The sequence below is a fragment of the Aliidiomarina quisquiliarum genome (genome assembly GCF_023922585.1).
In the GTDB taxonomy this organism is placed as follows: Bacteria; Pseudomonadota; Gammaproteobacteria; order Enterobacterales; family Alteromonadaceae; genus Aliidiomarina; species Aliidiomarina quisquiliarum.
Map to the genome: position 1 here is coordinate 56,348 of NZ_JAMFTN010000021.1, position 57,671 is coordinate 114,018.

The 57,671-nt window shown below is 48.0% G+C and carries 46 protein-coding genes (2 of these 46 running past the window's edge); 29 read left to right on the forward strand and 17 right to left on the reverse strand.

Annotated features, from left to right (window positions below; translation table 11 throughout):
• Window positions 1–584, forward strand: the 3' portion of a protein-coding gene (gene lpxC, locus M1L23_RS08290) for a UDP-3-O-acyl-N-acetylglucosamine deacetylase (RefSeq protein ID WP_252626858.1). It extends 331 nt beyond the left edge of the window; 584 of the gene's 915 nt are visible here — the last part of the coding sequence; its start codon lies off the left edge, out of view; it ends in the stop codon at window positions 582–584.
• Between the two features lie 11 nt (window positions 585–595).
• Here the strand turns inward: lpxC and M1L23_RS08295 are convergent, their stop codons facing one another.
• Window positions 596–907, reverse strand: coding sequence for a DciA family protein (locus M1L23_RS08295; RefSeq protein ID WP_252626859.1), 312 nt, complete (start codon window positions 905–907; stop codon window positions 596–598).
• A 35-nt stretch (window positions 908–942) separates the two neighbouring features.
• On the opposite strand from M1L23_RS08295, the gene M1L23_RS08300 reads away from it, so the two are divergent.
• The 3 genes from M1L23_RS08300 to mutT all read left to right on the forward strand — a co-directional run bounded on the left by M1L23_RS08300 (window position 943) and on the right by mutT (window position 5,134).
• Window positions 943–1,872: a M23 family metallopeptidase gene (locus tag M1L23_RS08300; protein WP_252626860.1), complete on the forward strand. Its 930-nt coding sequence runs from the start codon at window positions 943–945 to the stop codon at window positions 1,870–1,872.
• 119 nt (window positions 1,873–1,991) lie between these two features.
• Complete coding sequence (gene secA / locus M1L23_RS08305) at window positions 1,992–4,715, forward strand: preprotein translocase subunit SecA (RefSeq protein WP_252626861.1); 2,724 nt, start codon at window positions 1,992–1,994, stop codon at window positions 4,713–4,715.
• Window positions 4,716–4,726: 11 nt separating this feature from the next.
• Complete coding sequence (gene mutT / locus M1L23_RS08310) at window positions 4,727–5,134, forward strand: 8-oxo-dGTP diphosphatase MutT (RefSeq protein ID WP_252626862.1); 408 nt, start codon at window positions 4,727–4,729, stop codon at window positions 5,132–5,134.
• Here the strand turns inward: mutT and yacG are convergent.
• The 8 genes from yacG to M1L23_RS08350 all read right to left on the reverse strand — a co-directional run bounded on the left by yacG (window position 5,131) and on the right by M1L23_RS08350 (window position 11,162).
• Complete coding sequence (yacG, locus tag M1L23_RS08315) at window positions 5,131–5,331, reverse strand: DNA gyrase inhibitor YacG (protein WP_252626863.1); 201 nt, start codon at window positions 5,329–5,331, stop codon at window positions 5,131–5,133. The two genes, mutT and yacG, sit on opposite strands and share 4 nt — an antisense overlap.
• A 67-nt stretch (window positions 5,332–5,398) precedes the next feature.
• Entirely contained in the window at window positions 5,399–6,034 is a 636-nt protein-coding gene (gene coaE / locus M1L23_RS08320; protein WP_252626864.1) for a dephospho-CoA kinase, read from the reverse strand.
• A gap of 2 nt (window positions 6,035–6,036) precedes the next feature.
• Window positions 6,037–6,897: a prepilin peptidase gene (locus tag M1L23_RS08325; protein ID WP_252626865.1), complete on the reverse strand. Its 861-nt coding sequence runs from the start codon at window positions 6,895–6,897 to the stop codon at window positions 6,037–6,039.
• 24 nt (window positions 6,898–6,921) lie between these two features.
• Entirely contained in the window at window positions 6,922–8,124 is a 1,203-nt protein-coding gene (locus M1L23_RS08330) for a type II secretion system F family protein (protein WP_252626866.1), read from the reverse strand.
• Window positions 8,121–9,101: a GspE/PulE family protein gene (locus M1L23_RS08335; RefSeq protein ID WP_252626867.1), complete on the reverse strand. Its 981-nt coding sequence runs from the start codon at window positions 9,099–9,101 to the stop codon at window positions 8,121–8,123. The genes M1L23_RS08330 and M1L23_RS08335 overlap by 4 nt, the downstream gene beginning before the upstream one ends.
• 15 nt (window positions 9,102–9,116) lie before the next feature.
• Window positions 9,117–9,584: a pilin gene (locus tag M1L23_RS08340; RefSeq protein WP_252626868.1), complete on the reverse strand. Its 468-nt coding sequence runs from the start codon at window positions 9,582–9,584 to the stop codon at window positions 9,117–9,119.
• Window positions 9,585–9,722: 138 nt separating this feature from the next.
• Window positions 9,723–10,601: a carboxylating nicotinate-nucleotide diphosphorylase gene (gene nadC, locus M1L23_RS08345; RefSeq protein WP_420840634.1), complete on the reverse strand. Its 879-nt coding sequence runs from the start codon at window positions 10,599–10,601 to the stop codon at window positions 9,723–9,725.
• A 45-nt stretch (window positions 10,602–10,646) separates the two neighbouring features.
• Window positions 10,647–11,162 carry a retropepsin-like aspartic protease family protein gene (locus M1L23_RS08350; RefSeq protein ID WP_252626869.1) on the reverse strand — a complete coding sequence of 172 codons (516 nt, stop codon included), beginning with the start codon at window positions 11,160–11,162 and terminating at the stop codon, window positions 10,647–10,649.
• 130 nt (window positions 11,163–11,292) lie between these two features.
• Between M1L23_RS08350 and ampD the strand changes: the two genes are divergently transcribed.
• From ampD to M1L23_RS08400, 10 genes are all read left to right on the forward strand, one after another.
• The gene (gene ampD, locus M1L23_RS08355; protein ID WP_252626870.1) at window positions 11,293–11,874 is read left to right on the forward strand and encodes a 1,6-anhydro-N-acetylmuramyl-L-alanine amidase AmpD; all 582 of its coding nucleotides are present in this window, start codon (window positions 11,293–11,295) and stop codon (window positions 11,872–11,874) included.
• A 12-nt stretch (window positions 11,875–11,886) separates the two neighbouring features.
• Window positions 11,887–12,675 (forward strand): regulatory signaling modulator protein AmpE, encoded by a 789-nt coding sequence (gene ampE / locus M1L23_RS08360; RefSeq protein ID WP_252626871.1) that lies wholly within the window; start codon window positions 11,887–11,889, stop codon window positions 12,673–12,675.
• A 116-nt stretch (window positions 12,676–12,791) separates the two neighbouring features.
• The gene (gene pdhR, locus M1L23_RS08365; protein ID WP_252626872.1) at window positions 12,792–13,553 is read left to right on the forward strand and encodes a pyruvate dehydrogenase complex transcriptional repressor PdhR; all 762 of its coding nucleotides are present in this window, start codon (window positions 12,792–12,794) and stop codon (window positions 13,551–13,553) included.
• A 34-nt stretch (window positions 13,554–13,587) separates the two neighbouring features.
• Window positions 13,588–16,254, forward strand: coding sequence for a pyruvate dehydrogenase (acetyl-transferring), homodimeric type (gene aceE, locus M1L23_RS08370; RefSeq protein WP_252626873.1), 2,667 nt, complete (start codon window positions 13,588–13,590; stop codon window positions 16,252–16,254).
• Window positions 16,255–16,264: 10 nt separating this feature from the next.
• Window positions 16,265–17,935, forward strand: coding sequence for a dihydrolipoyllysine-residue acetyltransferase (gene aceF, locus M1L23_RS08375; RefSeq protein ID WP_252626874.1), 1,671 nt, complete (start codon window positions 16,265–16,267; stop codon window positions 17,933–17,935).
• 124 nt (window positions 17,936–18,059) lie between these two features.
• Window positions 18,060–19,487, forward strand: a complete 1,428-nt coding sequence (lpdA, locus tag M1L23_RS08380; RefSeq protein WP_252626875.1) for a dihydrolipoyl dehydrogenase — start codon at window positions 18,060–18,062, stop codon at window positions 19,485–19,487.
• Between the two features lie 147 nt (window positions 19,488–19,634).
• Entirely contained in the window at window positions 19,635–19,838 is a 204-nt protein-coding gene (locus tag M1L23_RS08385; protein WP_252626876.1) for a hypothetical protein, read from the forward strand.
• Between the two features lie 217 nt (window positions 19,839–20,055).
• The gene (ribA, locus tag M1L23_RS08390) at window positions 20,056–20,646 is read left to right on the forward strand and encodes a GTP cyclohydrolase II (RefSeq protein WP_252626877.1); all 591 of its coding nucleotides are present in this window, start codon (window positions 20,056–20,058) and stop codon (window positions 20,644–20,646) included.
• Window positions 20,647–20,799: 153 nt separating this feature from the next.
• The gene (locus tag M1L23_RS08395; protein ID WP_252626878.1) at window positions 20,800–22,860 is read left to right on the forward strand and encodes a M13 family metallopeptidase; all 2,061 of its coding nucleotides are present in this window, start codon (window positions 20,800–20,802) and stop codon (window positions 22,858–22,860) included.
• A gap of 163 nt (window positions 22,861–23,023) precedes the next feature.
• Complete coding sequence (locus tag M1L23_RS08400) at window positions 23,024–23,569, forward strand: DUF2058 domain-containing protein (protein WP_252626879.1); 546 nt, start codon at window positions 23,024–23,026, stop codon at window positions 23,567–23,569.
• Between the two features lie 78 nt (window positions 23,570–23,647).
• On the opposite strand, the gene M1L23_RS08405 is transcribed toward M1L23_RS08400, so the two are convergent.
• The gene (locus M1L23_RS08405; RefSeq protein WP_252626880.1) at window positions 23,648–26,185 is read right to left on the reverse strand and encodes a zinc-dependent metalloprotease; all 2,538 of its coding nucleotides are present in this window, start codon (window positions 26,183–26,185) and stop codon (window positions 23,648–23,650) included.
• Between the two features lie 206 nt (window positions 26,186–26,391).
• Here M1L23_RS08405 and M1L23_RS08410 point away from each other — a divergent pair, with 206 nt between their 5' ends.
• From M1L23_RS08410 to M1L23_RS08430, 5 genes are all read left to right on the forward strand, one after another.
• Complete coding sequence (locus M1L23_RS08410) at window positions 26,392–26,793, forward strand: hypothetical protein (RefSeq protein ID WP_252626881.1); 402 nt, start codon at window positions 26,392–26,394, stop codon at window positions 26,791–26,793.
• 150 nt (window positions 26,794–26,943) lie between these two features.
• The gene (locus M1L23_RS08415; RefSeq protein ID WP_252626882.1) at window positions 26,944–28,707 is read left to right on the forward strand and encodes an efflux RND transporter periplasmic adaptor subunit; all 1,764 of its coding nucleotides are present in this window, start codon (window positions 26,944–26,946) and stop codon (window positions 28,705–28,707) included.
• Entirely contained in the window at window positions 28,704–32,330 is a 3,627-nt protein-coding gene (locus tag M1L23_RS08420; RefSeq protein WP_252626883.1) for an efflux RND transporter permease subunit, read from the forward strand. Before M1L23_RS08415 ends, M1L23_RS08420 begins: the two co-directional genes overlap by 4 nt.
• Window positions 32,320–32,844 (forward strand): methylated-DNA--[protein]-cysteine S-methyltransferase, encoded by a 525-nt coding sequence (locus M1L23_RS08425; RefSeq protein WP_252626884.1) that lies wholly within the window; start codon window positions 32,320–32,322, stop codon window positions 32,842–32,844. The genes M1L23_RS08420 and M1L23_RS08425 overlap by 11 nt, the downstream gene beginning before the upstream one ends.
• Window positions 32,835–33,401: a hypothetical protein gene (locus M1L23_RS08430; protein WP_252626885.1), complete on the forward strand. Its 567-nt coding sequence runs from the start codon at window positions 32,835–32,837 to the stop codon at window positions 33,399–33,401. The genes M1L23_RS08425 and M1L23_RS08430 overlap by 10 nt, the downstream gene beginning before the upstream one ends.
• Here the strand turns inward: M1L23_RS08430 and M1L23_RS08435 are convergent.
• Together M1L23_RS08435 and M1L23_RS08440 are read right to left on the reverse strand one after the other, a co-directional pair.
• Window positions 33,361–36,453: an efflux RND transporter permease subunit gene (locus M1L23_RS08435; RefSeq protein WP_252626886.1), complete on the reverse strand. Its 3,093-nt coding sequence runs from the start codon at window positions 36,451–36,453 to the stop codon at window positions 33,361–33,363. The two genes, M1L23_RS08430 and M1L23_RS08435, sit on opposite strands and share 41 nt — an antisense overlap.
• Window positions 36,454–36,455: 2 nt before the next feature.
• Window positions 36,456–37,562, reverse strand: a complete 1,107-nt coding sequence (locus tag M1L23_RS08440) for an efflux RND transporter periplasmic adaptor subunit (RefSeq protein WP_252626887.1) — start codon at window positions 37,560–37,562, stop codon at window positions 36,456–36,458.
• 124 nt (window positions 37,563–37,686) lie between these two features.
• Here M1L23_RS08440 and M1L23_RS08445 point away from each other — a divergent pair, with 124 nt between their 5' ends.
• The 4 genes from M1L23_RS08445 (at window position 37,687) to M1L23_RS08460 (ending at window position 41,163) form a co-directional block, all read left to right on the forward strand.
• Entirely contained in the window at window positions 37,687–38,580 is an 894-nt protein-coding gene (locus M1L23_RS08445; RefSeq protein ID WP_252626888.1) for a LysR family transcriptional regulator, read from the forward strand.
• Between the two features lie 100 nt (window positions 38,581–38,680).
• The gene (locus M1L23_RS08450) at window positions 38,681–39,031 is read left to right on the forward strand and encodes a hypothetical protein (RefSeq protein ID WP_252626889.1); all 351 of its coding nucleotides are present in this window, start codon (window positions 38,681–38,683) and stop codon (window positions 39,029–39,031) included.
• 78 nt (window positions 39,032–39,109) lie between these two features.
• The gene (locus M1L23_RS08455) at window positions 39,110–40,654 is read left to right on the forward strand and encodes a cation:proton antiporter family protein (protein ID WP_252626890.1); all 1,545 of its coding nucleotides are present in this window, start codon (window positions 39,110–39,112) and stop codon (window positions 40,652–40,654) included.
• A gap of 29 nt (window positions 40,655–40,683) precedes the next feature.
• Complete coding sequence (locus M1L23_RS08460) at window positions 40,684–41,163, forward strand: alpha/beta fold hydrolase (RefSeq protein ID WP_252626891.1); 480 nt, start codon at window positions 40,684–40,686, stop codon at window positions 41,161–41,163.
• A gap of 8 nt (window positions 41,164–41,171) precedes the next feature.
• Here M1L23_RS08460 and M1L23_RS08465 read toward each other — a convergent pair whose 3' ends face one another.
• Complete coding sequence (locus tag M1L23_RS08465) at window positions 41,172–42,242, reverse strand: substrate-binding domain-containing protein (protein ID WP_252626892.1); 1,071 nt, start codon at window positions 42,240–42,242, stop codon at window positions 41,172–41,174.
• Between the two features lie 79 nt (window positions 42,243–42,321).
• On the opposite strand from M1L23_RS08465, the gene M1L23_RS08470 reads away from it, so the two are divergent.
• The 5 genes from M1L23_RS08470 to M1L23_RS08490 are packed head-to-tail and all read left to right on the forward strand — an operon-like array spanning window position 42,322 to window position 48,469.
• Complete coding sequence (locus tag M1L23_RS08470; protein WP_252626893.1) at window positions 42,322–42,852, forward strand: formate dehydrogenase subunit gamma; 531 nt, start codon at window positions 42,322–42,324, stop codon at window positions 42,850–42,852.
• Window positions 42,853–42,867: 15 nt separating this feature from the next.
• Window positions 42,868–44,439, forward strand: a complete 1,572-nt coding sequence (locus tag M1L23_RS08475; RefSeq protein ID WP_252626894.1) for a formate dehydrogenase beta subunit — start codon at window positions 42,868–42,870, stop codon at window positions 44,437–44,439.
• Between the two features lies 1 nt (window position 44,440).
• Window positions 44,441–47,359 (forward strand): formate dehydrogenase subunit alpha, encoded by a 2,919-nt coding sequence (fdhF, locus tag M1L23_RS08480; protein WP_252626895.1) that lies wholly within the window; start codon window positions 44,441–44,443, stop codon window positions 47,357–47,359.
• Entirely contained in the window at window positions 47,340–48,218 is an 879-nt protein-coding gene (fdhD, locus tag M1L23_RS08485) for a formate dehydrogenase accessory sulfurtransferase FdhD (RefSeq protein WP_252626896.1), read from the forward strand. Before fdhF ends, fdhD begins: the two co-directional genes overlap by 20 nt.
• Complete coding sequence (locus M1L23_RS08490) at window positions 48,215–48,469, forward strand: formate dehydrogenase subunit delta (protein WP_252626897.1); 255 nt, start codon at window positions 48,215–48,217, stop codon at window positions 48,467–48,469. Before fdhD ends, M1L23_RS08490 begins: the two co-directional genes overlap by 4 nt.
• Here the strand turns inward: M1L23_RS08490 and M1L23_RS08495 are convergent.
• A complete protein-coding gene (locus M1L23_RS08495; RefSeq protein ID WP_256473702.1) occupies window positions 48,466–48,819 on the reverse strand; it encodes an RtcB family protein in 354 nt (117 codons plus the stop codon). The genes M1L23_RS08490 and M1L23_RS08495 overlap by 4 nt on opposite strands.
• A 261-nt stretch (window positions 48,820–49,080) precedes the next feature.
• On the opposite strand from M1L23_RS08495, the gene acnB reads away from it, so the two are divergent.
• Window positions 49,081–51,669, forward strand: a complete 2,589-nt coding sequence (acnB, locus tag M1L23_RS08500; protein ID WP_252626899.1) for a bifunctional aconitate hydratase 2/2-methylisocitrate dehydratase — start codon at window positions 49,081–49,083, stop codon at window positions 51,667–51,669.
• A gap of 136 nt (window positions 51,670–51,805) precedes the next feature.
• Here the strand turns inward: acnB and M1L23_RS08505 are convergent, their stop codons facing one another.
• The 3 genes from M1L23_RS08505 to M1L23_RS08515 form a co-directional block, all read right to left on the reverse strand.
• Window positions 51,806–53,341, reverse strand: a complete 1,536-nt coding sequence (locus M1L23_RS08505) for a Fic family protein (RefSeq protein WP_252626900.1) — start codon at window positions 53,339–53,341, stop codon at window positions 51,806–51,808.
• Window positions 53,342–53,640: 299 nt separating this feature from the next.
• Window positions 53,641–56,769: an efflux RND transporter permease subunit gene (locus M1L23_RS08510; RefSeq protein WP_252626901.1), complete on the reverse strand. Its 3,129-nt coding sequence runs from the start codon at window positions 56,767–56,769 to the stop codon at window positions 53,641–53,643.
• A gap of 10 nt (window positions 56,770–56,779) precedes the next feature.
• On the reverse strand, window positions 56,780–57,671 hold the 3' portion of the coding sequence (locus M1L23_RS08515; protein WP_252626902.1) for an efflux RND transporter periplasmic adaptor subunit. The gene runs 239 nt beyond the window's last position; only the last 892 of its 1,131 coding nucleotides appear in the window; its start codon lies beyond the right edge, outside the window; the stop codon is at window positions 56,780–56,782.

Here is a 57,671-nt window from a genome sequence, read left to right on the forward strand (position 1 = left end):
TTATTTATTTGCTGCAGTCGGCAGGTATTCAAGAACAATCGAAAGCGAAGCGGTTTATTCGAGTGAAAAAACCAATTCGTGTAGAAGAAGGAGATAAGTGGGCCGAATTGTTACCCCATAATGGCTTCCGTATCGACTTCGCGATTGAATTTGATCACCCTGCTATTGCGGGCTCTAACCAAATGGTGTCGATGGACTTTAGCAGCCAAAACTTTATTCGCGACATTAGCCGTGCCAGAACTTTTGGCTTTATGAAAGACATTGAATTGCTGCGGGCCAATAATTTAGCCTTAGGCGGCAGCATGGACAATGCCGTGGTTCTAGACGAATACCGTGTGTTAAATAACGACGGTTTGCGTTATGACGACGAATTTGTAAAACATAAAGTGCTAGACGCAGTAGGCGACTTATATATGAGTGGCCACAGTATTCTTGGCCATTTACGTGCTTATAAGTCGGGCCATGCGTTGAACAATCAGTTGTTAGTTGCCCTGATGGAGCAGCAGGAAGCTTGGGAGTTTGTAACTTTTGAAGAGCCTGCATCAGTGGCACCGATTAGCTATTTAAATCCTGTTTTAGCTTAATAACGATTAAGCTAGCGCTGAAAAAGTGACGGGTCCATACGAATTTCGAGTTGCTTTACCTTAACTTCTGGAATTTGTAAGAAAAACTTAATAATATGCTGTTCGGTTAGTCGCAGCCTAGTTGCCCAGGCAGCTGTTGCGACGGCCACCGATAATGTACCATCACGTAGTCCTATACATCGTGAGGCCGCAGCCAGCTCTTTTGAAACAGCTTGCTGCCAGAGTGCGCCAAGATGCTCGGCCTTGTTAGAACGCTGACTTAGTTCAGCAAGCGTTCCTTGCGCCAGTAAATGCTGCACTGTTTTAGGTGGTTTATTTAGCATTATCGTTACCAACTGAGAGAGTGAGTGAATATTGCATGAGTTTAGCAATCCTATACAAGGGGCGGAAGGTAAGGTTTGAAATTAACCTGTCACAGCGTCGTCTTCTCACAATTTTAGGCATTACCTTATTTCTTCTTCTTAGTTATTACCAACCATGGCAAGGCCGCACTATTAACCCCGAAGTAGCACAGCAGCGCATTCATGAAGAGCAGCTGCGTTTAGCTATGGAGTCGGAAGCAATAAAAGAAGTACGTAGCCAAGTGCAACGTGAATTGTCTGCCATGACAATGAAAATGGGTGAGCTACAAGGCCAGCTTATGCGTCTTGAAGCCTTTGGGCAACGTTTATCGGCTGCTGCAGATATAGACGAAGGGGAATTCTTCTTTTCCGATCCATTGCCTTTAGGTGGGCCCGAGTCAAACCTTAGCCAATGGCCGGTTGTTACCGAGCATAGTCTGCTTAGTGGCCTCGACCAAATGCTTGAGCAGTTAGAAGATCGACAAAAACAGCTTCACCTACTTGAGTCTGTGATGGTTAATCACCATATAGAAGAGGCACGCTTCATTGCAGGGCGACCAATTTCAACTGGTTGGCTGGCTTCGCAGTATGGTATTCGCCGCGATCCTTTTACTGGTAACCCTACCATGCACCGTGGTATAGACTATGCTGCAGCAATAGGTACAGTAGTTGCAGTAACTGGGGCAGGTATTGTAACTTATGCAGGTCGCCGCTCTGCCTATGGTAATATGGTAGAGGTTGACCATGGGGCAGGGTTACGCACCCGCTATGCGCACTTGGATAGTTATACTGTAGAGGTGGGTGAGGTGGTTACCCGGGGCCAAGAAATTGGCCAAGTAGGGCAAACAGGCCGTGCCACAGGGCCACATGTTCATTATGAAGTATTACAGAATGGCCGGCATTTAAACCCGGCGGAATACGTAACACGCCGTGCGCCAAAGGAATAGGCGCAATAAAGTTGATAACGGCACCTGCTATGGTGCCGTTTTGTTTTTAATTCACTCACTTTTGTCCGGGCACATACATACTAGCGTTCACCGGAATAAAACTCAGGACTTCAAAGCAGATGATAGGTAGTTTAGTAAAACGCATTTTTGGCAGCCGGAACGACCGTATTATTCGTAAACTAACAAAAGAGACAGAGCATATAAATGCTCTTGAAGCTGAATATGAAGCGTTAACCGATGAACAGCTACAAGCCAAAACAGCTGAGTTTAAACAGCGTTTAGAAGACGGCGCCGAGCTAAACAGTTTAGTGGTTGAAGCTTTTGCGGTGGTGCGTGAAGCAAGTAAACGTGTTTTTGGTATGCGCCATTTCGACGTGCAGTTTATTGGCGGCATGATTTTAAACGACAACCGTATTGCCGAAATGCGCACCGGTGAAGGGAAAACCTTAACGGCAACTTTACCCGCCTACCTAAATGCGCTTACAGGCAAGAGTGTGCATATTATTACCGTGAACGACTACCTGGCTAGCCGTGACGCGGAGTGGAGCCGACCCTTATTTGAATATTTAGGCATGACCGTAGCCTGTAACGTTGCTGGTATGCACCCGCAGGCGAAGAAAGCAGCCTACCAAGCCGATATTCTTTATGGTACCAACAACGAATTTGGCTTCGACTATTTGCGCGACAATATGGCGTTTTCTCCTGCTGAGCGTGTTCAACGCGGGCTTTACTACGCCATTATTGACGAAGTTGACTCTATTTTAATTGACGAAGCCCGTACCCCGCTAATTATATCGGGCCCAGCGGAAGATTCGTCAGAACTATACAAGCAAATAAATAAGTTGGTACCGAGCTTAACTCGCCAAAGCCATGAAGACGGCCAAGAAGAAGACGGCGACGAAAGTGGTGACTTCACTATTGATGAAAAAGCGCGGCAGTTACATTTAACCGAAGCGGGCCAAGAAAATATTGAAGACATGCTACGGGGTGCTGGCTTATTAGAAGAGGGTGAGTCGCTCTACTCGGCTGCGAATATATCGTTACTGCACCATGTAAATGCAGCATTGCGTGCACACCACTTATTTCAGCGCGACGTAGACTACATAGTTAAAGACGACCAAATTGTTATTGTTGACGAGCATACGGGCCGTACTATGGAAGGGCGTCGTTGGTCTGAAGGCTTGCACCAAGCAATGGAAGCGAAAGAAGGTGTGCCGATTCAAAATGAAAACCAAACCTTAGCTTCTATTACCTTTCAGAATTACTTCCGCTTATATGAAAAACTGTCGGGCATGACAGGTACTGCAGATACGGAAGCCTTTGAGTTTCAGCAAATATATGGTTTAGAAACTATTGTTGTGCCAACCAATATGCCAATGGTGCGCGACGACCGGCCAGACCTTATTTACTTAACTCAAGAAGAAAAGTACCAGGCCATTGTGGCCGACGTGCGCGCGCAGCGTAAAGCTGGCCGGCCGGTGTTAGTGGGAACCAGCTCGATTGAAAGTTCTGAGTTGCTGTCGAAATTGCTGAAAAAAGAAAAAATAAAACACAAAGTATTAAACGCTAAATTTCACGAGCAAGAAGCTGAAATTATTGCCCAAGCTGGTCAGGCAGGTGCCGTTACTATTGCTACCAACATGGCTGGACGTGGTACCGACATTGTGTTGGGTGGTAATTGGCAGGCCGAGCTAGAAGCGTTAGACAACCCAGATGAAAAACAAATAGCGAAGTTGAAAGCAGCTTGGCAAGAGCGCCACGACGCAGTTATTGCCGCTGGTGGTTTGCATATTATTGCTACCGAGCGTCATGAGTCACGCCGTATTGATAACCAGTTACGTGGTCGTGCTGGGCGTCAGGGTGACCCTGGCTCGTCCCGTTTTTACTTGTCGTTAGAAGACAGTTTAATGCGCATTTTCGCTTCAGAGCGCATGGCCAGTATGATGAAGCGCCTAGGTATGAAGCCTGGCGAAGCCATTGAGCACCCATGGGTAACAAAAGCCATTGAAAATGCTCAGCGTAAAGTAGAAGCCCGTAACTTCGATATTCGTAAGCAATTGCTTGAATATGACGACGTGGCCAACGACCAACGTAAAGTTGTGTATTCGCAGCGCAATGAACTACTCGATGAAGGCGATATTGCGGAAACTATTAAAGTCATTCGCGACGATGTGTTAAACCAAGTTATTTCTGAATACATTGCGCCAGGTTCATTGGCTGAAATGTGGAGTGTGTCGGGTTTAGAAGATCGCCTGCGGGCAGATTTCGACTTGAACCTACCATTGCAAGAATGGCTCGATAATGACGATAGATTATTTGAAGAGTTATTGCGTGAACGCATTATTGAAGCAGCATCCACTGCTTATGCCGAGAAAGAAGCAGTGGTGGGCGAACAGGTGCTGCGCAACTTTGAAAAAGCGGTAATGCTGCAAAGCCTCGACACGCACTGGAAAGAACACCTTGCGGCCATGGACCATTTGCGCCAAGGCATTCATTTACGTGGTTACGCCCAGCGCAACCCGAAACAAGAATATAAGCGTGAAGCCTATGACTTGTTTATGGACATGCTGGAAGAATTAAAAGTAGACGTTATTAGTGTGCTGAGCAAAGTAAAAGTTCGGGCCGAAGAAGACGTGGAAGCAGTTGAAGAGCAGCGCCGTAAAGCCGAAGCTATGCCACGTGAGTATAAACACGAGGCGGCAGACAGCTCACCCAGCGCGGCTAGTTTTGCTGAAGGAGCAGGTCAACCAGTGGTTCGAGACGGGCAAAAAATTGGTCGTAACGACCCTTGCCCATGCGGCTCAGGTAAAAAGTATAAGCATTGTCACGGTAAGCTAACCTAGTAGGTTGTGTTATGAAGCCTATTCACGTTGCGGTTGGCGTGGTAATAAACGCCAACCAGCAAGTACTTATAAGTTTGCGCGCTGCACATCAGCATCAAGGCAACCGCTGGGAATTCCCCGGTGGTAAAGTAGAGGCTGGTGAAGCAGTGTTAGCAAGCTTAAGTCGTGAACTTACAGAAGAGCTCGGCATTGGGGTAGAGCAGGCCGAGCCCCTGTGCGCTATAGAGCATAGCTACAGCGACAAGAAGGTATTGCTTGATGTATGGTGGGTTACTGCCATTTCTGGGCAGGTGCAGGCATTAGAAGGTCAAGAGTGGCGTTGGGTGCCCGCTAGCACACTGGCTGACTATGAATTTCCAGCCGCCAATGTGCCTATTCTGCAGGCTATTGCCGAAAAACTAACGAGTCGAGTTAACTAATAGTCCCATTCACTCGACGACTCATTTGCCGTAGGTGGTAATTCTTCACCTGGAATTCTTTTTTCTTCGTTCGCCCACTCGCCTAAGTCAATCAGCTTGCAGCGTTCACTGCAGAAAGGTCTAAATTCCGCAGTCGGCCCCCATTTTACGGAAGTTTGGCAGGTAGGACATTTAACAGTGGTTACAGCCTTGGTCATAGCAATATAGTTCTCTTTGTTTATATTCAAGAAGAATGACAATGATAGTGTGTTTCGCCCCTGCACTTCAAGGCAAGGGCTGCTGTGAAAGAGCAAGGTAACGGCGATGCAGCTCTGCAACACGGCTTGGTAGTGTGGTTAAGGGCAGGCTATTGTCGATAACGTCGGTGGCCTTTGCTAATCGTTGTTCACGGCTCCATTGTGCTTTTAAAATAGCGTCTACTTGCTCTTTACTTACCCCGTCTCGTTGCTGGGTGCGTGCTATTTGTACGCTTACCGGTACGTCGACCACTAAGGTGCGTTGGCAATACTGGTCGAGCTTGTTTTCAAACAATAGTGGTGCCGACAATATAACGTAAGCAGACTGTGCAGCCTGTAGTTGAGCAAGTAATTGCTGGCGAATGGCGGGGTGCATTAAGCTATTCAGCTGTTGTTTTTTCCGCTCATCAGAAAAAATGATTTGGCGTAAGGCGGCTCGGTCGAGAGTGCCTTTATGGGGCCCTTCGCTTAGCAAAATATGCGCCCCAAAGGCCTGGACTAATTCAGCTAGCAAGGGCTGGCTAGGGGCAACAACTTCACGGGCAATAACGTCGGCGTCGACCACAGTAATGCCTAAGGTGGCAAATTCGTTCGACACGGTTGTTTTACCACTGCCAATACCACCGGTAAGACCAATAACTAAGGGTTTGGTTGGTTCAGACATGGTTATAACCCAAGCCATTGCCAGTAAGTGCTATACAAAACCTCACCAAAAAATAGCGCGGCAATACCGGCTAACGCTAAAAATGGCCCGAAAGGCATTGGGTTACCTTGCTGGTGACGGCGCAATATAATCATTAAAATGCCATATACAGCGCCAATAACCGACGACAATAAAATGATCATCGGTAACATTTGCCAACCAAGCCATGCCCCGAGTGCAGCTAAAAGCTTAAAGTCGCCATAACCCATACCTTCTTTGCCGGTTAGCAACTTAAATAACCAGAACACACTCCATAACGCCAAGTAACCACAGGCGGCACCAATAATTGCGTCGCTAGGGCTTACCGGGGTTAATTGCAAGCTGGCAAGTAAGCCAAGCCATACCAAAGGTAGGGTTATTTGGTCGGGCAGCAGCATGTGGTCTTTGTCGATAAAAGTTAAAATAACTAAGGCATAAATAAAAAGTGCGTAACTCCAACCTAGGGCATTAAAACCAAACGACGCAATGGCACAAGCGGTAAACACAGCGACAAGTAGTTCTACCAGTGGGTAGCGGCTGGAAATGCCTCCCTGGCAATGACGGCATTTGCCTGCTTGTAAGGCGTAGCTTATTACTGGAATATTTTCATACCAACGCAATGAGGTTTTGCAAGCTGGGCATTGGGAGCCTGGTACCGCTAAATTAAAGCGTTCGGCTGGCGCTGCTGGTTGGCCAAGGCTTTCGGCGCAGTCTTGTTGCCATTGGCGTTTGAGCATAACTGGGAAGCGGGCAATAACCACATTGGCAAAGCTGCCAAAAAGTAAACCAATAATGGCAGCAAGTCCTACACTCCAGGCAAAACTTGTTTGAATGAGATCGAGCATTGCTTCTCCTTGGCAATTTTAGTACTAGCCAACGGCTAGCCCTAGCTGAAAAAGTGGTAAGTAGAGAGCAATCATAACAGCACCGGTGATAATGCTCACCACTATAAGAACCAGATTAGGTAACAATTGCAGGCTATTTTGCAGGCGTTGCGCTATGGCTTGCTGCTGGTCTTTGGCTACCTGCATTATTTTGTCTTCTAGGGTACCGGTTTGCTCGCCTAATTCGATTAACGCATATTCAGTGCTCGTTAAGTACTGGTAATTAAAAATAGCCCGACTGTTTTTGCCTGCTTTCAACGTCTGTAAGCTTTGTAACCACAAGCCTTGGTGCCATGTCGACGAATGCGTTAAGGCCACACTTATTATGCTTTGCTGCAAGGTCATGCCATGTTGCAGGCCTAAGGCAAGGGTGTGTAAGTCTTGTTGCACTGCGGTTAACTCAACATACTTGTGCCAGCTTGGGTTACGCATAAGCCAACGCCTTAAGCCTGGTTTAGCTAACCAAAAGGGCAGCCACAACTGCACTAATAACCCCAGCCCGCCGAGCATGAATAGCAGGGCCACAAAGAAAGATAGCTGAAAGTTGCTGGCTGGCTGTAACAGCAACTGGGTTAAAAACGGTAGTTGGGCGTTGGTTTCTGCATATAAAGCGGCAAATTTAGGCAGAATAAATAGCTTCAAACCAACCCCAAGAAGTACCACCATAGCCAACACTGCTGCGGGATAGCGCATGGCCTGGCGTAATTGTAGAGCGCGTTTTTGACGTTCAGCCGAAGCTACACTAAGTTGGGCTAACACGTGTTCAAATTGTCCTGCCTGCTCGGCAAACTCCATCAGTTGCAAATAGCGGTTATTCAAAGGAAGTGGTGAGCGTTTAAACGCATAACTAATAGGTAAACCCTTGTGTAATGCTTGTAACGCCGCTTGGCTCAGTTCAGCTTCTGCTTGGCACATACTTTGATTGTGCAGCTGCTGTAAACTTTGTGCCATGTCGAAGCCACTTTTAATCAGGCTGTGCCAGCGACTAAACCAACTAGCCCAAAAAGCTAATTGAGGCAGGTAGCCTTGACGGGTTGTTGGCAGTGGTATGCGGCGCGTTAAGTGAATTTGTTGTTGCCATAATTGTAAAGCAACGCCAGTGCTATGGTGTGCTTGCAATACACCTTGGCGCAGGTCGTGCGCATCATCTTTGGGGTGGCCGTGCCAACGATACCAAATGGCTTTCATGGTGCAATATAGACAGGTTTTAAAAGCTCTGCAGTGCGTTGCCAATAATCGGGGCTAGTAGGCGAACTCAAGAGCACATGCTGGGCTTGTTCATCGACTAAATTCACATCGAATACCCCAGCCCGTTTTTGCCCAATGGTGACTAAACGTTGGTTAATTAGTAGCGATAAAGCACCAGCCACTTGGGCATGGGTAACCCCTAGCTGTTGTAACCGAATTAAAGCCGCCATGGCATTGCTTGCATGTAAGGTAGCCAGCACTAAGTGGCCTGTTTGCGCCGCTTGCACAGTCATTTGAGCTGTTTCTGCGTCGCGAATTTCACCAACCATAATCACATCAGGATCTTGCCGTAACAAAGCCCGTAAACAATCGGCAAAGCGCATTAAGCCATTGTCGCGAACTGCGGTTTGGTTAATACCTAGTAAAGGGATTTCAATAGGGTCTTCTACGGTGCTGATATTTATACTAGGGTGGTTGATATGTTCAAGCATGGCATACAAAGAGCGGGTTTTGCCGCTACCGGTGGGGCCCGTTACTAACACTAACCCCTGGCTAGCGGCAAGGGCTTGGCTTACTTGTTGATACTGATTTGGTAATAAACCCAGTTGGGATAAGGGCAGTGCTTGGTCCTGTTGGTTGAATAAGCGCAGCACAATTTTTTCGCCCCATAAGGTAGGTAGCACATTGAAACGGCAGTCGAGCACCAGCTGACCATGAAGCAATTTAAACCGACCGTCTTGCGCCACGCGCCGTTGGGTTACATCTGCCCCGGCAGCATTTTTAAGGGCTGCTACCCATTGCTCGCCTACATGTTTAGCAATAACCTCACGCTGCTGCAGCTTGCCTAATAATCGTTCCCGCACTAAATAGTGTTGATCTTGCGCTTCTAAATGCATATCAGACACCCCTGTATTGGCCATTTCAAACAGTAATTGAGCTAAATGTATGGGCAGTTGCGCACTGGCGTTGTGTAACACGGCCTTGCTCCACAGTTACTCAGTGCTATTCGGCAATGCCCCAGCGCAGCGTTGAATACGCGCACCTAAAGCAAAGTCGGAACAGTACAGTTGCCAACTCAGTTGAGTAGATTGAGCAATAGGCAGCGCTTCGATAACTACAGCGTCACCATTACTGTCGCGGGCGTTTATGCTGGCGCGTAACGAGCCCGGTTGGCTACCTACCCGTAAGCTAGTCAAACCTTCGGGTAAAGGTGCCGTAGCAGGGGGAATACCAGCTATGCCAAGTTCGCTACAGTCGGCTAAGCTACCATTTTCTTGCCAACATAAGGCAATGGCAGTTTGCCACGGTTGCAAGGCTAGGTAGGCAGTAGTGGCTTTGGTGCGCTGGGTATAATCGGTAAATGCAGGCACTGCGAGTGAACTTAGAATGCCCAGTATGGCAACAACAATCATTAGTTCGATGAGGCTAAAGCCTTTGGGTACTAAATTAGTAAGCGGCACAAGAACTCCTTATCTTTTTATGTCATGGGTACGGCACAAAGTGATAAGGAAGGTATAGGGCAGGTTAGGCAGTTGGGCGAGATAAGTAGGGGCAATTAAGCTATTACCCCTAGTTTTAAAACATTCGTAATATAGCTGTTATAGGGTGGTCATACGCATAGACAAGTCCATAGCGTGTACATGCTTAGTGAGTGCGCCCGAACTTATGTAGTCTACATTCATGCTGGCGTAATGGGCGAGGCGATCAGCAGTAACATTACCTGACACTTCAAGCTTGGCTTTGCCTTTTGCCAGTTGTACCGCAGTGCGTATATCGTTGTCGCTAAAGTTGTCGAGCATGATAATGTCGCTACCGGCCTGCACGGCTTGCTCTAACTCGGCCAGGTTTTCCACTTCTACTTCTACCCAGCGTGAAGGTTGTAATTTGCGCGCTTGGTTTACGGCAGCAGCAATACCACCACAGGCCATAATATGGTTTTCTTTAATTAAGTAAGCGTCGTATAAACCAATACGGTGATTTTGCCCGCCACCACAACGAACCGCATATTTTTGCCCCAGCCGCATGCCTGGAATGGTTTTGCGGGTATCTAATAGCTTGGTGTCGGTGCCGGCTAAATGAGCCACCGCCGAAGCAGTAGCAGATGCAGTACCACTTAGGCTTTGCACAAAGTTAAGGGCGGTACGCTCACCGGTAAGTAAGGCGCGAGCATTGCCGGTTAGCTCAAACAGTAATTGGTCGGGCGTAACAGTGTCGCCGTCGGCCACATGCCAAGTAACGACGACAGTTGGATCGAGCTGGTGAAACACTTCATTAACCCAGGCTAGGCCGCAGAAAACACCAGCGTCGCGGGTAATTACTCGGGCATGGGCCCTTGTTTCGGCAGCAATAAGCATGGCGGTTACGTCGAGTTCAACACTTACGCTGCCGCCTAAGTCTTCTTCCAAAGCGTTTTTCACTTCAAAAGGAATGCGTTGCTGTAGGGCTGGCTCCATAGCAAGTGCTGTGTCGGTGGTCATAAATTGCTCCATTGGTATAAAAAAACAGGTGATTTAAGTTTTAAATTATTGGCGAATAGTTAGTTGGCGATCACGTTGACTGAATTCTAACGCTCTTAAGGCGCTCATGCCCAACAAAATGTGGTTGCTGTGGTAGTCGGGAACAATAGTAGCGGCCACATTATTTAATAGAATGTCGCCTAATTGAAGTTGTGCGAGCTCGGTTTGATAGGCAATGGCCACACCGTTAGCGGTTCGTACCTGAATTTGTTGGCCCTGGCGAAGCCCAAGGTGGCTTGCCAAACTGCCAGGAATTGCCACTTGGGTGGCGCCAGTGTCGAGTAAAAAGGTAACGGGGCGTTGGTTAATACTACCATTAGCCACATAATGGCCGGCTCGGTTTTGTTGTAGTACCACCACCGCTTGGTTGCCTTGGCGGTAACTTTCCACCTGCTGATTAGGATTTTGCTGCTTCGATAAGGCACCGTCAAAAAAGTAGTAAAGTAAGGCCAGCGCTCCAAGCCAAGCAAACCAAATAAAAAAACGGCCTATGGTTTTGCTACTGTCGTGGCTGTTAGCCATGCACTATTCCCCTGTACAGATTTGTGTGAAACACTTTACCTTCAACGTAATTGTCCTGATACTTAATGATTATGCAAGACGGTAGTTTTACCGGCAGCCATAAAGCAAACTGTAACGAAGGAAACGCTAGGTGTTACGAATAGACGATCATATTGTAAATGGGGTTTCATTTCACCCCTCGCCCCATAAAGATGAGCGGCCAATAGCCCATGATATTAGTTTATTGGTTATTCATGGCATAAGTTTGCCCGCCGGCGAGTTTGGCGGCAAGCATATCGATCAGTTATTTATGGGGTGTTTAGACTGTAGTGCCCATAGTAGCTTTGCCGAGTTAGAGGGGTTGCGGGTTTCTGCCCATTGTTTTATTTGTCGCAACGGCATTTTGCACCAATATGTACCTTTTCATCAGCGTGCTTGGCATGCGGGGGTGTCGAGCTGGGCAGGGCGTGACAACTGTAATGACTTTTCTATAGGTATAGAGCTTGAGGGAACGGACGTAGCACCCTACACTGAACAACAATACGCTACGTTAGTACAATTGAGCGCTGCTTTAATGGCCACTTATCCGGCAATTTCGTTAGACCGAATAGTAGGCCATGAGCACATAGCTCCTGGGCGGAAAAGCGATCCAGGCCCAGCATTTAATTGGGATGACTTTAAACGTCGTTTGGCAGCAGCGCAGGTTTATGCTAACGACAGCAGTTCACTATAATAGGAAGCAAGTATGATTGTTCTTTCCTTGTTCGTTGCCCTTATGTTGGAACGTTTACGCGTTAGCCCAGCAGGTTGGCAACTAGACAGCACAGCACAGCAGTTTAATGATTGGCTGTACCAACACGACACCTTTAGTTCAGGCCGTAAAAATGAGGTGTTTGGGCCTTTAGTTTTGCTTATACCCGCCCTGCTTTTGGCAGTTATTATGTTGTTTGGAGTAGGAGCCTTAGCAACGTTTTTTATTAATGTTGCAATGCTTACTTTAGCTTTTGGCTGCCGGCCTTATCGCGATGCCTTAAAGCGTTGGTATTTAGCCACCGCCAGAGAAGACAAAGAAACTCAGCAAGAAGCCAGTGACTTTATTATGCAAGGCAATGGCAATATTAGCCTTGGCCAACAGTTGGTGTGGCTTAATTTCCGCTACTACTTCTCGGTAGTGTTTTGGTTTGTGTTGTTTGGTGCCCCAGGTGTACTGGGCTATACCATTTTACGCGCGAATGAGCACCAGGTAGGCCAACTTATGGGCTGGGTTGACTGGTTACCGGTGAGAATAGCAGGGCTCGCATTTTTGTTCGTTGGGCACTTTACCCGCGCAATGCATGCCTGGTTAGCCAGCATTGGGCTAGTGCAAAACAGTCAAGAAGTGTTGCTACAATTAGCGGTTGCTGCCGAAGACATAACTGTAGACGAAGAGGAAAAAAGTACCGAGCCGCAAGCCATGCTAGGTTTGGCTCGGCGGGCCACCATTTTTCTTTTGGCCAGTGTTGCCTTGGCTTCACTGTTAGGCTGGATTGTTTAGCACAAGTGGTATTACCAATGAATTGATAACCGCTACTAGGAAGTCTGCCGATGACGCGTTATACTAAGGGGCGAAGGTCAATTGGTCTGACCAACATACCAGCCTAGGGTTGCTACATGAATGAATTAAGTCGAATACAACATACCAAGCTGTCTGACATTATCGTCGGCCAGATCGAGGCGTTGATAATCGATGGTAGCTGGGCTGCAGGTGAACGTATACCTTCGGAGCGCGAACTAGCCAAGCGTTTCGAGGTGTCGCGGCCGTCGTTGCGCGAAGCCATTCAAAAGCTTGAAGCTTTAGGCTTAGTTACCCGGCGTCAAGGTGGCGGTACTTTTGTTGCCAGTGCTTTAGACAAGCAAGTGGTTGACCCTCTTTTTGATTTATTGGCTAGGCATCCAGAATCGCAGTTCGACTTACTTGAATTTCGTCATGCTTTAGAAAGTGTGTCGGCTTACTTCGCTGCTTTACGTGGCACCGACACCGATATGGCGCGTATTGCCGAAAGCTTTGCGGCGGCGTCTAAAAAAGGCTTAACCACAGCCCAACACGCACATGCTTTAGTCGCTTTCTATGTGGCTGTAGCAGAGGCATCACATAACTTAGTGTTGCTACATTTAGTTCGCGGTATGAACGATTTACTCCGCGACAATATCCGTAAAAACCTCGATCAACTCAAGGACCGTAGCGATGTACAGGCACAAATGCAGGTGCATCGAGAAGCTTTGGTGAAAGCCATTATGGAACGGCAGCCTGAACAAGCGCGTGAAGCTTGTCATGATCACTTGGCTTATATAGAAAATGTTTTATTGCAATTAAATCGGGAGCATAGCCGAATTCAGCGGGCGCTACGGCGCACTGATAAGGCCAATGCTTAAGAGATTAAACAGGTAGTAGGTGAAGGGAACCATTATGGCAGATCAAGAACGTAATGATATCGATCCACAAGAAACGCAAGAGTGGCTAGATTCTTTAGAAACCTTATTCGACGCAGGTGGGCCTGAGCGGGCTCACTTTATTTTAGAACATTTAATTGAAAAGGCGCGCCGCAGTGGCGCGTACTTACCATACCAAGCAACCACCGCTTACTTAAACACTATTCCAGTAAGCCAAGAGCCAGTAGTGCCGGGCGACCAAACCTTAGAAGCACGTATTCGTGCAGCTATTCGTTGGAACGCGTTAGCTATGGTTCTGCGTGGTTCGAACAAAGAGCTTGAGCTTGGTGGGCATATTTCCACCTTTGCTTCGTCTGCAATGATTTATGACGTTGGTTTTAACCACTTCTTCCGTGCTCCAGGCGAAGACGGCGGTGACTTCTTATATGTGCAGGGCCATGGTTCACCGGGTATTTATGCTCGTGCCTTCCTAGAAGGCCGCCTTAACGAAGAGCAGCTTGATAACTTCCGTCAAGAAATTGGTGGTAATGGCTTATCAAGCTACCCGCACCCGCACTTAATGCCCGACTTCTGGCAGTTCCCAACCGTGTCGATGGGCCTTGGCCCAATTCAGGCCATTTATACGGCGCGGTTCTTAAAGTACTTAACCGACCGAGGCATTAAAGACTGCTCCAAGCAGCGTGTTTACTGTTTCTTAGGCGACGGTGAAGTAGACGAGCCAGAAAGCTTAGGTGCCATTGGTTTAGCCAGTCGTGAAGGCTTAGACAACCTTACCTTTATTGTGAACTGTAACTTACAGCGTTTAGACGGTCCGGTACGTGGTAACGGCAAAATTATTCAAGAGCTAGAAGGCACATTCCGTGGCGCCGGCTGGGAAGTTATTAAGGTTATTTGGGGCCGCTATTGGGACCCACTACTGTACCGCGACACAGAAGGTAAACTTGCTGAAATTATGCAAACCAGTGTTGACGGAGAGTACCAAAACTATAAAGCGAAAGGTGGTGCCTACACCCGTGAACATTTCTTTGGCAAAACCGAAGAAACCAAAGCCATGGTGGCCAACTTATCAGATCAAGATATTTGGCGTTTGAACCGTGGTGGCCATGACCCAGTAAAAGTGTACGCGGCATATCATAAAGCAGTGAACACCAAAGGTCGGCCACAGGTTATTTTAGCTAAAACCGTAAAAGGTTACGGTATGGGTGCGGCGGGTGAAGGTAAAAACGTTGCCCATGGTGTGAAAAACATGGGTATTGAAGACATTCGCCACTTCCGTGACCGTTTTAATATTCCGATTAAAGACAGCGATTTAGAAAGCATTCCGTATTACCGCTTCCCAGACGACAGTGAAGAAGCCAAATACATGAAGACACGCCGTGAAGCTCTAGGCGGGTTTATGCCGAAGCGTTTAGCGAAGTCGACCAAAGAGCTTGAAATACCTTCGTTGAAAGCCTTCGACGCAGTATTGAAAGGTTCGGGCGACCGCGAAATTTCAACTACTATGGCCTTTGTACGTATTCTTACCGCCATGTTGCGCGACAAGAAAGTAGGCCACCGCGTAGTACCTATTATTCCAGACGAAGCCCGTACTTTTGGTATGGAAGGTTTATTCCGTCAGGTAGGTATTTACTCCAGCCAGGGGCAAAAATATACCCCGCAGGACGCTGACTTGGTTGCTTACTATCGTGAAGACACGAAAGGCCAGGTACTACAGGAAGGTATTAACGAACTAGGCTCAATGGCTTCGTGGGTGGCAGCGGGTACTAGCTATTCCACCAACGACGAACCCATGATTCCGGTTTACATTTACTATTCCATGTTTGGTTTCCAACGTGTGGGCGACCTAGTGTGGGCAGCGGGTGACAGCCATGCACGTGGTTTCCTGATTGGGGGCACAGCTGGGCGTACCACCTTGAACGGTGAAGGCTTACAACACCAAGACGGCCACAGCCACCTACACTTCGGTACGGTGCCTAACTGTATTACCTACGACCCAACCTATGGCTACGAAGTTGCCGTCATTGTACAAGACGGTATGCGCCGCATGTTTGGTGAGCAGGAAAACGTGTTTTATTACATTACTGTAATGAATGAAAACTACCAGCAGCCTGAATTACCGGAAGGCTCTGAAGAAGGCATTCTACGCGGTATTTATAAGCTCGACGAAGTGAAAGTAAGCAAGGCAAAAGGCCATGTGCGCTTAATGGGCTCGGGAACTATTTTGCAGCAAGTACGGAAAGCAGCGGGCATATTAAAAGACCAGTTTGGCATTGCCTCAACGGTGTTTAGCGCAACGTCGTTTAACGAACTTGCCCGCGATGGTATGAATGTTGAGCGTGAAAACATGCTTAACCCAACCAAAACAGAGAAACAAGCATACATTACTGGTGTGCTAGAGCAGGGCAAAGGTCCTGTTATTGCCGCCACTGACTATATGAAACTGTATGCAGATCAGGTACGAGCGTGGGTGCCAGGACCATACCGAGTACTAGGTACCGACGGTTATGGTCGTTCCGACAGCCGTGAAAACTTGCGTCGTCATTTTGAAGTGAATGCAGAATACATTGTTATTGCAGCACTGACAGAATTAGCCAAAGCTGGCGACATCGACAAAAAAGTAGTGGCGCAGGCATTGAAAGACTTCAATATTGAAATCGACAAACTGAACCCACTTTACGCGTAAGGAGCAAGTAATGGCCGATGTAATAGAAGTCAAAGTTCCCGACGTTGGTGGGGACGACGTAGAAGTTATTGAAATCCTCGTTAGCGCGGGCGATACAATTGAAGTTGAAGACTCGTTAATTACTGTAGAAACAGACAAGGCGTCGATGGACATTCCGGCGCCTGTGGCTGGTACAGTGAATGAAATTAAAGTGAAAGTTGGCGACAAACTTAACCAAGGCGACTTGCTTGCGTTGGTTAGTGTTGCCGCGGCGGAAGCTGCACCTGAAGCCCCAGCGGCAGAAGAACAGCCGAAAGAAGAGCCAAAGGCAGCAGCAGCGCCAGAAGCTAAACCAGAACCAGCTGCTCCGGTGGCTGCTAAGGCTGCAAGCGCAACGGAAGTTATTACCATTGCGGTGCCAGACCTTGGTGAAGACGGCGAAGTAGACGTTATTGATGTTTTGGTAAGTGTGGGTGACGAAGTAAATGTGGAAGACGGTTTAATAACTGTTGAAACAGACAAAGCCACCATGGACGTGCCAAGCACCCATGCAGGTACCGTTAAAAGCATGACGGTTAAAATGGGCGACAAGGTAAGTAAAGGTACGGTGTTGCTCGAGCTTGAGGTAGCTGGCGCAGTTGCAGAAGAAGCACCTGCAGAAGAAGCAAAAGCCGAGCCAGCAGCTAAAGTGGAACAGGCTCCAGCGGTGATTGCCAGCGAACACCGTGAGCCACCGGTGCCAGACCACCCACTCGACAAAAAAGAGCCAGGTAAACAAATGGCGCATGCGTCGCCAGCGGTGCGCCGTTTAGCACGCGAATATGGCGTTAATCTCGACTTGGTAAAAGGCACTGGGGCGAAAGAGCGGGTATTGAAAGAAGACGTACAAAGCTACGTGAAGTATGAATTATCACGTCCTAAAGCGTCATCTGCGTCTGTAACGGGTGGTGCTGGCGGCCTGCAAGTGATTGCGCAGCCGAAAGTTGACTTCAGTAAGTTTGGCGAAGTGGAAGAGGTTGAATTAACCCGAATTCAGCGTATCTCTGGGCCGAACTTGCACCGTAACTGGGTAACTATTCCACACGTTACTCAGTTTGATGAAGCTGATATCACTGAAATGGAAGCGTTCCGTAAAGCAGAGAACGACCAGTTAGCTAAGCGTAAGGCCGATGTGAAATTTACCCCGCTGGTATTCATTATGAAAGCCGTGGCTAAAGCACTACAGGAATTCCCAGTATTTAACTCGTCGTTACATGAAGGTGGCGAACACCTGGTAATGAAAAAGTATGTGCATATTGGTATTGCTGTCGACACGCCCAATGGCTTAGTGGTGCCAGTGATCCGTGACGTGGACAAAAAAGGCATTGTGGAGCTTTCTTACGAGCTTACAGAAATGAGTGCTAAAGCCCGCGACGGTAAGCTGAAAGTGACCGACATGCAAGGTGGCTGCTTCTCAATTTCTAGTTTAGGCGGTATTGGTGGTACAGCCTTTACGCCAATAGTAAATGCGCCTGAAGTAGCTATTCTTGGTGTTTCAAGAAGCGAAATGAAGCCCGTGTGGAATGGTAAAGAATTTACGCCACGGCTAATGTTGCCATTAAGCTTGTCGTACGACCATCGGGTTATCGACGGTGCTTTAGCGGCACGCTTCTCGGTGTATCTAACTCAGGTGTTGTCAGATATTCGTAAGCTAATACTTTAAAACAAAAGCCAGCGCGTCTTTTTTACACAAGACGCGCCTTTATTTTCTCGTTACAATAACCGCCTAAATAAGTGAATGCCTTTACGCAGTTATTGAAACAGACAGAACAAAAACAGGGGTCAAAATGAGCAACGAAGTGAAAACACAGGTTGTTGTATTAGGTGGTGGGCCAGGCGGGTATTCAGCTGCATTCCGTGCTGCCGACTTAGGTTTAGATGTAGTTATAGTTGAACGTTATAGCACCTTAGGTGGTGTTTGTTTGAACGTGGGCTGTATTCCTTCTAAAGCATTGTTGCATGTGGCGAAGTCCATCGAAGACGCCAAAACTATGGGCTCGGCAGGGGTTGAATTCGGTACGCCGAAAATCGATCTGGACAAAATTCGCGCCCACAAAGAAAAAGTTATTGGCCAGTTAACCGGTGGTTTAGCGCAAATGTCGAAAATGCGTAAAGTAACCGTGGTAAATGGCTACGGTGAGTTTGTTAGTGCCAATGAATTAAAAGTAACCGGCGACAAGGAAACCACCGTTAAGTTTGAACACGCCATTATTGCTGCAGGTTCAAAACCAGTTGAACTACCATTTATTCCACACGACGACGAGCGCATTTGGGACTCTACTGATGCACTTGAGCTACCGTTCATTCCAAAGAAAATGCTTGTTCTTGGTGGCGGCATTATCGGTTTGGAAATGGGCTGTGTGTACAAAGCACTAGGTTCAAACCTTGACGTGGTTGAGTTTATGGACCAGCTAATTCCAGCGGCCGACAAAGACTTAATTCGCGTGTTTAACAAGTCGATGAAGTCGAAATTCGACAACATTATGCTAGAAACCAAAGTAACCAAGGTTGAAGCCAAAAAAGACGGTATTCACGTTACTTTTGAAGGTAAGAAAGCGCCTGCAGAGCCGGTGGTATACGACGCAGTGCTCGTTGCTGTAGGACGTACACCAAATGGCGACAAAATAGGTGCCGATAAAGCTGGCGTTAAAGTAACAGATCGCGGCTTTATTGAAGTAGACAAGCAAATGCGTACCAGCGTGAAGAATATTTTTGCCATTGGTGACATTGTTGGTCAGCCAATGCTAGCGCACAAAGCTGTACATGAAGGCCACGTGGCTGCAGAAGTAATTTCTGGTAAGAAACACTTCTTCGACCCGAAAGTTATTCCTTCCATTGCTTACACCGATCCAGAAGTTGCATGGACAGGTGTAACAGAGAAAGAAGCCAAAGAACAAGGCTTGAACTTTGAAGCGGTAACCTTCCCATGGGCGGCTTCAGGCCGGGCTATTGCTTCGGGTGCCACCGACGGCTTTACCAAGCTGATTTTCGACAAAGACACGGACCGTATTATTGGTGGTGCTATTGTTGGTGCGCACGCAGGTGAACTTCTAGGTGAAATTTCGCTAGCCATTGAAATGGGCAGCGACGCGGAAGACATCGCCTTAACCGTGCATGCACACCCAACCTTGTATGAAACAATTGGGCAAGCTGCGCAGGTGTATGAAGGGTCGATTACCGACATTCCAAACAAGAAAGCAGCGAAGAAGAAGTAAAGGTTAGCTATACACCTTCGTATAAAGCCCTCAGTGCTGGTTGCAGTATTGAGGGCTTTTTCGTTTTAAACTAGCTAATATGAGTGAGCCAACCTTTATAACAATAATGTATCTACTCACTGATCTTGAGTAACAAGGAGAACTATCATGGATATCAATGCAACTTTATTAGGGCGAGCGGTTATTTTTTTCGTGCTTATTATTGGAGTTATTAGTTATTTACTTGGGCGGACAAAAACGGAAACACCGATACTAACAGGAATTGTTGGTGCTTTATTGGCATTGGTACCGCCTTTAGGTTTGATTTATATTGGCGTCTTAATATTTAAAAAAGACATTATTAAAAACTAGTATTCAGTTGTCTTATACGATTAAAATTAGTTTTTAGCCGCTTACAGCCATAGGATGTGCGATGCTCCTATGGTTTTTTTACAGGCATGTAAAATGCCACCTTGAAAAAGTTAGGTCAAACCCAATATCTAAGAGATACGGCCTTAGTTAATAATCAACTTGCTAGAGAATGAACTCTCTTGCTAAATAACTTTCCTGATAAAAAAGAAGTACTCTGATGCCCAATGCTATTGTAACCCTTGATGCACGTACAAAATTACCTACCCAATTTACTGAGTTCGAGCTGGTTGGCTTCACTGACCAAGCAGGCAAAGAGCACGTGGCTTTGGTGTTAGGCGCAATTGATGACGGTGCACCTGTGCTAGCGCGAGTGCACTCAGAGTGCTTAACCGGCGACGCTCTGTTCAGCCAGCGCTGTGATTGCGGACCACAATTAGAAGCTGCTATGGGTAAAGTAGCCGCCGAAGGGCGCGGTATTATTGTGTACCTACGCCAAGAAGGACGTGGTATTGGGTTAATTAATAAAATTAAAGCCTATGCCGAGCAAGACAAGGGCTTAGACACCGTTGAGGCAAACGAAATATTAGGCTTTGAAGCCGATGCCCGTGAGTATGACATTGCCGCTGCCATGTTAACCGCGCTGGGTGTGGCAGAGGTGCGTTTAATGACCAATAATCCACAGAAATTAGCAGCGTTAGAGCAGCTTGGCGTGAAAATTACCGAACGAGTACCACATATCACAGCCGGCACGCCGCATAATAAAAGCTATTTAGCCACCAAAAGCAAAAAATTTGGCCACCTGTTTTAATGCTGGGGTCAGAAGCAACTTTTCACACTTGGCTGTAATTAGAACAATACCTTAGCTGTTTGGTTCTGACCCCAAAATTTCTTTTCTGTTGTGGGTAAACGATTTACACTGATTCACTTTCTTTTTTCTAATAACAATAACGAGGTAGGCCCCATGTTAAAACTTAAACTTGCCGCGGCAAGTGTTGCTATGGCGTTAAGCCTAGTTGGCTGTAGCCAAGAAGCGAATACCAATACCACCACCGTAGCGCAAGAGCAGCAACAGCTAAGCTCGGGCTTAAACCTACAAGATTACGACCGCTCAGTGCGCCCACAAGACGACCTATTTATGTTCGTAAATGGTAGCTGGTATGAAAGTGTTGAAATACCTTCCGACCGTCCGCGCTTTGGTGCCTTCGACCTATTAGCGCAAGAAAACGAACGTCGGTTACGCACTATTATTGAAACTGCCGCCGCACAAAAGGGCGAATTTGGTTCCAACAATCAAAAAATTGGTGACTACTACTCCAGCTACATGGACGAAGCCCATATTGAAGCACTAGGCATGAAACCGGTGGAAGGCATGCTCGCGCAAATTAAAGCCGTTAAGAACCATGAAGAGCTTACGCTGTTAATGGCTAAATTAAGCCGTAATGGTGTCACCATTCCCTTTGGCTTCTATGCTTACGCCGACGCTAAAAACCCTGAGTTTAATACCTTATACCTTGGCCAGTCGGGCCTAGGCTTACCCGATCGCGACTACTATTTCCGCGACGGCGAAGCCTTTGAAAACAACCGCCAGGCCTATGTGGTTTATATTCAAGACATGCTCGCTGCTGCAGGGCACGCCCAAGCAGAAAACGCTGCCAACCGTATTTATGCATTGGAAAAAGCATTAGCTGAGCACCACTGGACCCGCGCGGAAAGTCGCGATGCCGAAAAAACCTATAACAAAATGACCGCTGCCGAGTTAGACAGTTTGCTAACTGGTTTTAACTATTCTGCCTTTGCCGAGCAAGCGGGTATTACTGCAGCTGAAGAAGTTGTGGTAAGAATGCCGTCTTATTTTGAAGGCTTTGGTGCCTTGTTCGACGAAACTAGCCTAGAAACCTGGAAAGACTACATGCAGCTGCGTTTAATGAGCTCGGCTGCTTCACGGTTGTCGAGCCAGTTTGCAGACATTCAATTTAACTTCTATTCAAAAACCTTGAACGGTATTCCAGAACAGCAAGAGCGTTGGAAACGTGCTGTACAGGCAACCAACGGTGCCTTAGGCGAAGTATTAGGCCAAGAGTATGTGGCGCAGTATTTCCCACCCGAAGCGAAAGCACGTATGGAAGAACTTATCGATAACCTAATTGTGGCCTTTGAAGGTTCAATTAAAGAGCTTGATTGGATGACCCCAGATACGAAAGAAAAAGCTCTTGATAAGCTCAGCAAGTTTACCCCTAAAGTGGGTTATCCGAACGAATGGCGCGACTATTCAAAGCTAGAAATTTTACCTGGCGACTTATTTGGTAATAGCGTGCGGGTGGCTAACTTTGGCTACGACCTAAACATTGCTGATATTGGTCAGCCGGTTGATCGTGAACGCTGGGGCATGACGCCACAAACCGTAAACGCTTACTACAGCCCAGTAAGTAACGAAATTGTATTCCCTGCTGGTATTTTGCAGCCGCCTTTCTTTAATATGGAAGCGGAAGACGCAGTAAACTACGGTGGTATTGGTGCGGTTATTGGCCATGAAATTGGCCATGGTTTTGACGACCAAGGCTCACGTTACGACGGCGACGGCAACCTACGCAATTGGTGGACCGAGCAAGATCGTGAACAATTCGACGCCCGTACCGGTATGCTTGTTGAGCAGTACAATCAATTCGAGCCTTTACCAGGCCTGCACGTAGACGGCCAAGTGTCACTTGGCGAAAACATTGGTGACCACGTGGGCTTAATTAGTGCCTACCGTGCTTACCAACAGTCGTTACATGGTAAGCCTTCGCCAGTAATGGACGGTTTTACCGGTGAACAACGGTTGTTTTTAAGCTGGGCGCAAATTTGGAAAATTAAATTCCGTGACGACGCCATGCGCGAACAACTAGCCCGTGGCCCTCACGCGCCAGGCCAGTACCGCGCATTGGGTGCACCACGCAATATTCCAGGTTTCTACGAAGCCTTCGACGTTAAACCAGGCGACGGCATGTATGTTGCTCCAGGTGAGCGCGTGGTGCTTTGGTAATCTGTAGGTCATGCATTGCATGACATTAGCTTCAATTCAAACCCCCGATTGTGAAAACAACGGGGGTTTCTTATTTCGGTAATATGACCATGGTTACAATAACCACATGATTACCGCATAATATGGGTATATATGAATAAGCCGAGTCGATGAGTGAGTTGTTATGTCTAAATCGTTAGCAGAGCAGTTATTAGGTGCGGGTTTGGTTGATGAGAAAAAAATCAAAAAAGCCCGCCAGGAAAAGCGTCAATATAAGAAAAAAATTAAAAGTGGCCAGGCTGTTGAAGACAATAGCCAAAGGCTTGAGTTAGAGCGCAAGCGTGCAGAGCAACGTGAGCGTGATCGCCAGCTTAACCTTGAACGCCAAGCGCAAGCCGATGAGCGAGCGCGGATGGCACAGGTGTTACAAATGCTGCAGCAAAGCCAACTCCACACCAAGGGCGATATTCGCTTTAATTTTAATGATTCGCGCAGTAATGTAATAAAAAGCTTGTATGTTGACCCAACCATGCAAAAACACTTAGCCAATGGCAAGTTAGCTATTTGTGCTTATGAAGACAGCTATTACGTGGTGCCGGTACATGTGGCTGATAAAGTTGCCGAGCGTTATGCCGCGTCGGTTCTATTTATTGCCGATGCGAGTGAACAAGAGCCAGACGAGGACGATCCGTATAAAGACTATCAAATACCAGACGATTTGATGTGGTAAGTAAGCAAGAAAACAAAAAGGTCAGGCATTTGCCTGACCTTTTTTATATGCGCTTTGAACCCCCAAGCTGTGCCTGAATTACGGGGTTAAGGCGTTGTTAATCATGCGTTTCATGTAGTCGTAATGAGCAACCAGGTCGAACTCAGAACGACGTGGTGCACGCATGGCAGCAATACGCTCAAGTTGAGCAAAGGCTGTGGTGCGGGCAACGTTGTCAAATGCCGACTCTTCCACTAATCCAGTCATACTAATTAAACGCTTCACATACTCAATCTGTAAGTTACGGCTGGTAGTGGAAAGCGATTTCGTTGATGGAAAAATAGCATTGGTTAAGTCGGTCATTACTGCGCTCAACGGATACTCGTTGCCATAACGGGTTGAATCTGTAATACGCTGGGTAGTGGCCGGGTGCATCACTTGGTTCAACACGTTTTGTTGCATGCTAAGTATCATGGCATGGAACTTCGGGTCTTCGTTGTTACCGTAATGGTCGAAACCACGGCGTTGGCGTTGCATATACGCAAGCACTGGCTCGATATCTTCCATTACATTTGGCGCAAACACATACTTAGCTAAGGTGTTCATAGCCTCTTTCTGTGTTGCTTTTGGTACCGGCGTGAACGGAGCCGTGTTTGGCGCTTGGCCTACGTTGGCACGCTCTACATATACGCCGCCAATTTGACGAGAAACAACACCGGCTTGGCCACTATAAATACCGTACAAACGGCGGGCTAAGGTACTTAGCTTCTCGTGTGATTGGCCTTCATTGCGGGCACTATCGAGCAAGTTAGCAAAGGTGTTGTTAACAATGTCAAAACGGCCACGGGCATAAGCCACAGGGTTAGACGACATATCACCAATCATAACTTGTGGGTCAATATGGCGGCCTGGGGCGCGCATATCGTCGGCGTCGTTACCGAAGGCAAGGCCATGCTCATGGGAGCGGCTTAAAATGGCATCTAAGCGGGCTTGCTCTGCTTCTGGGTCTGCAACAGCGGGGCTATAACCGTATTCAATGGCCCATTCGTCGTAAGGACCCACCACCCATTGATAGTAGTCACCTTGGCTAAGGCCTGGCGGGGCAATGTTTACCGGTGCATAGTCCATAACAGAGCCGGTAAGTACACCTTGGGTAAGGGCTTGGTCATGTACTTGTTCATGGTCCCACAAAATAGAGGCTTTCATATTGTGGTTTAAACCGAGAGTGTGGCCCACTTCATGTAAAATAACGTGAATCATGCCTTGGCGTAACAGTTCGTTGTCGTCGATCGACTCTTTACCTAACAAACCAGCCATAGCATTACCCGCCACTAAACCTTCATGCACCAGAAAACCTTGGCTGCAATATAAGGCGTCGCTGGCGCCTGCATCGTGTTTATTGATACCGTTGGCGTCATACAGCTCGCCTTCAATCCAACGGTTCGTCATGTAAACGTATTCCATCATAATATCAGCCGCAATTAGCTGGCCGGTAAGCGGATTAGCTAACGACGGACCATAACCACCAAAAGGCGGATTAGGTGACGAAGTCCAACGAATCACGTTGTAGCGAATATCACCCGCGTCCCAGTCCGCGTCGTCGGGTTGAATACGTACTTCAATGGCATTACTAAACCCGGCGGTTTCAAAGGCTTTATTCCAACCTAAAACACCCTCGGTAATGACGTTGCGCCATTCTTCCGGGGTCGTGTTTTCTAAATAGAATACAATCGGCTCGACAGGATCAGACAAGGCCGCAGCAGGGTCTTTCTTAACTAAGTGCCAGCGGTTAATCACGTCGTTATAAGGCGTCCAGTCGGGCGAGGTCATATCGTCGTATTGGCTGCCAAAATAACCAACGCGAGCGTCGTCGCGGCGTGGCTGAAAGTCATTGTCGGGTAACTGAATGAAAGAATGTTGTAGGGTTACCGAAGTAGAGCGTGCATCAGCAATGGCGTTACTACCACCACTGGTGGGGTTTGGGTTGTTAAATACATAGTTTACCACCACGTCAATATTTTCAGGGTATACGCGGTCATTCACTACGCGAGATTGTGCCGCATTTAAGCTACCCACACTGAAAGATTCAGGACCAGCACCCGGGCGGCTGTACGGCGACACTTTGTGTAATGCTTCGCTGAGGAATAAATCGTCGGCAGCAAAAATAAGGCGGCCGTCTTCTTCATGTTTAATCGGGAAGCTGGCGAGTACGGAGGTACTCATGTTAGCGTCTGCCGCCCGGCTTAAAGCACTACTTTCGTTAAATTGATAGCGCAAAGGCTTTTGAATAATATCGATGCGATCAAAGTAACGACGAAACTCAATCACTTTTTCATCGCGGTAATTTCCACGGAAGTGGCCGGCTTCTAATACACCGTCGGTGGAAAGGGCAAAGTATAAAAATGGCGTGTCGAGCTGAGTGTCTTTAATCGACATCATTAACTTACCGTCTTCTTCATTACGGTACAGGTTAAATAGGCCTTCTTGAATTTGTAGGTCTTTGGTTAAAGACGCATAAGTAACTTCTTCGTCTTCTTTTGCTTTTTTATCGGCATCTTCAGCATAGGTTGGGAAGCTATAACTATTTAACCCAAGCGCTAAAGCAACAGCTGCGCCAACAGCGATTCGTTTAAACATGGTGGTTCCTCTTGGTTTATTAACTTTTTGATTCTATATGGAACACAAACGAAATGACAAAACTAACCCGTAACAAAGTGTGACTAAATTTTGCATTGGTTTAACATTGTCTTTGCAATGGCGGGCTGGAAGTGGTATTTATTGCACTCTCGTTACTTACTAAGTGCACTTAGTAAGTGCAAGGTAAGTACTGAATAAGGGCAGCTGTGAAGGCTATTTGGATTTGTTTTACATTATTAACACTGTTACTGGCGCCGTTTTCAGCGGCCCAGTCGCAGGCGATGAATATTGAAAACAGTAATCTGTCTGGCCATCACGAAACAGCTATATGTGCTATGCATGGCGTGGGGCAACCGGTTAGTAAAGCGGCCAACAGTGGCCATGACTGCTGCCCCGATGTTCTTATCAGCGACATGCTTACCGACAGCTGTGAAACCATCGACTGTGAGCAAGACTGTGGACACTGCCTTGGTTCCGCCTCGAATTTTGCCACTTTACAGGTAGACAACCGCGTGTCGCCTTATGTTCCTGTTAGTAATAACGCCCACTATCACTTCTCGTTGCAAGTGATGGTTGCTTCACCCCAAACTCCACCCCCGAACGCCTAATTCAACTCAAGATATACCTATTTATTGCGCCGTTGGAGAAATTCCACACGGTCGCTACGACTTGGTAGAACGTTTGCACACACGCCTTTATTGGTTTTCATTCGGATCTACCGCCCCCGTTATTACTGAATAAATTCAGGAGCGCCTATCATGGCATCCACTATGCGTTTTATTATCTTAGTTGCACTTTCTCTGCTTGCAGTTACTGCCTGTGGGGGCGACAGCAAAGCTCTCAATTCGTCGCAAACAGTGGCTGAACAAGTCGCTGCGGCGGCAACAGTAAATGAATACACCTGTTCTATGCACCCTTCTATACGGTCGAGCGACCCCAATGGTAAATGCCCGATTTGTGGCATGGACCTCATTCCAGTGCGAAGTAGCCAAAGCAGTGGCGAGCATACGGACCATGGTTTAGTTAGTTTAGACTTGTCTGAACGGAGCAAAGCCTTAGCAAGTATTGAAACAGCGCCGGCTCGCTATCGCCAGCTGGAAAAACACATTGCTGCGGTGGGTGTAGTGGCGTGGAATACTCGCAGTATGCGAACCTTGTCGGCCTGGACTGACGGCCGTATTGATCAGCTATATGTGAATGCGGTAGGCGACAAAGTAGAGCGTGGCCAAGCCGTTGCCCAGTTATACAGCCCAGAACTATTTATTGCCCAACAAGAATATGTAGATGCGGTACAAAGTGTGCAAAAGTTGCAGGGAAATGACAATTTAATGCGTTCGGCCGAGCAAATGCAGGCTGCTGCAGAGCACCGTTTAGCATTGCTTGGCGTGCCTACGGCGCACATGCGAAAACTTGCACGCGAACAAAAAGTGGCGGCGCAAATTGATATTCAAGCACCGGTTACGGGTATTGTTACCGCAACCTTTGTGCGTGAAGGTCAGTACGTTACCACAGGCTCGGCCATTGCCAGTGTGGTTGACCCAAGCACCATGTGGGTGTTGCTAGAAGTGTACCAAGACGACTTGCCATGGCTAAGCACAGGGCTACAGATTGAATTGCAACTGGCAAACCAAGCGAAAACACTTAGCGGTACGGTGGTAGAAATATTGCCGGAATTAAGTGCGCAACAAATTGCTCAGGTTCGAGTTGAAGTAGCCAATGCAGACTTCGCGCTGCGCCCAGGTAGTTTTATTAATGGTGGCTTTACGGTTGCCACCAACCAGGTGTTAACCATTCCCCGTAGTGCAGTATTATTTACTGGTTCACGGTCGTTAGTGTATGTGGCTGACGGGCACCAGGCTGGGGTTTTTCATCAACGTGAAGTGGTGTTAGGCGAGCGCATAAACCAGCACTACATTGTACATTCAGGGCTTGAAGCAGGTGAGCTAGTGGTAAGCAAGGGTAGTTTCCGTATTGACAGTGAACTGCAGTTACAGGGTGAAAACAGCATGATGTCGCACGACGCTACCGCAGTTGAAGTAGAGCATGATATGTCTGCTCATAACCATGCTAATCACAGCCTGCCTGAACAAATTATGCTGGATCACCAAGCGGTTGAAATTTTCCCGGCGTATTTTGCGATGTGGTCAGCGCTGCATAGCGACCAACTCGAGCAATGGCAGCAGGCAGCTGAACAGTATTTTGCGGCTGTAAATAGGGTGCACTGGCCCGACGCTTTAACTGCATTGAAACAAGGGCTGCTAACCAATAGCGAGCACTTACATCATGTAACAAGCATAAGCCAAGCCCGCAGTCAGTTTTTCGACCATTCCAAAGCCATGATCGAGCTGGCGCGTATGGGGGTGCATGAAGGTGAAATATTCCGTGCGCATTGCCCTATGGCCCGCGATAACGCGGGTGCCGACTGGTTGCAACCCAACAACGAACTACTGAACCCCTACTTTGGGGCCAGCATGTTGCGTTGCGGTAGTATTGAAGAAGCCATTGGAGGACATAACCAATGATTAACTGGTTATTACGCCATCCTTTTATAGCTATGGTGTCGATACTATTGGTGGTGGCGGGTGGCTTAGCCACCACTCCCTTTAGCACCCACGAGGCCTTACCAAGTTCGCCCGTGGCCGTCGATGCACTGCCGAACCTAGGTGAAAACCAACAAATTGTGTTTACCCAGTGGGCCGGCCGTTCGCCGCAAGACGTAGATGACCAAGTAAGTTACCCCTTAAGTTTAGCGCTTATGGGCGTACCTGGAGTGCGCGATGTACGCACCTTATCTATGTTTGGCTTTTCCAGTATCGCCGTTATTTTTGACGACAACATAGACTTTTACTGGTCGCGTTCGCGGCTGTTGGAAAAACTAAGCGCCTTACCAGCGGGCACCTTGCCCACCGGCGTACAGCCTACCTTAGGGCCAGACGCCACAGGCCTGGGCCAAGTGTACTGGTACACCCTTGAAGGCCGCGATAGGGCAGGTAGCCCTATTGGAGGCTGGAATTTGGACGAAATAAGAAGTGTACAAGACTGGTTAGTGCGTTACGCCTTACTGGGTGTACAAGGCGTAACTGAAGTGGCTTCCGTTGGTGGCTATGTGCGCGAATACCAAATCGACGTCGACGCCAATGCCCTGCGATTGTACAACCTAACCTTGGCAGAAGTGGTGCAGGCGGTTGCCAACTCAAATTTAGACGTGGGCGCTCGTACTACGGAAATTAATCAAGTGGATTATTTAATTCGTGGCGTTGGTTTTTTACAGTCGTTAACCGACATAGAGCAGGCGGTGGTAGCTTACCGCAATGAACAAACGCCTATTCGTGTAAGTGATGTAGCTACGGTCGGTTTAGGCCCAGCAACGCGAGCTGGCGCCTTAGACGTAGGCGGTGTGGAAGCCGTCGGTGGAGTGGTCACTATACGAGAAGGTGCCAATGCCCTACAAGTAATAGAACGGGTACAGGAAAAAATTACCCAAATGTCAGCTACTTTGCCCCGTAAAGCAGTGATAGATTGGGCGTTGGTTAGCCCTGAGCAGGTCGACGCCTTTGCCGCACTTAATCAGTTACAACCTTGGCAAGTAGGCAGCACCAATAGCATGGCCGTAGCAGCGAATGAAAGCTGGCGCCAGTGGTTGTCGCAACACCCAGTAGAACAATGGCCTACCTGGCTGGCAGAAAGCCAATTAAACATTGTTCCCTTCTATGACCGTTCGATACTTATTGAAGAAACTTTAAGTACTTTAAGCCAAACTTTGTACCAACAAGTGTTGGTAACGGCAATTGTTATTCTGTTGCTGTTAGTGCGTTTTCGAGCCGCTGTGGCTGTGGTTATTATGCTGCCGCTTACCGTTTTAATGACTTTTATAGCTATGCGGTTATTGCATATTGAAGCCAATATAGTGGCTGTGGCGGGTATTGCTATTGCCATAGGTACCATTGTTGATATGGCCATTATTATGACCGATAACGTCATGCGCAAGCGCGAGCAGAACCCTACTTGGTCGGCCTTTGAGCAAGTAAAAGAGGGCTGCGAAGAAGTAGCGCCGGCGGTGGTTACGGCTATTACCACTACTATTATTAGCTTTTTACCGGTGTTTGCTTTAACGGGCGCAGAGGGCAAGTTATTTTCGCCACTAGCCTATACCAAAACCTTAGTTCTTATTTGCTCGGTAATGCTGGCATTGGTGGTGTTGCCGGTGCTATTACAATGGTTGTTTAATAGTAAGTTTGAGCGCTGGTCAGTCGGCTTTGAACGTTATGCGCGCACTCGCCGAGTGGTGTTTTTTAGCCTAATAATATGGCTGGTTTGGGGCTTGAGCACGGTATGGATGCCCCTAGGCGTTGACGCCAGCACAGTAAAAAATACGCTGTTTGTAGCGTTAATATTTTCACTGTTTGGTGGCGGCGTATGGGTATTGTGGCGTTATTATGCGCGCTTACTTGGCTTTTTATTACAGCATAAGGCGTTGTTTATGCTGGTACCTATAAGTTTGGTAATTGTAGCGTTAGTTATTGCGCCGCGGCTTGGGCGTGAATTTATGCCGGCCTTAGATGAAGGCACTTTTTTATATATGCCCACCACCATGCCTCATGCGTCTATTGGTGAAGTGCTTGATGTGCTGAGTGAGCAAGACCGGGCCATTGCCGCTATTCCTGAAGTTGAACGCGTGGTAGGAAAGCTAGGGCGAGCGGAAACCGCACTCGACCCGGCGCCTATTTCAATGATAGAAACCATTATTCAATATAAGCCCGAGTTTGCTTTTAATGAAAGCGGCAAGCGGGTACGCCAATGGCGCGATCATATACGAACTCCCGACGATATTTGGCAAGAAATTGTTGCTGCGGCGCAGGTGCTAGGGGTTACTTCAGCGCCTAAACTACAGCCTATTGAAACCCGCCAAATTATGTTGCAAACGGGCATGCGTGCCAGTATGGGTATTAAGGTGCAGGCCCCCGACTTAGCCCGTTTAGAGCAAAGTGTGATTGATCTCGAAGGGCTGGTACGCGAGTCGCCCATGGTTAGTGTTGGCTCGGTAAATGGTGAACGGGTAGTGGGCCAGCCATATTTAGAAATACATTTAGACCGCACGCAGCTAGCGCGCTATGGGCTAACCGTAGCCGATGTGCAGCACACCATAAGTACGGCCATAGGTGGGGTAGAAGCGACCAAAACAGTAACTGGGCGTGAACGCTATTCGGTGCGAGTACGTTATCAACGAGAGCAGCGCGATAGCATTGAAGCCATGGAAAGTGTGTTGCTGGCAACGCCAGCGGGCACCCATATTCCACTTTCGTACGTGACCACTATTGAATATGTACGTGGTCCGCAAATGATTCGTTCGGAAAATACCTTCTTAACGGCCTATGTTACCTTTGGCGCTCGTTCGGGCTTGGCCGACGTAGACGTGGTGGAGTCGGTGCAAGCATTAGTGGCCGATACTATTGCCAAGGGTGAACTTAACTTAGCTGAAGGTGTGCAATATAGTTTTGCGGGTAGTTATCAACACCAGCAACGGGCTAGTGCAACCTTAAGTTGGGTGCTGCCCATTGCCTTGTTATTAATTTTCACCGTGCTGTATTTACAGTTTAAGCAGCTTGGCACCGCACTTATAGTGTTTAGTGGTATTGCGGTGGCGTGGTCGGGTGGGTTTATTTTACTTTACCTATATGGCCAACCGTGGTTTATGAACTTTACCCTGCCTTGGCTAAGCGACGGGGCTACTTTGCAGGCTATTTTTCAAATTAAAACCGTGCATTTAAGTATTGCTGTTTGGGTGGGCTTTTTAGCCCTGTTTGGTATTGCGGTAGACGACGGTGTAATTATGGCCACCTATTTAAAACAGCGCTTTGACGAAGGCGTTGGTCGCTCGGTGGCAGAAATACGTAGTGCCGTAATAGAAGCGGGTATGAAGCGGGTTAGGCCGTGTTTGGTTACCAGTGCCACCACTATTATTGCTCTGTTGCCAGTGATTACTGCATCGGGTCGGGGGGCCGATATTATGATACCTATGGCAATTCCTACCATTGGTGGGTTATTCTGTGTTGGATTAAGTATGTTTTTAGTGCCGGTGTTTTGGAGCTGGCGCGAAGAGCAGCGTTTACAGCAACAAATGGTTTCAGTAAAACATGAGCAATAACACCAAACATTGCCGGGTTATTCAACACACGCCGGTAGGGCATTTATTGGCCTGTGCGGCAAAAGTGGAAGGTATGGGGGGTATGGAAGGGCTGGTAATTACCCAGCTTGACTTTCTTCCCGCCGAGCAACTAGAACAAGGGCTCGCAGCTGAGTATCAGCCTGCGAGCTTTGTATTAGAGCAGCTAGAAAGCGAGCTAAAGGCTTACTTTGCTGGCCAGTTAAAAGAATTTACCGTGCCGCTGGCACCTAGCGGAACTGAATTTCAACAAGCCGTATGGGCTGCTTTAACCACCATTCCTTATGGTGCCACTTGGTCGTACAAACAACTCGCCGAGGCAGTACATAGACCGAAAGGGTATCAAGCTGTGGGGCAAGCCAACGGCCGTAACCCAATTGCGATAGTTATTCCTTGCCACCGGGTTGTTGCCGCCAATGGTGGTTTAGGTGGTTACACCGGCGGGGTAGGTATAAAACAGCGATTACTCAATTTAGAGGAGGCTTCATGTCGTTGAGGTTGATATGGATATTGGTGTATGCAAGTGTATTTTTAACAGCATGTGGTGAACAGCTAGAGGCTAAAGTTGAACAGCTCGATGCAACTGCCTCGGTAGCGCAGTTGGAAGACTTTAAAGCCAGTGGTTGGCGCGGTTGCGAATTAGGCATAGAAAAAGCCCAGCGAGATGAGGAAATGGTTGACGGCACGGCTAACTTACCATTTTGGAACTGCCGCGGCGTGTTTGAAAACTCGTACCCTTACGAGCTATTACTGGTATTAAGCCCGAATGATGAAAACCAGGTAATATTTAGTCAGCTTGAATATCGGCGCGGCCATCAAGACAGCTTTAATGCGTTGTTACGGTACTTTTTACGCTTGCAGGGCGTTGAAAACGAAGAGCAGCGTTTACATATACGTTCGCAGGTAACCAGTGTAATTTCTTCGAACCCGCGGCGGCGTGAATTTACGCCCATCATGTTTTTACCCGATGGGCGCCAAATTGAACTTGCGCACAATTACCCGAAAATGGCGTTTACAACTTTGCGGGTAAGGAATCTGCTGGCGGATGAGTAGCAGAGCCTTTACCAATAGGCAGTAGTAAGCTGTACATTACCGGTACTACGATAAGTGTAAGCAAAGTAGCAAAGCCTAGGCCGAACATAATGGTCACTGCCATACTGGCAAAAAATTCGTCGAACAACAGCGGGATCATGCCAAGTATGGTAGTTAATGCGGCCATAGCCACTGGCCGTACCCGTTTTACCGAGGCGTCGATTAAGGCGCCGTAGCCTGTTTTGCCGGCCTCTTCTTCACTTTTAATTTGCTCTAGCAACACAATGCCATTTTTAATTAGCATGCCCGACAAACTTAAAATACCGAGCAAGGCCATAAAACTAAAGGCTTGTTGGGTAATAAGTAAGCCAAAGGTAACCCCGATAATCGACAAGGGTACTGTGGTCCATACTACTAACGCTTTTTTAGCCGAACTAAACAACAGCACAGTAATTAAAAACATGACTAAGTAGCCAATGGGTATTGAGCTAAATACCGCCGACTTGGCCTTACTTGAGGCTTCGTATTCACCGCCCCATGAAAGTGAATAACCTGGGGGCAAAGCAATGGCTTCAATGCTGCCACGTACGCGATTAAAAATTTCAGCGGGAGTTTCCTCGTGTAATGGATCAGGGTCGGCCATTACCGTTAAGGTGCGCTTGCGATCACGGCGCTGAATTAATGACTCTTCCCAATCAAGGGGCATACTGTCAATCAATTGCGTTAAAGGTATGTAGCGATTCAGCGTACTGCTATGGGCTAGCATATCTTGCCATTGTTCTAAATAAATACGCTCGTTCTCAGGCGCTCGCACCACAATAGGTAATAACTGGGTGCCGTCACGATACACACCCACTCGGCGGCCATGGAAGTTGGCCAACAGTAAGTCGTCAACGTCTTGTTTAGTAATGCCTACACGGCGTGCATGCTCTTCATTAAACTGTGGGCGTAATACCTTACTGCGCTCACGCCAGTCGCTCCATACATTTGCTAGCCCTGGGTCGGCGGTTAAAATGGCTTGGGCCTGAGCCGACAAGCGTCTTAATTCCGCGGGTTCGGGGCCAATAAAACGAGCTTCAATGGCCGCCTTCACCGGTGGCCCTATTTCCATTTGGCTTAAACGCACGCGTACATTAGGGTGTTCAGCGCTTAAATAATCGCGGGTGCGGGCCATGAGTAAATGCAAATTACCGGGCTCGCTGGTGCGAACAATAATTTGGCCGTAGTTTTCATGCGACTTTTCCACTAAATAAGGCAAGGTAAAGCGCGGTGCGCCTTGACCAATGGTGCTCGACACTTGCAGTATTTCGGGCTGTGTTAGTAAGTAACGTTCGGCACGGGCCATGTCTTCAGCAGTGGCGCGTATATCGGTACCTTGTGGGTACCAAAGGCTAGCAAAGTATACGGGGGTGCTAGAACTTGGGAAGAAGCTTTGCCTTACCATGGTAAAGCCAAGTACAGCACTTACCAGTAATGCTGTCATTAATAACATAGTGGCAAGCCGCCAGCGTAAAGCAAAGCTAAGCAAACGTTTATACGCCAGGTACACGGGCTTACCGTATAGCTCGTCGTCGCTGGCCGACACTTTAACGCCTTTGCGAAACAGCAGGTCGGCTAAAAACGGAATGAGTATTAATGCTGTTACCCAGCTTAAACCAAGCGATATTAACAATACCCAAAATAAGGCGTTGGCAAATTCACCGGTTGAGTCAGACGAAAGGCCAATGGGGGCAAAGGCAATAATGGCAATTAAGGTGGCGCCAAATAGCGGCCACTGATTTTGTTTCAGCACTTCTTGGGCCGACTGCAACCGGCTTTTACCCCGCTGCACGCCAACTAAAATACCTTCGGTAATAACTATGGCGTTGTCCACCAGCATACCCAGGGCAATAATAAGTGCGCCAAGCGACACTCGGTGTAGTTGAATGCCGCTGAATAGCATGAAAATAAAGCTACCCAAAACAGTAATAAGCAACACAAAACCAATTAAAAATCCGCTGCGTAAACCCATGGTAAGTAACAGTGCCACAATCACAATGACCACGGCTTGCACCAAGTTCCACAGGAAACCGGAAACAGAGCGCTGTACTTCGGCGGGTTGATTGTAAATGGTATGTAGCTCCATACCAACGGGGGTCGCATAATTAATTTCAGCTAAGCGTTGTGCTACCGCAGCACCTATTTCCACCACGTTCACATGTGAAGCAAAGGAAATACCCAGCCATAAGGAAGGCTCGGCGTTATAGCGCACTAAGTGTGTAGGTATAGGAGCAATTTGACGTGAAATGTTAGCTACGTCGCCAAGAAACAATTGTTCACGGGCGCCGGGGTTGCTGATAACCAAAGATTCCAACTGCGCCACCGAGGTGAACTCACCACTGGTAGCAAAGCGCACTGCGTCGTCGCCCAAGCGTATTCGGCCAGCATTTGACACGGTATTTTGGGTTGCCAATAACTGATAAATGCGTGAAGGAGGAATACCCAAGTTGGCCAAGCGCGACCGCGACACTTCGATTATCACTTGTTCTTGCTGCTCGCCATTAATAATAACTTTGGCTACGCCGGGTACGAGCGACAGTTCGCGGCGTAAAAATTTTGCATGCTCAAGCATGTCGGGTAGCGAATAGCCTTTACCAGACAAGGCCAATAACACGCCGAACACGTCGGCAAAATCGTCTTTAATAATAACCGGGCCGGCACCTGGAGGAAGTTCGCGGGTTTTGTCGTTTACTTTTCGGCGTAGTTCGTCCCAAATTTGGGGCAGCACATCGGCACGATAAACATCTCTCATTTCAACGGTAATTTGGGCCATGCCAGGCATAGAGGTTGAGGTGATATGACGAATATAGGCCAATTCCTGAATGGCATTTTCCATTGGTACGGTTACTTCTTCTTCCACTTGTTCGGCAGAAGCACCAGCATAAGGAATGACCACCATGGCTTGTTTAATGGTAAATTCAGGGTCTTCTAACCGACCTATCTGCTGCAGCGCAAGGGTGCCGCCAAGTAGCAAAACCAGTAAGAAAATCCAGCTGCTGGTAGGGCGCTGAATACTATAGCGAGCAATATCCATAGTTATAGGCCTCTTTCACGGTGCCAAGGACGCACCAGCATATTGTTTTTTAATTGGTGCACACCAGCACTTACCACCCATTCCCCCGCTTCTAAGCCAGCCAGCACAACTAATTCATCGGTTGTGGCGTCGCCTAAGTGCACTTGGCGTAACTGTACTTGGCCTTGCTCAGGGCTGGTTTCTGTATATACCCACACATAGCGTTCGTTGTTGTTATTGGTTAATTCAGGTGGAGAAAATACCGCACTAACGGGAACTCGAACGGCCGCCAGTGTGCGGGTAAGTAAGTGGCTACTGTCAATGTAAACTTGAGCGGTCATGCCAGGTAAAATATTAACGTGTTCTGGTTTAGTTAAGGAAAACACCACTCGGTAGGTATTAGTAACAGGATCAGCAATGCGGTCCCACTCACGGATACGGCCCAAAAAAAACTGGTCGGGAATGCTGTCAAAGCGAATGTGTGGTTGGTAGCTGTCGTCGCGGTGTACACGGGCAAATAACCGTTCGGGTACTTGAATCACCACGTCGATTAATGAGTCGGTTTGCAGCGTAACTATGGGTTGTTGTGGGGCTATGTTTTCAAAAGGCTCCACATGTAAGGCAGCCACAACGCCAGAAAAAGGCGCGCGTAGCTCGGTGTAACTTAGATTGGCCTTGGCCGTGTTTAAACTGGCAATGGCCATTTGCCGTTCTGCTTGAGCTTGGTCGTAGTCGGCTTGCGACACAATACCGTCGGCTAATAAGCGCGCGGCACGAGAAAATTGTGCCTTAGCAAGTTCTGCGCGTGCCTGGGCTTGGGCCACATTTAAGGCGTAGTCGGTGGGGTCAACTTTAGCGATTACTTCGCCCATATTAATTGACTGGCCAGGACGGGTTGACAGTTCAATAAGTTCGCCGGGCACACGAAAAGTAAGGTTGGCCGATTGGGTAGCTTCAACCGCACCGGGAAAGCGGCGTATTTGCTGCGGTACGCCTGACTGTACTTGGACTAATAACACTGGGCGTATATCTGGCGTGTTGGCGCTAACCGCCTGGGGTTCTGAGCAAGCGGTTAAGGTAAAGGTACTAATAATAGCTAACAAGCCGATATTTAACAGCCAACAACGCATGGTTCAACTCCTCCACTTCCATTTAAGAAGTATAACTATAAAACATTTACAACAACGCCATTGTATGCGGAATAAAAACAAAGGTATATTGAATGTAATTTGTAAAGATATTAAGGAAAGCTTAATGAATTACTGGGCACTTAAAGTTTTGCACACGGTAATAGAAAAAGGTAGCTTGCAAGCAGCTGCGGCAGTGTTGCACCGTACCTCGCCCGCGTTAAGCATGACCTTAACCAAGCTAGAAGAAGAAGTGGGCTTCGCTATTTTAGACCGCTCTGGCTATCGCTTGCAGCTAACTCCTAATGGCGCGCTATTTATGCGCCATGGGCAAGAAATATTACGCCAGCAAGAGCGCCTTAACTCGGTGGTTAAGCAACTTAAAGAAGGGGTTGAACCGCAATTGCGCATTGGTATCGACGCCGGCATAAGCGTAGCAGTGGTGCGTGAGGTGGTGGCAAACATTCAACAACAGTTTCCCGTTACGGAAGTACGCGTTAGTGGCTGTTCGCAGCTTACTTCACTGCAGCGGCTAACGGAAGGCGAAGAGCACCTAGCTATTTCGCCTTGGCTGCCAACTTTTCAGCAAATGGCCGATTTTGAAACCACTCGTATTGGCCAATACGACATTGTGGTGGTTATTGGTAAAGCTTTAGTTGAGCAAGTGGGCTTGCCTAACAGTAGAGAGGCCCTAAGTGAACTGCCTTACGTGTTGCCGCAAGAAATGCAATTTGGGATTAATCCGGAAAAAATATACCGTATGCCCGGGCGTTCACCCGTGCGGGTAAATGATGTGCATACACTGGTAAACTTTATTGAAGCAGGCATGGGTTGGGGGGCCGCTCCACGGCAACTTATTGCAGAGTCGTTAGCTAAGGGCAGCTTGCTGGAAATAAACGTACCGGGCTTTCTTGACCACATGCATGCGGAATACCACTTGGTAAAAATGGCCAGCCTAGAATTAGGGCCAGCAGGCCGGCTGTTTTGGCAGCATTTTGTGGATAAAGAGCAAAAGGATTAAGGCGCCGCTAAGTGTCGCCATGTTTTTGGCGGCTATGCTGGCACATGATTTGCATCATTTATACTCATAGTAGTGATGTTTTGTGGGTAGGAAATGAATTATGGACAGTATTAGCCGTGATGTTGGCGTAGCGCGACCACCTATTTCGACCAGCCATGGTCAGTTGAGCAATAATGAAAAACAGTCAGGTGCTGAAACTGAACAAAATGCAGTGCGCAAAGAACAGCGCATGGTGAACGAACTGGCGCAACAGAAGGTTAGTGCACAAAATACCACCAACACTCCAGCTGAGGTTACCGAGGTTCAGCCCGCTATTGCTAAAAGCACCGCAAGTACCAGCCAACAAAGTAACCGCGCGCCCAACTGGTCACAGCTAAGCGCGCAAGTAAATGGTTACACCCAAATACAGCGTGCCATGAACTTATATCAGCGGATAAATAACCTTGGTTAGCAAATAAACGAAAAAACTTCCCGAATTTGCAAACAGCTGCGGTATTATCTTAATCATTAGCAGCAATGAGAATACCTCATGTTAGAAGCAGTATGGATTGGCTTTGCGTTTATTGTTGGGCTGTTTGCTCGTTCTATTGGTTTACCAACCTTGGTGGGTTACTTAGCTGCAGGCTTTGTAATTGCCGCCGCCACCCCTTATTTGGCCTTACCCGACCACGGCCAAGGTATTATTGAGCATGTGGCGCACCTTGGTGTTTTACTACTGTTATTCAGCGTTGGTTTAAAGCTTAACGCCCGTAGTTTGGCCAAGCCAGAAGTGCTTGGTGTGGGTATTATTCACTTTATTGTAACGGTTATTGTATTGTTCGCGGTTTGTACCTGGGTATTTGAATTTGCCCAGTACGAGGCCTTTATCGTAGCCGTGGCACTGGGTTTTTCTAGTACCGTATTGGCCGCTAAAGTATTGGAAGGTAAGCGCGAACTAGGTGCGTTTCACGGCCGGGTGGCTATTGGTATTCTAATTTTTCAAGACTTAATTGCGCTGCTTGCCATGACTTTAGCGCAAGGTGTTACCCCGTCGCCTTTTGCCCTGCTGGTGTTTTTACTGCCTTTTTTACGGCCATTATTATATAAACTGCTCGACTCGATTGGCCATGACGACTTATTAATTTTATTCGGTTTGCTGCTAGCGTTAGTTATTGGTGGCTATGGTTTTGAACTAGTGGGGCTAAGTTCCGAATTGGGTGCGCTGGCCTTTGGTGCGCTATTGTCGAAACACCCACAAGCTAGTGAGTTGTCGAAGGCTTTATGGGGCATTAAAGAATTCTTTTTGGTGGGGTTCTTTTTAAGTATTGGTATGGGCGGCTTGCCCGAGCTTGCCGACTGGGCCTTTGCAGGGGTAATGCTATTGTTTGTGCCCTTTAAAATAGCCTTGTTTTTCTTCCTTTTAATTGCCTTTAAATTACGTGCTCGCAGTGCGTTTTTATCGGGCTTAAGCTTAGGGAACTTCTCCGAATTTGGCCTTATTGTGGCCAGTGTAGTGGTGCCGGAATACCTTATTCCATTGGCGCTGTTAGTGTCGCTGTCGTTTGTGGTGTCGGCGCCGCTCAATGCCATGGCGCACCCCTTGTACGACCGTTTAAGTGACTTCTTAGTCAAGTTCGAACGCAACACCCACCACCTCGATGAACAGCCGGTGCAGTTAGGCAATGCCGATGTACTTATTATGGGCATGGGCCGTACCGGTAGTTCGGCTTACAGTCATTTAAGCGAAAGCAAAAAAGTAATAGCCATGGACGCTGACCCATTTAAAGTAGAGCAGCACAAAGCCGATGGTTTTAATATATTTTACGCCGACGCCGAAGACAGAGTATTTTGGGAAGGGCTCAACTTTGGCTGTGTGCAAGCGGTTATACTGTGTTTGAATGAATTAGAAGCCAACATGACCGCCTGCCGAAAATTACGCAAGCGGGGCTTTACCGGGGTGGTTATTGCCCATAGTTTGCATGACGACGAAGCCGAGCGAATTATTGCTGCGGGTGCTGATCATGCTTACTTAACCATGGTTGAAGCGGGCGTAGGTTTAGCCGAACATGTAAAACAACGGCTAGAACGGGCTTAATAATATTTAATGAAGAATGGAGTGCCACTATGTTGTATTTTTTTCATGGACTAGAAAGCGGCCCACATGGGGCTAAATACCACTTATTAAAACAGCAGTATGCAGAATTACAGTCACCAGACTTTCAAAACATGAACCTTAACCAGCGTATTGCAGCTGCCAGTAAACTTACCGTAGGGAAAACAAACCTAACCTTAGTGGGCTCGTCGTTTGGGGGCTTGTTGGCCGCGCGGCTATATTCGCTATTTCCTGAACGAATCACGAACTTATTATTGTTAGCCCCTGCCGTGCACACGGAAGAAGGCGACAAAGTAGAGCGCATGCCAAACGGGGCCCAAGTGCGGGTGTTACACGGCTACCAAGACGACGTAGTGCCCTACGACAAAGTAGCCGCTTTTTGCCAACGCTTTGACTTGCCGCTCACGAGTGTAAATGACGGCCACCGCCTGAATAGCAAAACCTCGCAACAAACAATTTTAAAATTACTAGCCGAACTTTATTCCTTGTAGCTAAACCTTCAATTGCCAATTAACTGCTTTAACGTTGTTATGGTGCCTGGGCGATCTGGTGCATAGCCAGGCACTTCGCTAATACGATCAGTGAAATATTGTGAACGAACCACATCGAGTAAAGGAGCGAGTAGCTCGGGCGCTAACTGATCTTGGCGGAACAGCAGTAAGTAATATTCATTGGCCAACTCGATAAACCGTAGGTTGAATTGCTCGGCTGCGGCTTTAAGACCAAAACCGGCGTCGGCCATACCCGAGGCGACATAAGCAGCAATGGCCGTATGGGTGTATTCTTTTTGTGAGCTGCGGTTAATACTTTCTTCTGCTAACCCTTGTTGCTCCAGCAATATCTTAAACAGTAAACGGGTGCCTGAACGGCTATCGCGGCCAATAAAACTAAGTTGCGAGGCGCTTAAGTCGGGCAAGCTGTGAATATGATCATGGCAGCCTTGGCGAAGCATTAAGCCTTCGCTGCGGGTAACTAAGCGGATAGCTTGTAACTGATTACTGGCCAGCAGCTGTTGGTAGTGACTAAACACCTGCTTTGCCAATGCTCGGTCGGTGGGAATATGCAAACTGGCGAGATCACATTCCCCCCGGTTTAATGCCGTGAGTGCTTCTTCGGGGTTGCGATACTGCAGGTTTATTTTTACCTGTTCAAAAAGCTCCGGCAGCAGGGCAATGGCAAAACCATGGCTGGCGTGAATACGCAGTACTGGCTGAGTGCCTGTAATAAGCTGGCTAATTTGTTCGTTTAGTTCTGAAGCCATACTTTCCAGTTGTGGTCCTAAGCGTGCCTTAACCCGCTGATCTGCCCAAAGTAACTTTTCGCCCAACAAAGAAAGCTTAGAACCATGGCCTTTACGCATTTCAACTAAGGGCAAGCCAAAAATGTCGGCACCCCGATTCAGCAAATTCCAGGCATGGCGGTAAGATATTCCCACCGCTGCTGCCGCATGGGTAAGTTTGCCGCTGGCTCGAATATTTTCCAGCAACAACAATAGTGCGGGCTCAAAAAGTTCGTCGGTATCGGTTCGAAAAATCCACGCTGGGCTTATTGTTAGCTGCTTGTTATGCATAGGTGTTCATATTCCGTTGCTGTGTGCTAGGTGCTAAGTTGATAGAAATGCTGTATTCGCCAAACAGGTAGGAACTATTATGCATATATCAGAGAGCGTTGACCAACCAGCGGCCACTTTATCCGCAACGACGAGCTGGACCCCTGACCTGATTAAGCAGGAAGTGAGCGTGCTTAAGCATAAGCCCGGTGCACTGTTACCCATTTTGCACGCTATCCAAGACAAAGTTGGTTATATACCTAAAGACGCCGTAGCCATTATTGCTGAAGAATTACAGCAAACCCGTGCCGATGTGCACGGGGTTATCAGTTTTTATCATCATTTTCGAACCGAGCCCGCAGGTAGCCATATTGTTGAAGTGTGCCGTGCCGAGGCCTGCCAAGCGCAAGGAGGGCGAGAGTTTGAGCGCCATGTGAAACAAAAGCTGGGGGTAGACTATACACAAACTAGCGCCGACCGAGAATTTACCTTGGCGGCGGTATATTGTTTAGGTAACTGCGCTTGCGGGCCCTCCATTCGAGTGAACAACGCCGTTTATGGCCGCATGAACGCCCAGAAGTTCGATCAGCTCGCAGATCAACTCACCACCACCATTCTCGAACTTAAATAAGCGCAGGAGTTACTCATGTTTACCGCCATGCCTATAACCATTTATGTGCCCTGCGACACTACCGCACTTTCTTTAGGTGCCGACGAGGTAGTAAAACACCTGCTTTATCATGCCCAACAGCAACAGCTAAACATTCGTATTGTGCGTAATGGCTCGCGAGGGTTATTTTGGCTAGAGCCGCTTATAGAAGTGGTTACCGACCATGGCCGCGTAGCCTACGGGCCGGTTGAGCCAACACAAGTGGGCGAGTTAGTGGCGGCGGGTTTGTTTGCCGGCAAGCCTGGGCATGCGCTTTATTTAGGCAATATTGAACAGCACCCGTATTTAAAGCGGCAGCAGCGGCTAACCTTTGCTCGTATTGGTATTACCGACCCTTTGAGCTTAGACGAATATAAGGCCCTCGATGGTTTTATTGGCCTAACAAAAGCCGCCAGCTTAAGCTCGCAACAGATTGTCGATGAAGTGAAAACCTCTGGCTTGCGGGGCCGCGGTGGGGCCGCTTTCCCAGCAGGCATTAAGTGGCAAACCGTATTAGACGAACCCAGCAATCAGCAGAAATACATTGTGTGTAATGCCGACGAAGGTGACTCGGGTACTTTTGCCGACCGCCTAGTAATGGAATGTGACCCTTATATGTTAATTGAAGGAATGGCCATTGCTGGGTTAGCGGTAGGTGCCACGCAGGGCTATATATATTTACGTTCGGAATACTTGCTGTCGCAGCAAATGCTGAACACCGCCATTGCCCGCGCTGAAGCAGCAGGTTATTTAGGTAACAATGTAGCCGGTAGCGGTCGTGCCTTTCATTTAGAAGTGCGCCTTGGTGCTGGTGCTTATATTTGTGGTGAAGAAACCTCGTTATTAGAAAGCCTTGAAGGAAAACGCGGCTTGGTGCGCTCAAAGCCACCTTTGCCGGCCATTGAAGGTTTATTTGGCCAACCCACGGTGGTAAATAACGTGCTGTCGCTGGCGGCGGTACCTTATATTATGGCCAAGGGCGGGCAAAGTTATGCCAATTACGGTATGGGCCGTTCTTTGGGTACCTTAGCTGTGCAACTGGCCGGTAACATTAAGCAAGGCGGACTAATTGAACTGGCGTTTGGTGTTAGCTTGCGTGAAATTCTTGAAGACTTTGGTGCCGGTACCATTACTGGCCGCCCAATTAAAGCGGTGCAGGTTGGCGGGCCATTAATGGCCTACCTGCCAGAGCAACAATGGGACACCCCCATGAACTATGAAGCCTTTGCTGAACTAGGCGCGGGTATTGGTCATGGGGGCGTGGTGGTGTTCGACGACAGGGTAGATATGGGCGAGCAAGCCCGTTATGCCATGGAGTTTTGTGCTATTGAATCTTGCGGTAAATGCACTCCTTGTCGCATTGGCTCGGTGCGTGGCGTGGAAGTGATTGATCGTATTCGAGCCGGTGATAATTCCGCTGCCAATTTAACATTGCTAGCTGACTTGTGCGAAACCATGGTCGACGGTTCATTGTGCGCCATGGGCGGCATGACCCCGTTTCCGGTCCAAAGCGTAATGAAATATTTTCCTGCCGACTTGCAGCCTAAACCAACCAAAGTGGAGGCCTAACATGTTGCAGTATTATGATCCAAACAGCAGCGACACAACTAACCCGCAGCCATTAAACCCGAATACTGATTACGGCACCCCAGCGAGTGAGTCTAAAACCTTAGTGTCGGTTGCCGTTGATGGCCGTAACATTACTGTGCCTGAAGGTACTTCGGTGTTACGGGCCGCTGCTTTAGCTGGAATAAACATTCCCAAGCTGTGTGCCTCGGATAATTTAGAGGCCTTTGGCTCGTGTCGCCTGTGTGCGGTAGAAATTGAAGGGCGTCGAGGCTATCCAGCCTCTTGCACCACACCGGTGGCAGAGGGCATGAGCGTGACCACACAAACCGGCAAATTGGCCAAGCTACGCCGTAATATTATGGAACTGTATATTTCCGACCACCCGCTTGACTGTTTAACTTGCCCCGCCAATGGCGACTGTGAATTACAAGATATGGCCGGGGCGGTGGGCTTGCGCGAAGTACGCTACGGTTTTGACGGGGAAAACCATCTGGATACGCAAACCGATAACTCCAATCCGTATTTCAGTTTTGACCCCAGTAAATGCATTGTTTGCTCGCGCTGTGTGCGGGCGTGTGCTGAAGTGCAAGGTACTTTTGCTTTAACCATCGAAGGGCGTGGTTTTGATTCCAAAGTAGTGGCCAGCCAAAACGACAGCTTTATGAATTCAGAGTGCGTGTCTTGTGGGGCCTGTGTGCAAGCCTGCCCAACCTCGACCTTAATGGAAAAAACCGTAATCGACGCGGGTATTCCAGAACACAGCGTGGTGACCACCTGCGCCTATTGTGGTGTGGGTTGTTCGTTTAAAGCGGAAATGAAAGGCGACCAATTAATCCGCATGGTGCCCTACAAAGGCGGCGCTGCAAACCAAGGTCATTCCTGTGTAAAGGGGCGTTTTGCTTTTGGTTATGCTACCCATAAAGACCGCATTAAAGAGCCGATGATTCGTGCGTCTATCGACGACCCTTGGCAAGTGGTGTCGTGGGATGAGGCGTTAGCTTTTTCTGCCAAGCGACTGAAAGCCATTCAGGCCCAATATGGCCGAGAAAGTATTGGTGGCATTACCTCGTCGCGCTGTACCAACGAAGAAACCTATTTAGTGCAAAAATTAGTACGCGCCGCTTTTGGCAATAATAACACCGACACCTGTGCGCGGGTGTGTCATTCGCCCACGGGCTATGGCCTAAAAACCACCATGGGCGAGTCGGCGGGCACCCAAACCTTCGACTCGGTCATGAAGGCCGACACCATTGTGGTGATCGGTGCTAACCCCACCGATGCCCACCCGGTATTTGGTTCACAGCTGCGGCGGCGTTTACGCCAAGGCGCCCAATTAATAGTTATTGATCCGCGGCGCATTGACCTGCTTAGTACGCCCCACGCTGGTAAAGGTATTCATTTGGCGTTACGCCCTGGTACCAACGTGGCAGTAGTAAACGCGCTCGCCCATGTAATTGTTACCGAAGGATTGGAAGACCAAGCCTTTATTAGCAGCCGCTGCGATACGGAGGCCTATAACCGTTGGCGCAGCTTTATAGCCGAACAGCGCAATTCGCCTGAAGCCATGGAAGCGGTGTCGGGGGTGCCGGCAAGCACCGTACGTGAAGCGGCTCGGGCTTATGCCGAAGTAGAAAACGCCGCCATTTATTATGGCTTAGGGGTAACGGAACATAGCCAAGGCTCCACCATGGTCATGGGAATTGCTAACCTGGCCATGGCAACCGGAAATATTGGCCGTGAAGGCGGTGGAGTAAACCCATTACGGGGGCAAAACAATGTGCAAGGCTCTTGCGATATGGGTTCTTTCCCCCACGAACTGCCTGGTTACCAGCATGTGAATGACGATGTGGTGCGCAGCCGTTTTGAAGCGGCTTGGGGCGCTACTATTGATCACGAGCCGGGTTTACGCATACCAAATATGTTTGATGCGGCCATCGCCGGTACCTTTAAAGGGCTGTATATTCAAGGCGAAGACATTGCCCAGTCCGACCCCAATACTCAGCATGTGGAAGCTGCGCTCAGGGCCTTAGACTGCGTGATAGTACAAGACATTTTCTTGAACGAAACGGCCAAATTTGCCCATGTGCTGTTGCCGGGCTCTACCTTTTTAGAGAAAAATGGCACCTTTACCAACGCCGAGCGGCGCATTAACCGGGTACGCAAAGTGATGGCGCCTATTGCCGGTATGGAAGATTGGCAAGTAACTATGGCCTTATCGAATGCCTTAGGTTACCCCATGCACTATAACCATCCGTCTGAAATTATGGATGAAATAGCCGCTTTAACTCCCACTTTCACCGGGGTGAGCTACGACAAGTTAGAGCAGCTAGGCAGCATTCAATGGCCCTGTAATGACAAGCACCCTGAAGGTATGCCCACCATGCACGTGAACGACTTCCCCATCGGCAAAGGGCGCTTTGCGGTGACGGAGTACTTGGCCACGGAAGAGCGGTCGAGCCGTCGTTTCCCACTGTTATTAACCACTGGGCGAATTTTGTCGCAGTACAACGTGGGTTCGCAAACCCGCCGTACCGATAACAGCAAATGGCATGAGCAAGACGTGTTGGAAATTCATCCCAGCGATGCGGAATTACGCGGCATTCATGACGGCGACTGGCTAGGCATAAGTAGTCGCGTTGGCCATACGGTGTTACGTGCGCAGCTAAGCGAGCGCATGTTGCCAGGGGTGGTATATACCACCTTTCATCACCCGGGTAGTGGCGCGAACGTGGTTACCACCGACAATTCCGACTGGGCCACCAACTGCCCTGAATACAAGGTTACTGCCGTACAAGTAGAAGTGGTTAGCCAGCCGTCGGAATGGCAGCGAAACTTTAAACGCTTCGATAAACGCCAACAAAAACTACTGAAACCGGCCATGCACAATGAGGGCAGCCAGCATGCCAAACCCACTGATTAAGGCGGCACTGAACAGCGTTGAAAAGGAGTTTGGCCAGCCCTTTACGCCGATAACGGAAGCGCAGGTGAATGTGCGTGGCGGTATTAAAGGCACGCCTGTGGGCGACTGGGACCAGCTTGCAGAAGAAGTACCTGTGGCGATGGTGTACAACGGCATTTCCCATGCGGTAATGATGGCTTCGCCCCAGGATTTAGAAGACTTTGCGCTAGGTTTTAGTTTAAGTGAAGGCATACTTGAACGGCCACAACAGCTATTCAGCTTAGACGTGTTACCGAGTGCCGAAGGGATAAGCCTTGAAATGCATATTGCCGGCGACTGTTTTTTTCGCTTAAAACAACAGCGGCGCAATATGGCTGGGCGCACTGGCTGCGGGCTTTGTGGTACTGAGTCTTTGGCCCATGTGGTACGTGCTATTGCCCCGGTCGCCGGGCAACCATTACCCAGCGACGAGGTGGTGCAGCGCGCCTTAAGTAATTTAAAACAGCATCAACCACTACAACTACAAACCGGCGCTACCCATGGGGCAGCTTGGTGTGACAACAAGGGTGCGGTGTTACTGGCCCGAGAAGATGTAGGCCGGCACAATGCGCTCGACAAATTGATAGGTGCGAGTATACAAAAATTTGGCCTTAAGGCCTTCCAGCACGGCTTTGCGCTTATTTCCAGTCGCGCTAGTTTTGAAATGGTACAAAAAAGTGCCGCGGTAGGTATTGGCACCGTGCTTGCGGTGTCTGCACCTACGGCGCTAGCTGTGCGCTTGGCGCGGGAAAGCAACATGAATTTAATTGCCTTTGCCCGGCCCGGACGACACGTTATTTATACCCAAAGTAGCGCAGGTGCTAAGGAGAACACAGAGTGAGCGAGCAGCAGTTAAGTAATTTAATTAAAATGCTAGAGCAAATTATTGCCAATAACCTGCACCAAGGAGAGGCTGCTGAGGTGGCTGAAGTGGCGGCTACGCACGTGCATAATTTTTGGGCCCGCAGTATGAAACAACTAATTATTAACCTTGCCAATACGCACCCAGAACAACTGTCGACAGTGGCGCTTCAGGCGGTTGTTTTACTGCAGGCAAAATCAGTGGGGCAGCCTGCCTCCTTTAACCCTTAACCTTTAACCACAGCCAGTGGCTGCAATTCAATTTGCACCTCAACCAAGTCGGTTTGGTTACTCATTACTTCATCAATGTCTTTATAAGAGCCAGGTGCTTCGTCTAAGTCTTGGCGGTTGCGAATAGCATGCAAAATACCGCGCTCTTTCAGGGCTTGTACTTCTGTTTGTACGTCGAGCTGTTTGCGTGCTTGGGCTCGGCTCATAATTCTGCCAGCGCCATGGGCGCAGGACTGAAAAGACTGCGGCTCGCCTTTGCCGGTTACTAGAAACGAGCTAGTGCCCTGTGAACCGGGAATCATGCCCCATTCGCCTTTACGCGCGCGGGTGGCCCCTTTGCGGTGCACCATCACCCAGAGAGGGTTACTTAGCTACCACCTTAGCTCATTCCAGCGCAGAAGTTGATTGGCATAATACTAATAGGTAATTGCAGCCATAAGTTTGGTGAATAGCTTATATAGTCGAAGTATAGCCTTCTCCCATTCAATTAAAGGCCTAACTAGCGTATAATAACCGCGTTTCTAATTGCTCGCGTTTTATCTGTTTTGTTGGGCTTTGTGCCCGCAAGTGTTGAGCAGACAGCGAGGGCTTCTAATTAAGGGGAATCATTTGTGTTAGAACAATATCGCGCACATGTGGCCGAGCGTGCCGCAGAAGGTATTCCAGCTAAGCCGTTAAATCCAGAGCAAGTTTCCGCGCTAGTTGAATTATTAAAAAACCCACCAGCAGGTGAAGAAGAATTCATCCTCGAATTAATCAGCGACCGAGTACCACCGGGGGTCGACGAAGCCGCGTATGTAAAGGCGGGCTTCTTAACGGCTATTGCCAAAGGTGAAGTAACCTCGCCTATTATCGATAAGTTTGCCGCTATTAAATTGCTAGGCAATATGCATGGCGGTTACAACATTGAAACACTTATTGAATTACTTGACGAACCAGAGCTTGCAGCAGCAGCCGGTGAAGAGTTAAAGCATACTATTTTAATGTTCGACGCCTTCCACGACGTTGAACAGCGCATGAAAGCGGGTAACGCAGTTGCCAAAGAAGTCGTTGAATCATGGGCCAATGCAGAGTGGTTTACCAACCGCAAAGAAATGCCAGAAAAGATTACTGCTTCGGTATTTAAAGTAACCGGCGAAACCAACACCGACGACTTGTCGCCAGCGCCAGACGCTTGGTCGCGCCCAGACATTCCACTCCATGCTAAAGCCATGTTTAAAATGCCACGTGAAGGTATTACCGACGCTGCCGCACAAATGGCTGAGTTGCACGAGAAAGGCCACCCAGTGGCCTTTGTTGGCGATGTTGTAGGTACAGGCTCATCGCGTAAGTCTGCCACAAACTCAGTATTGTGGTTTATTGGTGAAGACATGCCAGGTACCCCGAACAAACGTTCTGGCGGTATTTGTATTGGTGGTAAAGTTGCGCCCATTTTCTTCAACACCATGAAAGACACAGGAACCCTAGTGTTTGAAGCGGACGTTGAAAAAATGAATATGGGTGATGTGATTCACATTTACCCATACGCAGGCAAAATTGAGAACGACGCGGGCGAAGTAATCGCTGAATACCAGTATGCGTCCGACGTTATTATTGACGAAGTACGTGCCGGTGGCCGTATTAACTTAATTATTGGCCGTGGCTTAACCACTAAAGCGCGTCAGTCACTTGGCTTAGGCCATTCAGACTTATTCCGCACCCCAGTACAACCAGACGAAAGCAACAAAGGTTATACGCTGGCGCAGAAAATGGTTGGTAAAGCATGTGGCGTAGAAGGTGTTCGCCCAGGCACTTACTGTGAACCACAAATGACCACAGTAGGCTCGCAAGACACCACTGGCCCTATGACCCGTGATGAGCTAAAAGACTTAGCTTGCCTAGGTTTTAACGCCGACTTAGTGATGCAGTCATTCTGTCACACGGCGGCCTATCCGAAGCCGGTTGATATCGACACCCAGCACACGCTACCCGACTTTATGATGAACCGTGGCGGTGTATCACTACGCCCAGGCGACGGTATTATTCATAGCTGGTTAAACCGTATGTTGTTACCAGACACAGTTGGTACCGGTGGTGACTCGCATACGCGCTTCCCATTAGGCATTTCATTCCCAGCAGGCTCGGGCTTAGTGGCCTTTGCAGCAGCCACAGGTGTGATGCCACTAGACATGCCAGAGTCGGTATTAGTGCGCTTTAAAGGCGAAATGCAACCGGGTGTTACCCTACGTGACCTGGTCCATGCTATTCCTTTATATGCTATCAAAGCAGGTTTGTTAACGGTTGAAAAGCGCGGTAAGAAAAACGCCTTCTCTGGCCGTATTCTAGAAATTGAAGGGTTAGAAAACCTAACTGTTGAGCAAGCATTCGAGCTTTCAGACGCTTCAGCGGAGCGTTCAGCCGCAGGTTGTACTATTAAGCTGTCGGAAGAGTCGATTGCTGAATACTTACAGTCGAACGTCACCATGTTGCGTTGGATGATCGCAGAAGGTTACGGCGACGCACGTACCCTTGAGCGTCGTGCCAAGCAAATGGAAGAGTGGTTAGCCAACCCAGAATTAATGGAAGCTGACAAAGACGCTGAATACGCAGAAGTGATTGAAATTGATTTGAACGAAATCATTGAGCCAATTCTTTGCTGCCCGAACGATCCAGACGACGCGAAAACCTTGTCTGATGTTGCAGGCGACAAAGTTGACGAAGTGTTTATTGGTTCGTGCATGACCAACATTGGTCACTTCCGTGCTGCAGGTAAGTTGCTTGAGCAAAATACCAAAGAGCTAGAAACGCGCTTATGGGTTGCGCCACCAACGAAAATGGACGAAGCCCAGTTAATGGAAGAAGGCTATTACAATATCTTCGGCCGTAACGGTGTGCGTACTGAAATGCCGGGTTGTTCATTGTGCATGGGTAACCAAGCACGTGTGAAAGCTGGCGCCACGGTGCTGTCTACTTCAACCCGTAACTTCCCGAACCGTTTAGGTGACGGCGCGAACGTATACCTAGCCTCAGCAGAGCTTTCTGCAGTAGGTGCTATTTTAGGTAAAATACCAACCCGTGAAGAGTACATGGAATACGCAGCAAGCTTAGACGCCATGTCGGGTGAAATTTATAAGTACTTAAACTTCGACGAAATGCCTGATTTCCAAGCGGCCGAGAAGAAAGCCAAAGAGCTAATTATTCCAACCTTTAACGTGGCGTAATTTAAACTTTAGCTAGTTACACAAAAACCAAGGCCCGCTCAGTGAATGAGCGGGCTTTTTTCTGCCACAAGTGTCATACGTATCAACCCACTGCATTCACCTTGGTAGCAAACTCATCGTCGACAAAATGGTTCACTTAACCAAGCAAAAACACTTCTTGGTATTTTTGTTCTATATCTTTTACTTCGGCTTCCGTTAGTGCGGAAAACTCCTTAGTTTGGGCTCTCTTCGATAACTGCCCATTATTCTGTCGTAAAAAATTCAGTAGTAAACTTAAGCTTACTTGAGGCATGTCAAATCGATTATTTACATAATTCCAAACCTCATCGTACCTTTCAAGATAAAGAACTTCCTCAGGAAGAACAGTGTCAACCGTATCTTTTACGCATTCAAACAAAAACTCCACTTGGCGCGTCATATCTCCATATCGATACAAGTCAGCGGTGTCATTTGTCACATGAACATTGCTATCTTCAGTCGGTTGCCACTCAATATACTTTAAACGTGGCTGTGTGAACTGCTCTAACACGGCTTTGTACTCTTCTATTTTTTCTAGGATTACTGCTGATACGGGAAAAATAACCCCTTTAGGGCTGAAGCCACTCTCAGCTAGTACGTGATGAATTAAGTAGCGATGAATTCGTCCATTACCGTCTTCTAGCGGATGAATAATAACAAACGAAAAAGCAATGACTGCAGCAGTTAAAACAGGGTGAAACCCTGATTCTATCATTAATTCATACGCATTTAGATAGGCAGCGAGCAACTCATCGAGATCTTCTGGTTTTGCTGATATATGTTCAGGTATTGGTATGTTGGTTACACGATCATGAGCACCAACAAAACCGCCAATGGTACGAATTCCGGGCAGGATAAATCGACCATCAGGAATGACGACTTTTTGTAAACGCTCTATCTCTTCTACGGTTAATGGGCGCATACCTGCTTGACCGATAATCTTTCCCCATCGCTCTATGCGATTATGAGGAGGCGCTTCTCCTTCAATGGTATATGAAGCTTTCGAGTCTGAAAGCAATAAAAAAGCAGCAGCTCTTGCAAGTAAGTCACTGTGAACAGCCCCTATATTTTCGAGCGCTTTTTCGTCTAAGTTTTCGCCAATATACTGAACTAGTTTCTCGGTTTTTTTAATTAAAGGACAAAATCCATTAACACCCGGTAAGTTGTTATTTATCCGTTGCCGTGAAACCTTGGTTTTGGCGCAGCCAAATTGTAGTTTTTCATTGAGTGCGTCAACATAATTACCAGTAGTAACATCCTCAATGGGGAGTACTTGCGCAGTAAGCCATTCATAAAAAAACCAAACTCTGCGGCTATATGCGCCTGTTATTTCATTTTCAACAGAAGCCGTAATATCTTCAATTGCCAAAGTGCCAAATAAACTTTTCATAACAGCTAAATCAACACCTTCGTATTTCAACGCAAATGTTAATTGTGCAAACCAATGGGCTTTAGGTTGATAACGGCTCCCCCATATTAACCATCTTCCTTTTCTTCGTTTAGCGTTTATAGCTGGAACAATGGCGCATATGTCATTAGGAGTTGGAACCCTTAGTTGGAATTCATTGATAAGCCAAGCATATCCAACCAGCTCAGCTTCAGGCTCGGGATAGATTTCTTCATCAAAGAACTTTGCGCGTTTAGCTAATACCATATTACCCACCTAAAAATGATGATTCACCATGAAAAATGATTGCCAGGTATAAAAAGCGATTATGTACAGGGTCAATTCGTGAATTCTGATTGCAAACTATATTATGAGTGAAAATTTAAATCAAATGCGTGAAAAACAATTACGGGGCGTGAAATAAGGTTGTAATCGACGTCTTGGCGTGGGTTTTGGTTAATTTAGTGTTTATCTAATCTAGATTGCGTATTGGTACTATGAAAGAAGTGAGTGTTACATGAAAAAACCCAGCCGAAGCTGGGTTTAAATAAAACAAAGGTAGGTGGTTATGCTTTCACTTTGGCTGCTTTGCGCTCGCTAAACCAAGTGCTCACATCTTCGAGCAACTTATAGGCGAGAGGAACAAACAACAGCGCCAAGCTACTGGCTGCTAACATGCCACCAACCACCACGGTACCAATTTCCTGGCGGCTAATAGCACCAGCACCCGATGCGAATACCAGCGGCAGGGTACCTATAATAAAGGTTGCTGCAGTCATAATAATGGCACGGAAACGTTGGCGTGCAGCGGCTATAGCGGCGTCGGTTGAACTCATGCCTTCTTTACGGTTTTGTGCTGCGAACTCCACAATTAAAATGGCGTTTTTAGCGGCTAAACCAATAAGCACTAGCAGCCCTACTTGGAAATATACGTCGTTCGGGAAACCTTTATACATAGAGGCTACCGCACCACCAAACACCCCGAACGGAACCGCCGTAGCAACAGCGAAAGGTAAGGTGATACGCTCGTATTGGGCAATAAGAATCAGTATAACCATAAGCAAACCCATGGCAAAGGCCGAGGTTGCTGCACCTTCAGCGGCACCTAACTGGTAGGCTTCACCAATCCAACCCATTTGAATATTGGTGTTTGCTTGCTCAGCAAGAATCACCTCATCTAGGGCTTGTTTGGCTTGGCCAGAGGTATAGCCAGGTGCTGGATCGGCCATTATTTTAGCTGCACCATAAAGGTTAAAGCGGTTAATAATGTCGGCACCGGCAATACGCTTTAGAGTTACTAAGGTGCTAATGGGCACCATGTCGCCAGTATTTGAGCGTACATATACGTGGCGTAAGTCTTCAGGTGTGGCACGGTAGTCGGCCTCCGCTTGTAAGTTTACTTGCCATAAGCGCCCGCGGTAGGTGAAGTCGTTTACATACTGCGAACCAATGGTTGAACCAAGGGTGCCGAACAATTGATCAAGACCAACGTTCATTGCCTTGGCTTTTTCGCGGTCTACTTCAACTAAGTAGCGTGGAATGCTGGTGTCGAGCGTAGTGCGGGCACCCACCAATTCAGGGCGTGCATTGGCTGCGGCGACAACCCGTTGTGCAATGGCTTCAATTTCTACCGCGTCGGAAGTACCACGCGACTGCATGTAACCTTCAACCCCACCGGTTAAAGACAAACCTTGAATGGGTGGTGGCACGAACACAAAGATATTCGCTTCTTGCATGCCAAAACCAATACCCATGATTTTACCGGCCATGGCCTGTGCGGTTTGATCGGCACCGGTACGCTTGCTCCAGTCTTCGAAACTAATAAAACCAGCCAGAGCATTACTACGTAACGAACTAGCGATAATGTCGAACCCAGCAAAGGCAGTGAAGTCGGCTACTTCAGGTAAAGATAAGATCTTGGCGGCCAATTCATCTCGAACAGCGGCGCTTCGTTCCAGTGAAGAAAGGGCAGGTAACTGTGCTACTGCTAGCGCCACACCTTGGTCTTCACCGGGTACTAGGCTTGATGGCATACGGCTCATTAGCACGCCGGTAGCAATGGTGAAGGCAACAAATAAAGCCACACCCAATGCCCAGCGACGAATAAGGAAGCTGACACCACCAATAAACCAGTCGGTTAGCTTGTCGAAGCCACGGTTAAACAGTTGGAATGGCTTGGCCACGTGCTCGCGTTTATTACCAAGTAACATGGCACACATGGCGGGTGTTAAGGTAAGTGCAACTACCCCAGAAACTACCACGGAAACAGCAATGGTTACCGCAAACTGGCGGTATAGCTCGCCACTTAAGCCCGATAAAAATGCCACTGGCGCAAATACCGCAACTAGCACTAAAGTAGAAGAAATAACCGCACCAGTTACTTGTTCCATGGTGAGTACCGAGGCTTCTTTCGCATTCATGCCGCGCTCTTCAATGAGTCGCTCAACGTTTTCCATAATGATAATGGCGTTGTCTACCACCACCCCTATGGCTAGCACCAGCCCAAATAAGGTCAGCATGTTTATGGAGAAGCCAAGCATTTGCATACCGGCAAAGGTACCAATAAGCGACACTGGAATAGCGGCGATTGGAATTAGGGTCGCGCGCATGCTTTGCAAAAACAGGAAGGTAACCAAAACTACTAAGGCAACGGCCATAATAAGTGTGATCACTACTTCCTTAATGGAAATTTCGATAAACTTAGTGGTGTCGTAAGGAACATAGTATTCCAGCCCCGCAGGGAAGCGAGTCGACATGTCTTCAAGTGCGCTCTTTACGTTTCGTGCTGTTTCCAGTGCGTTGGCACCAGGCTGCAAGAAAATACCCATAGGCACAGCAGAATGGCTGTTGTAAATGGCAGAGAAGTCGTAGTTTTGAGCTCCAAGCTCTACCCGAGCCACATCGCCTACCCGCAGCGAGTTACCAAATTCGTCAGAACGAATAATAACGTTCTCGAATTCTTCTGGTGTTGTTAGTTGGGTACGAGTAGTGGCACTAAAGGTAAAAGGTTGGTTAACCGGGGCAGGCTGTGCACCAAAGCGACCGGCGGCGTACTGAGCGTTTTGCTCGCGAATGGCATTGGCAACATCAGACGGGTTTAAATTAAACTCGGCTAATTTAGCTGGGTCGGTCCAAATACGCATGGAATAGTCTTGTGCGCCAAATAACGAGGCGTCACCAACACCTTCAACCCGTACTAACTCGTCAAGTACGTTAAGAAGCGCATAGTTGCTCATATCAATCGTATTTAATGCGCCAGTGCTGGAAAACAACACCGGTACCATTAAAATATTGGTGGAACGCGACTCAACGCGTACGCCAAGGTCTCGAACGGCTTGTGGCAAGCGCGCGGTGGCGGCTTGAACACGGTTGTTTACGTTAATAGTGGCTTGGTCTGGGTCGGTGCCCATGGCAAAAGAAATGGATATTTGCAGCATGCCTGAGTCTGTACTGGTCGACTCCATATATAGCATGTCTTGCACACCGTTAATTTCTTGCTCGAGAGGAGCAGCTACCGCGTTGGCTAATACTTCCGCAGAAGCACCTGGGTACACAGCGGAAACAACTACTTGCGGTGGCACCACATCGGGATATTGCTCAATAGGCAAGGCCCGAAGCGCTGCTAAACCAGCGATCATAATAATAATAGATATAACCGACGCAAAGAGCGGACGGTCAATAAAAAATCGTAGCATGGGTGTCCTCTTATTGGTTGGTTATTTGAACGGGAGCACCGTCGCGAACAGACACATGACCGTTTACAATCAGGCTTTCACCTTCGCTTAAACCGTCGAGAATAATTTGCCCTTCAGCAACAATAGGGCCAAGAGTTACGGCACGGGCTTCGGCCACACCTTGTTTATTCACCAAGTAAACTTGCGGACCATTAGGGCCTTGGCTTAATACACTGGGGTGAACCAAAACGGCATTGGCATATTTTTCTAAAGTCACCACCACACGCACAAATTCGCCTGAACTTAATACTAAGTCAGGGTTTTTAAACACCCCACGCATGGCAATGCGGCTGGTACCAGAGTTGATACGGTTGTCGATAAAGTTAATGGTACCCGTATGTTCGTAGGTGTCGCCGTTAGCCATAATAAGCGTTACGTCGTCTATTACGTCACCATTACGGATCGAAGCGCGATAGTTTGATAAGTCTTTTTCGGCCATGGCGAACTGAACGTAAACAGGGTCTGTTTGGACTAAATAAGTCAGCGAAGAGCCAGCCTGAATTAAGTTACCTTCCGATGCTTGCTCGCTACCTGTATAGCCACTAATTGGGGCTTCAACACGGGTATAACGCAAATTACGCTCGGCATTTTGCAATCCTGAGCGGGCTTGAGCTAAACGCGCTTCAGCGTTTTCATAAGCTGAGCGGGCTTGGTCGTAATCACGCTCGCTAACTGTATTGCTTTTGAATAAATCTTTAATGCGGTTCCATTCGCGCTCAGCTTGATCATACAAAGCCTGCACACTGGCAAGTTCGGCTTTGCTGTTATCAAGTGCAAGCTGGTACGGTTCTGGGTCGATTAAAAACAAGGTTTCGCCTTGTTCGATATAGTCACCTTCCTGGTAACGGCGCTCAAGTAGAATG

Coding starts and splice junctions, on each gene's coding strand:
- fdhF (WP_252626895.1), top strand. CDS start 44,441: ATGTTGCAGTATTATGATCCAAACAGCAGCGACACAACTAACCCGCAG.
- M1L23_RS08295 (WP_252626859.1), bottom strand. CDS start 907: ATGCTAAATAAACCACCTAAAACAGTGCAGCATTTACTGGCGCAAGGA.
- M1L23_RS08445 (WP_252626888.1), top strand. CDS start 37,687: ATGAATTACTGGGCACTTAAAGTTTTGCACACGGTAATAGAAAAAGGT.
- M1L23_RS08330 (WP_252626866.1), bottom strand. CDS start 8,124: ATGAAAGCCATTTGGTATCGTTGGCACGGCCACCCCAAAGATGATGCG.
- M1L23_RS08300 (WP_252626860.1), top strand. CDS start 943: ATGAGTTTAGCAATCCTATACAAGGGGCGGAAGGTAAGGTTTGAAATT.
- M1L23_RS08395 (WP_252626878.1), top strand. CDS start 20,800: ATGTTAAAACTTAAACTTGCCGCGGCAAGTGTTGCTATGGCGTTAAGC.
- M1L23_RS08385 (WP_252626876.1), top strand. CDS start 19,635: ATGGATATCAATGCAACTTTATTAGGGCGAGCGGTTATTTTTTTCGTG.
- M1L23_RS08510 (WP_252626901.1), bottom strand. CDS start 56,769: ATGCTACGATTTTTTATTGACCGTCCGCTCTTTGCGTCGGTTATATCT.
- M1L23_RS08430 (WP_252626885.1), top strand. CDS start 32,835: ATGTCGTTGAGGTTGATATGGATATTGGTGTATGCAAGTGTATTTTTA.
- M1L23_RS08460 (WP_252626891.1), top strand. CDS start 40,684: ATGTTGTATTTTTTTCATGGACTAGAAAGCGGCCCACATGGGGCTAAA.
- M1L23_RS08450 (WP_252626889.1), top strand. CDS start 38,681: ATGGACAGTATTAGCCGTGATGTTGGCGTAGCGCGACCACCTATTTCG.
- M1L23_RS08455 (WP_252626890.1), top strand. CDS start 39,110: ATGTTAGAAGCAGTATGGATTGGCTTTGCGTTTATTGTTGGGCTGTTT.
- M1L23_RS08465 (WP_252626892.1), bottom strand. CDS start 42,242: ATGCATAACAAGCAGCTAACAATAAGCCCAGCGTGGATTTTTCGAACC.
- M1L23_RS08505 (WP_252626900.1), bottom strand. CDS start 53,341: ATGGTATTAGCTAAACGCGCAAAGTTCTTTGATGAAGAAATCTATCCC.
- secA (WP_252626861.1), top strand. CDS start 1,992: ATGATAGGTAGTTTAGTAAAACGCATTTTTGGCAGCCGGAACGACCGT.
- nadC (WP_420840634.1), bottom strand. CDS start 10,601: ATGACCACCGACACAGCACTTGCTATGGAGCCAGCCCTACAGCAACGC.
- aceF (WP_252626874.1), top strand. CDS start 16,265: ATGGCCGATGTAATAGAAGTCAAAGTTCCCGACGTTGGTGGGGACGAC.
- M1L23_RS08400 (WP_252626879.1), top strand. CDS start 23,024: ATGTCTAAATCGTTAGCAGAGCAGTTATTAGGTGCGGGTTTGGTTGAT.
- M1L23_RS08420 (WP_252626883.1), top strand. CDS start 28,704: ATGATTAACTGGTTATTACGCCATCCTTTTATAGCTATGGTGTCGATA.
- M1L23_RS08325 (WP_252626865.1), bottom strand. CDS start 6,897: ATGCTCGATCTCATTCAAACAAGTTTTGCCTGGAGTGTAGGACTTGCT.
- M1L23_RS08470 (WP_252626893.1), top strand. CDS start 42,322: ATGCATATATCAGAGAGCGTTGACCAACCAGCGGCCACTTTATCCGCA.
- M1L23_RS08495 (WP_256473702.1), bottom strand. CDS start 48,819: ATGGTGCACCGCAAAGGGGCCACCCGCGCGCGTAAAGGCGAATGGGGC.
- M1L23_RS08405 (WP_252626880.1), bottom strand. CDS start 26,185: ATGTTTAAACGAATCGCTGTTGGCGCAGCTGTTGCTTTAGCGCTTGGG.
- M1L23_RS08415 (WP_252626882.1), top strand. CDS start 26,944: ATGGCATCCACTATGCGTTTTATTATCTTAGTTGCACTTTCTCTGCTT.
- M1L23_RS08425 (WP_252626884.1), top strand. CDS start 32,320: ATGAGCAATAACACCAAACATTGCCGGGTTATTCAACACACGCCGGTA.
- fdhD (WP_252626896.1), top strand. CDS start 47,340: ATGCCAAACCCACTGATTAAGGCGGCACTGAACAGCGTTGAAAAGGAG.
- mutT (WP_252626862.1), top strand. CDS start 4,727: ATGAAGCCTATTCACGTTGCGGTTGGCGTGGTAATAAACGCCAACCAG.
- aceE (WP_252626873.1), top strand. CDS start 13,588: ATGGCAGATCAAGAACGTAATGATATCGATCCACAAGAAACGCAAGAG.
- M1L23_RS08435 (WP_252626886.1), bottom strand. CDS start 36,453: ATGGATATTGCTCGCTATAGTATTCAGCGCCCTACCAGCAGCTGGATT.
- ampE (WP_252626871.1), top strand. CDS start 11,887: ATGATTGTTCTTTCCTTGTTCGTTGCCCTTATGTTGGAACGTTTACGC.
- pdhR (WP_252626872.1), top strand. CDS start 12,792: ATGAATGAATTAAGTCGAATACAACATACCAAGCTGTCTGACATTATC.
- ribA (WP_252626877.1), top strand. CDS start 20,056: ATGCCCAATGCTATTGTAACCCTTGATGCACGTACAAAATTACCTACC.
- coaE (WP_252626864.1), bottom strand. CDS start 6,034: ATGTCTGAACCAACCAAACCCTTAGTTATTGGTCTTACCGGTGGTATT.
- M1L23_RS08440 (WP_252626887.1), bottom strand. CDS start 37,562: ATGCGTTGTTGGCTGTTAAATATCGGCTTGTTAGCTATTATTAGTACC.
- yacG (WP_252626863.1), bottom strand. CDS start 5,331: ATGACCAAGGCTGTAACCACTGTTAAATGTCCTACCTGCCAAACTTCC.
- M1L23_RS08350 (WP_252626869.1), bottom strand. CDS start 11,162: ATGGCTAACAGCCACGACAGTAGCAAAACCATAGGCCGTTTTTTTATT.
- lpdA (WP_252626875.1), top strand. CDS start 18,060: ATGAGCAACGAAGTGAAAACACAGGTTGTTGTATTAGGTGGTGGGCCA.
- M1L23_RS08475 (WP_252626894.1), top strand. CDS start 42,868: ATGTTTACCGCCATGCCTATAACCATTTATGTGCCCTGCGACACTACC.